We start from the raw sequence: 57671 nt of genomic DNA, 5'->3' as shown, positions 1-57671 counted from the left end.
CCGTACACTGACCGCCGGTTGACAGAAGCCTCAAGACTTAATGCGGTATACAAATCTTCGGCGAAAGCGGGATGAATGGTTTGATAATCTTTTAATGGCAAGGTGGCCAGGCTTTCACCTTTCTCTTCCGCCAGACGAACAGCCTTGCCTACGGCTTCATGTGCACTGCGGAAGGGAATTCCTCTGGCAACCAGGTAATCGGCGAGATCGGTGGCCAATATAGCCGGGTGGATGGCACTCCGGCAGCGTTCAGGATTGACCTTGAGGGTCGAAATTACACCTTCCATAACTGGCAGTAACACGTCCATAATGTCGGCTGCTTCGAAAACGGCGGTTTTGTCTTCCTGCAGGTCTTTATCATAAGCAGAAGGAAGACCTTTTAATGTGGTCAGCAGACCGGTCAACAGGCCGTTCAACACACCGGATTTCCCGCGGGTCAATTCCAGCATATCCGGGTTTTTTTTCTGCGGCATCAGGCTGGACCCGGTGGAATACGCATCATCCATGGTGACAAAACCATATTCCACTGTGGAATAAAGGATAAGGGCTTCTGACAGGCGGCTGAGGTGTACCCCGGTAAGGGCAGCCCAGAAGAGGAATTCGGCGGCAAAGTCACGGTCAGAAACGGCATCGAGAGAATTGGGGGATGGAGCTGCAAACCCCAGATCTCCGGCCAGAGCGGCGCGGTCAATGGGGAAGGTCGTCCCGGCCAGGGCACCACTCCCCAGTGGAAGGACGGCTGCGCGTTTGGTCAATTGCTGCAGGCGTTCGCGGTCGCGCTGCAGCGGCCACAGGTGACTCAGCCACCAATGGCTGAACAGGATAGGCTGTGCCTGTTGAAAATGTGTGTACCCTGGCAGAATAACGTCAATATCGGTCTCCGCCCGGTGGAGCAATGCTTTTTGCAGACTTTGAACGGCTTGATCCAGCCGCTCCGATGCTTCCAGCAGCCACAGACGAAAATCTGTGGCTACCTGATCGTTGCGGCTGCGGCCGGTGTGCAGCTTACCGCCCACCGGACCAACAAATTCAGTGAGCCGGCGTTCAACTGCAGTATGGATGTCTTCGTCATTTTCGGTGAATTGAAATGTGCCTGATTCTATTTCATCCAACACAGAATGCAATCCGTTCACCAGTGTATCTGCCTCGTTCGGGGTCAACACACCGGCAGCAGCCAGAGCCCGAGCCCAGGCCTGGCTGCCGCGGATATCTTCAACATAGAGACGCTTATCCACCGGCAAAGAATTATTCAAAATGGATGCCAGGGAATTAAGCCCGGCGCGAAAACGGCCTGACCAGAGCGTCATGATGTCTCCTTAATCGCGTATGATTTTTTCAGTAGGAACTGGCGGGATACCTTCTCCGAGACCTTTCATCATGGCCTGCACTTTGGACGGAAGCCCAAACAGGCGGATGAAACCGGCTGCATCGGTGTGATCGTACACCTGAGAATGGCCGAATGTGGCAAACTCTTCCCGGTACAGGCTGTAGGGACTCTGACGGCCGGCGACGATCATATTGCCCTTGTACAATTTTACTTTGATTGAGCCGGTCACAACTTTCTGAGTGGATTGGAAGAAGGCATCCATGGCTTCGCGTAACGGGGTAAACCACAGGCCAAAGTACACCAACTCGGAGTATTTGTGCGCGAGGACGTCTTTATAATGCATGGTTTCGCGGTCAAGAGTGATGGATTCCAGCTCGTTGTGGGCAAACATGAGAATTGTGCCGCCCGGTGTTTCGTAAACGCCGCGCGATTTCATGCCTACCAGACGATTTTCCACCAGGTCAATCCGGCCGATGCCATGTTTGCCGCCCAGGGCGTTAAGGGTTTCCACCAGTTTTACTGGTGGAGTGGGAACACCATTGAGGGCAACCGGTTCACCCTGTTCGAAAGTGATTTCCACTGTTTCTGGTTCATCCGGTGCGGCAAAAGGAGAACTTGAGAGCACAAACATGTCTTCATGCGGTTCACTGTTGGCATCTTCCAGATTACCGCCTTCATGTGAAATATGCCACAGGTTGCGGTCGCGGCTGAAGAAGGAAGGATTCTTGGTGGGTGCGGGAAGATTATGGGCGGCGAGATAAGCCAGGGCGTCTTCACGAGACTGGATGTTCCATTCGCGCCATGGAGCAATCACTTTGAGGCGGGGATCAAGCGCTGTGAATGCCAGTTCGAAACGGACCTGGTCATTGCCTTTACCGGTACAGCCGTGTGCAACAGCATCAGCACCTTCTGCCCAGGCGATTTCAACCTGTTTCTTGGCAATCAGCGGGCGGGCGATGGATGTGCCGAGTAAATACTTGCGTTCGTATACTGCGCCCGATTTAATCAGCGGCCAGAGGTAATCTTTGCAAAATTCCTCGCGCAAATCAAGTTTGATGATTTTGCTGGCGCCCTGCTGTTTGGCACGTTCTTCCAGGTTTTCCAATTCTTCTGCCTGACCGACATCAGCGCAGTAGCAAATCACTTCGCAATTGTAATTTTCTTTCAACCAGGGAACGATCACCGAGGTGTCCAATCCGCCTGAATATGCCAGTACTACTTTTTTTACTTCCTTTTTTGCATTCATGAGTTCCTCCTGAGAAAATAATAACAAAAACCCCGCCGATATGGCGGGGTTTGAATGTACCGTTAGAAGATGTGGTCTTCGTAAAACAGTCCAGCGAAACCTACCCAACCATCCGGAGATGTGGGAGAGACATGGTTCGTCGGACTCGCAATTCAGATTTCATTGGCTGTATTGTACCGTAATATTGCGCAGCGTCAAGGAAATTCTTTTTCATTACCGGCTGATCAGGCGGCCCAGAGATGGTGTTTTCACTGAGATGGCTTCATGCGGACATAATTCCTGGCAACAATAGCACCGGATGCAAAGACTGTAATCGTATACCGGCGGCGATTTGCGGCCATCTGCCCAGCTCAAAGCTTTAGGGTGGGCAGGGCAGACCTCTTCACATTTGCCACAGCGGGTGCATTTTTCTCGATCAATGGTCGGCCGAGGCGATACATACCTGCGCATCAGGGACGAAAATGCGGGGATTCTGTCATTGGCAGCTCCGGTTTTATCCCGGTTGACATTGAAATCGGGGGTATAGAACTGTTCCAAAGGATCCCCCAGATATTCGACACGGGTAATACCCAGGTTGTATTGTTCTCCCAAAGTGATGGTTTCAACCAGTGACTCGTCGAGATTAATCATTCGGCAAACGGTGGCATCCAGAGCAATTGGATCTGTAGACATCAGAATCACGTTCATCTGGCGCGGTGTTCCGTTACGCGGCCCGTTGCCTTCCATGGCTATAATGCCATCCATAATGAAAAGCCGCGGTTTGATCAACAAGTTAAGGTCTACGAGCATCCGAGAGAAGATAACTGGATTGGGTAATGAAGCATGAAATTCTGTTTTAAGAACACCTGGAACGCAACCAAACTGGTTCTTTACCGCTCCGGTTATGCGGGTGAGGGCATGGCTTTTTAATTTGCACAGGCTGATCAGCCCATCCGCTTCCATCACGGAACGGGCGAGAGTAAATTGTTTGATCAGATTCCCTTCCGGGAAGGGCACGGTTTGGGTTGATTGGAAATCTGCTACAGGGATCCCCACCTCATCGGCGGCAGCCAGCAGGCCGGCCTGTCGGGCCGCGGCTTGAGTGCTGCCTATTGCCGGTGAGTCGCCAAAGGAAAGTTGTGCCCCGGTTTGTTTGAATTGTTCAAGTACAGCCTTGAAAACCGTCGGGTACGGGCTGATACATTTATCCGGCGGTTCTCCCACCAACAGATTAGGTTTGATGATAATTTTCTCACCCGGTCGTGCAAATTGACCGGCACCACCCAGAAGATCAAGACCGTGCGAAACGGCTTTCCTCACATCATCCTGATCGTATGATTCACAGCGAATCAGCACTACTTTTGATAATGTATCCATCCCTTATCTCCATTTTGAGGCAGGTTAGGTATTCTATGTTTATTTCTCTGATTTATCTGTATTATTTTACTGTATCAAGGTTGAGGATCTATATAAGAAAAACCGGAACCTGGTTCCGGTTTTTCGTCATGATGAGGCGGTATTGAAATTACAGGGCCATCGGCGTTCGACCAAACAGCTGGTCGCGCAGTTGCACAACCTGACGTCGAAAATGATCGTCACGTTCTATCATGTCGGCAACTTTTTCACAGGCATACATCACGGTGGTGTGGTCTCGACCGCCAAGAGCCTGCCCGATTTGTGGCAGAGAAACATTGGCGACTTCGCGCAACAGGTACATAGCCACCTGACGGGGTAGTGCCACGCCGCGTGACCGGTCACGGCCAAGCATTTGCTCGGTGGTGACGCCAAAGGCGCGGGCAACCGTGTTGACCACCTGGCGTGGTTCCATGGAGCTGTGTTGGGGCAGCATATCGGCCAGGGCAGAAGTGACCAGTTGCGTGGTCAAAGGCATCCCGCTCAAGTCGGAGAAAGCCAATACACGCGTCAACGCACCCTCCAGTTCACGTATGTTAGATTGGATTTGGCGGGCGATGATTTCGATGATCTCGTTGGGCACCCGGCGTCCGGCTCGTTCCGCTTTTGATCGCAAAATCGCCATGCGGGTTTCCAGGTCAGGCGGTTGGATATCCACCGTCAAACCCCATTCAAAGCGGGAGCGCAGCCGTTCTTCGAGGGTAACCATGGCTTTCGGAGGGCGGTCAGAAGAAATTACAAGCTGTTTGTTGGCTCCATGAAGGGCGTTGAAGGTGTGGAAGAATTCTTCCTGCGTTGATTCTTTACCTGCAATGAATTGAATATCGTCAATGAGCAAAATATCTGCCTTGCGGTAGCGGTCGCGGAACTGGTTGGTGGTGTGTGTGCGAATGGCGTTGATCAGGTCGTTGGTAAAGTCTTCTGACGAAACATAAAGCACCGACAAATTGCGGGCATTTGTCGAATTGCCGATAGCTTGCAGCATGTGGGTTTTCCCCAGACCTACACCCCCGTACAGGAAGAGAGGATTATAGGCACGTGCCGGGTTCTCTGCCACGGCCAGGCTGGCAGCATGAGCCAGCCGGTTGCTGGCGCCTACAACAAAGGAATCAAAGGTGTAGCGCGGATTTAACGTGCGATTGGTACGCACTTCAATTTCACGCTGCTCTTCTTCAATTTCATTTTCAATGACAGCTTCATCCACGGCCGGTTCAATATTCTTCTGCCAGACGACAAAGTTCACCGACTGACTGGAATCCATCAAACCGGTAAGAATACGAGAGACTGTGCTGGTGAGGCGGGTATCGAGCCAGTCACGGGCATAGGCATTTTGCACACCTACAGTGAATGTATTCTTTTCATAGTTAATCAGTTCGGTGCTGCGTACCCAGGTGTCAAAGTTGGCTTTGGGCATTTCCATTTGAAGTTGTCCAAGCGCCGCCTGCCATGCAGATTGTGGGTTCATCATCAACTGGGCCTCCGATCAAAGATTCTTGCTGTGTATTGCGTATCCGAAATATAGCAGTGTTAATAAATCCCACTGCAATGCAATGGGAAATTACCACTTCTATTTACTTATTCGGATATAAGGAGTGAAGTTGCCTGGGGGCGTTCCCCTCTAATTCACTTCCAAATTCTAACAAAAAGGGATGGGTCAAACAAGGTGATTCGACTACGGAAGCCTAAAAAAACCTGAAACTTTAAGGTTATTAATCTTAAAGAAAATGACAGATGTCAATCTTTAAGATTTCTGGTTCGAATAGGTGTTCGTGCCAAGTATTGGTTTTCAACTCAAAATAAAATCCCGTATATAGGGGTTTGTGCCCTAAAATCGATTCTTTCCCCCTTAATTGGGGGGTATGGAAAAAGAATTATTACTAGAAGAAATCCGAATCGCCCCTGAGTCCGCGATTCATTTTTGAGAGTCCGTCAGGATCATGCGGGCAGCTTTGCGGCCGATCTCGACGGCGAAATTCGTCCCGCGATCCCACGGGTACACCTGACTCATGCTGGCAAAATAAAGACCGGCCATAGGTGTTCGGATATCTGGAATATTCCTGGAGTGATCCACCAAAGGCACCGGCTGGGCATAATTCGTTTTGAACAGCCAGGTTTTACGAACCCAGTCTGGCTTAAACTCAGGGTTGATACGCTGCAAGGCAGGTAAAAACCGCTCCAATAATTCTTCCTGGGTTAATTTGAAATATTCGTGATCGGTTTCCAGGTAATCGCCGCAGTAAAGAAGGTGATCGCCGCCGTAGTATTCTTTCGGCAGGAAATTGGTATGCTCCACCAGTGCCAGAAAAGGAAAACCGGCCGCCTTCGGCAGGTTGAACCAGTAATATCCCTTATCTGATAAACGGTGCTTAATGGCCAGAACCATTACCACAGCACCGAGGCTTTTGAGATTCAACAATCCCTGCAGGTAATCAGACGGCAAATCTGGCGCCATGTGTGCCATCAGAGCGGGTGACACCGTTACCAGGCAGCGATCAAAATTTTGCTCACTGCCTTTTGTTGCAACCGTTATTTTTCCATCATCATTTTGGTGAATCTGATCCACTCCGGTCTTGTAGTGGATGGTGACGCCGCGTTTCTGCAATTCAGCAGCAAAAGCATCTGCGAAAGCCTGGAAGCCGCCTTCAAAGGTGGCCAGTTTGGTGGTACGGCTGTGTAGACGTGCCCACATCCAGGCCATGTTGACCTGACGGGCATAGTGTTCACCGAATTTTCCATCCAGCATGGGCAGCCACATCTGGTTGTAGGCAGTTTCTCCCGCCCATTTACGCATCCATGTATCAACGGTGACATGTTCCATCGGTTTCCAGTTGCGGGTCAGCCGGATGTACAGTGTGGCCAGGCCAAACCGGATTTTATTGATTCCCCAGCCGAGACCAGGGTAGAGAATGGCCGCCGGAATAGAATCAAAAGGATAAAACTGCCCCTTGTGGTACATCACAGTCTTGGGCTGACGGATAACCAGATGATCTTTTAAACCCAGCTCTTCGATCAGTCCCAGCATCTGACTGTCTGATAAGAACCAGTGGTGATAAAACTTTTCAAGAGACCAGGTCCATTCAGGTTCCTTAAAGCCACCGGCCAGACCACCCGGATAATCTGTTGATTCAAAAATATCCACCTGATGTCCGGCATTAACCAGATCATAGGCAGCTGACATGCCAGCCAGACCACAACCCACAATGGCGATTTTCATTCAGAGAGCTCCGGTTCAGTAAGATCGGGTTTGACGCCCCATTTCAGTCCCTCACGGGCAAAATAATAGGCACCCAGGGCGGTAATGGGAAGCCAGAGAGCTACATGTAATACAAGGGTATATCCGGCAGCAATTTCACCAGGCACACCGTAGGCAGAGAGAAGTGCAATACCCGGTGCGTCAAAGGTACCCACGTATCCAGGCGCTGAAGGTAGTGTGGTGGATAGATTTACAATCCCGTTCATCAGCATGAGTGCAAAGAAGTTGACCTGAAAGGGAAAGGCGTGCATCACAAACCAGTATTTTCCGGTTTCAAACAGCCAGATGATCACGGATGTGAAAAAGACCATCAAAGCTTCGCGCGGACTTCGAAGAGATTCCAACCCATCCAGAAATTTACGGGTAATACCCAGTACTTTCTCACGGAATCTCTCAGGCAGGAAACGGATAAACACCCGTTCAATAATCTTCTCACTGGCAGCTGGAAAAGCAGCCGCCAGCAGAAATACAACCAGTGCGCCTATAAAAGCCACCGCACCCCAGATGGAGAGATTCTGGATGCTGCCGATAAATCCCGAATCGCTGTTCAGCCTGGCCAGTTCCGGCAAGTTGAGAAACACAAATCCCAGCATGACCACGCCGTCAAAAACCCGTTCAATGAAAATGGTGGCCAGAGACGCAGAAATAGGCACACCTTCATGGTTTTTCAAAACAATCGCCCGCAAAACTTCTCCGGCGCGGGCGGGGTAGATATTATTGCCCATATACCCGATGGTGACGATGGGGAACATTTTTCGGGTGGATATAGGCTTCAACGGCCTGAGCAGATAATGCCAGCGCCAGGCTCGCACCCAAACGCCCATGAAATACACCAGAATACCCGGAATCAGCCACCAGTAGTTGGCTGTTTGCATGGTTCCCCACACCTGTTCGAGGTGCAGGCCGCGCAGAGCCAGATATAGAAACACAATACTGATGACCAGTCCGAGCCAGAACTGCCAGCGTTTCATAGCATCTCCCAGTTTGTTTCACAGGAAGATGGAGTAAACCGGTTATATCTCATAAATATTAATGTGCCACAAGCGAAATGATCCATGAAAGAATCACAATTATGGCCAGAAGATTGAAGACAATCTGTTGTGTTCTACGCCTGCGCTGTTCATTGTTGGGGGCTGATTGTGTTTGGTTTTTGCCTGACATTTATATCCTCCAAAGAGGTTAAATTGTACCATTCTCAACAGGGCAATTTAAAGAAAACGGGAGCGTTCGCTCCCGTTGTTTGGTTGACAAACAGTTCACTTTGTTTTGGCAGGTGCCGGCGTCTCTGCCGGCTTGGAAGAAGCTGCTTCTACTGTTTTTGATTCTGATGCAGTAGATTTTTCTTCACTGTGGGAACTGCCCGACCGGGTCTGGCCGGATGGTGAGCGGTGATCGGTAGCATAAAATCCGGAACCTTTGAAGACTATTCCAACCGGAGTGTACACTTTGCGTAATTCCTTCTTCCCGCATTCCGGGCAGCGTGTCAGCGGGGAATCGCTGAATTTCTGCGTCTTCTCAAATTGAACTCCGCAACTTTCACACCGATAGGTATATACTGGCATAGCAAAACCTCCAATCAAACTGAGGACAATTCTTATTCAACTAGTGAATATAGCACTCGATTGTATAAAAATCAATAGAAAATCTCATAATTGATAAACTCTTATAATTTTTTTATCTTTAACTATTTGATCTTCATGGGAATACCGGCGGCCATGAAATACACTTCATCCGCCAGAGCAGCCAGTTTCTGGTTGGCGCGCCCCTGAACATCCCGGAAGACCCGCCCCATCAAGGTATCTGGCACTATACCAAGCCCAACCTCATTGCTGACCAGTATCCAGGGTTCCGGGCGAGTGTGAATACCTTTAACAAGATCATCTAACACGGCTTCTGCAGATCGGGTGAGTGCCTCTTCACCGGAATCTTCTGAAAGAGTGGCAAAAGACCAGCCCAGCAACAGGGTAACGCAATCGAGAAGGATGGCATCATAATATGTTGGCAGGTTTTGCAGGCTGGTATACAGGTGATCTGAAGCTTCCAGTGTCTGCCAGCCAGAAGGGCGGGCAGCACGGTGTGCGGCTACACGGCGCTCCATTTCATCATCCTGCACCCGGGCAGTGGCTATGTAAAGGACATGACTTCCCATTTTTTGTGCCCGCTGTTGAGCATACAGGCTCTTCCCGCTGCGGGCGCCACCCAGAATAAAGATGACTTTTTCCGCCATGCCCGGTTATCCCCTGATTCGTTGGATCGAATCTGTAATGGCCTGCAAAGAGGTGCGCAGGTCATCCTCAGAAAAAACTTCCAGTGTTACAACACCCGTGAAATTGTTTTCCAACAAACTGCGGAACACTGTATCCAGGTTTTCCTTTGGAATGTGCATTAATGATTTGTGATCGCGTTCCTGTATCCCGTGAATATGCATCACGCTGGTCTGATCTATGCGGCCGGGAAAGAATTTCAATGGATCCTGCCCGTCCAGCCAAAGGTGGCCGATATCGATGCAGCGGGAGCAGCCAGACTGGCAAATCACGCTGTCGTTAAAATCAACTGGATACCCTTCCAGATTTTCCACAGCCAGTTTTTTGATGTTTCCTTCAAGGAATCCGGCCGTCTGTTGTAATGAGGCAACTGCCTGTTCGCGCCACGCTTTCAGTATTTTTATATCTCCGCTGGATCGTTCTTCTTTGCCATCCATATGAACGATATACGCCTGAGGTGAAAGATCGCGTGTAGCTTCAATGACCCGCCGGGCTTTTTGCAGAGAAATGGAGGCTTCACCCGGATTGGCTGCCAGGCGAAGGTCCAACGGCAGGTGAACGGTATATGTCAGATCGAATTTCAAGGCCAGTTGATTTAACTCCGCCACCTGACTGGCATTCGGAATATTGCATTGATCGCTGTCCAGTTCAAACAAGACCAGTTGAATATCCTGTACCTTTCCGGCCAGGTAATGGGCATTGGGCAGAATATCATCTGGAATGATATAGGATGTGGTTCCGATGCGGAAAGGCAGGTCAGCGGGATAGAGCGGCATAGGTTAACAATACCATCAATTCAGCTATTTCAATGGTCAACCCGAAAACATCTCCGGTTACCCCGCCAATTCGCGTGCGGGCAAAGGCAAAGATGCCAACAACAGCCAATGCGGAAACCGCGGCTGCCAGAGCGGCCTGCCAGCCTCCCAACACCATCAATGCAACAGGAAGAAATGCGGCCATCAGAATTGACGGAGTGGACAGGCCAGCAACAAGATCGGCTGCCATTCCTTCTGACCTGGCCAGGGGTTGTTTTCCGCCAATCAGCACCAGCCAGCGGCTGAATGTGCTGGAAAAAATGACAACGAAAAATACATTGGCAGGATTCACTGAATACAGGGCGGAAAATTTGGTAATTAAAAAAAGTACCAGGCCGACCATTCCGAAACTCCCGATATGCGGGTCTGCCATGATTTCAAGCCGGCGTTCTGGTTTGTGGGCAGATAACAATCCATCACAGCAATCGGCCAGTCCGTCCAGATGCAGTCCGCCGGTAAGCACAACCCAGAGCACCAATGTCAATACCGTTGCGGGCAAAACAGGAAGAAAGGTATGGAGGACCCACCAGCCAACTGCAGAGATTAACCCTATAACCAGACCCACACACGGAAACCATATGGCCGCAACACCGGTATCGCCTGGTTCCGGCGGCTCATCTGACGAACCTACAGGCAAGATCGTCAACAAGGAAAAGGCCAGTTGCAGATACTTCTTCATGAACGGTCAGAAACTCCCGCAGATTCAAATGTCGACATTTCATTCAAAATACGGACGGCGGCTTCAATGATATGGAAAGCCAGAACTGCACCGGTTCCTTCTCCGAGTCGCATATTGAAATCCATCAATGGTTCAATGCCCAACTTATCCAGCATGGCTCGTTGACCTGCCTCTACAGAACGATGGGCGGCAATCAGGTACGGCTGGATACCCGGTGCCAGTTCAAAGGCGAGCAAGGCGGCGGCTGTGGAGATGAACCCATCCACCACAACCGGAATGCCGCGGGAGGCCGCACCTATAACCAACCCGGCAAGTCCGCCAATCTCAAAACCGCCAACTTTTGCCAGCACATCTATAGGATCGTTCTTGTCTGGTTGATTCAATTGAATGGCTTTTTCAATGATTGCCACTTTGGTCTCCCAACCTCGGTCATCCAACCCGGTGCCGCGGCCGGTCACCCGACTGACTGGTTCACCGGTGAAAACGGCTGCGATGGCAGAAGAGGGCGTGGTATTACCAATACCCATATCTCCTGTGGCAATCAGATCAAGTCCACGGTCGATTTCAGCCCAGGCGATTTCCATTCCAAATTTAAGGGATTTTTCTGCCTGTTGGCGGGTCATCGCCGGTCCGGAAGCCATATTCATAGTTCCATAGGCGATCTTTCGATCAATTACACCGCAGCCAGAAGGAAAATCGGCGGCCACACCCATATCCACCACGCTGACGCGTGCACCGGCCTGACGGGCAAGGACATTAATGGCTGCACCGCCGGTTAAAAAGTTATGTACCATTTGTGGGGTCACATCTGCCGGATAGGCGCTTACACCTTCATGGGTCACTCCGTGATCACCAGCCATCACCACTACCGCCTTACGGGAGACATCTGGTTTGATCTTGCCCTGAATGGACGCAATTTGAATTGAAAGGTCCTCCAGGCGGCCAAGGCTTCCGGTGGGCTTGGTCAATTGGTTTTGTCTCTGGCGGGCCTGTCTGGCGATGATTTCATTCGGAGCGGGTATGGCGGGGATATCCAACATCATTCTACATAGATCCTTTCCTAGAAAAGACAACCGGCCGGCGGACCGGTCGGTTGTTTATTACGTTCATTTGCCTGGCCGTACTCTCTGGTCCGGAGAGAACAGGCCGTATTTTTTCTAAGGCAGGTATCCTGACTTGCGGCTAGGTCAGCCGTTCACAGTTGCGGCACAGTGCTGGAATCACTCTAAAAGAGTTCACCAGCTTCCCTGAATCTTTTCTAAGGAAACCTCAGAATGTTGTAAGTGTATGCTTTCCGGATAGGTTTGTCAAACCAGTCCTATTCTCCGATGGATACTAATCTCCAAATCTCTGGAAGAACCAGGTTTTTATCACCTGGGTGAGCAGTATATACGCAACGATCATTCCGGCCAGATACAGCCAGTACGTCGAAGGCAGGGCAACGAATCCCAGTGCACCGGCCAGCGGTGAGAAGGTCAAACCGATACCTATACCCAGAATAATGATCGATGTGATGATCAATGGCCAACTTGCCCGGCTTTGAATGAAGGGAATACGATTGGTACGAATCACATGGATGATCAGGGTTTGTGACACCAGACTTTCGACAAACCAGCCGGTATGGAAGAGCGCCGGATTGTTCCAGGCATTGAATACATACAACATCAGGAAAAATGTCAGATAATCGAAGATGGAACTTATGGGGCCAATAAAAAAGATGAACCGGCGGATCTCGCCAATCGTCCACTTTCGCGGTCTGGCGAGCCATTCCTTATCGACCTCATCCGTGGGGATAGCCGTTTGTGAAAAATCATAAAGCAAGTTGTTTGTTAAAACCTGGATCGGCAGCATGGGGAGGAACGGCAGAAAGATGCTTCCACCCAGTACGCTGAACATGTTACCAAAATTGGAGCTGGCCGCCATTTTAATATATTTGATGATATTGCCAAAAACCCGGCGGCCTTCAAGTACACCTTCTTCCAAAACAAGCAGACTGGTTTCCAACAGGATGATATCGGATGACTCTTTGGCGATGTCGACGGCAGTATCCACAGAAATACCTACATCCGCGGCCTTTAATGCCGGGGCATCATTGATCCCGTCACCCATGAATCCTACAACATGACCGTCTTGCTGCAAAGCACGGATGATGCGCTGCTTGTGGTTTGGAGACAACTTGGCAAAGATTGTGGCATTTTCCGCTCTCGCGGCCAGAGTTTTGTCGTCTATCTCATCAATCTCAGAACCGAGCAGGATCGATTCAACTGGCAGGTTAACCTGATGGCAAATGCTGATGGTCACAGTATCGTTATCACCTGTCAGAATTTTCACTTTGATGTTATTGGCTTCCAGCAAAGACAAAGCTTTGGCCGCATCTTGTTTGGGTGGATCGAGAAAAGCCAGGAAGCCTAACAACGTAAGGTCGGTCTCATCCTTGACGGAGTAAATTTTGTCATGAACTTCCTTTTCTACCATTTTGTAGGCTATGGCAATGACTCTGAAGCCCTGGGCATTCAGGTCTTGAACCAACTTGCGGCGTTTGAGATCATATTCGGGCAATACTTCCAGGACTTCCCCATCCATTTCAACGTGGCTGCAAAGTCCCATAATTTCTTCCACGGCACCCTTACAGATCAGGATATGATCATCCTCGTGGTCTTCCACAACCACTGACATTCTTCGGCGTGAAAAGTCGAACGGGATTTCATCCAACAATTGGTAATCACCCTTCAACACAATTTGCTCTTGCAAGTCAACATGGTTAAGCACAGCCACATCCAACAGGTTTTTCAACCCGGTCTGGAAATAGCTGTTGATATAACCGTAATGAAGCACTTTTGCGCTGGGGTTACCCCTGACATCCAGATGTTTTTCAAGGACGATTTTTCCCTGTGTAATGGTGCCGGTTTTGTCTGTGCAGAGTGTATCCATGGCGCCGAAGTTTTGAATGGCATTCAGGCGTTTTACAATGACCTTCTTTTTTGACATGGCGAGAGCGCCCTTAGACAGGTTTACCGTTACAATCATTGGCAGCATTTCGGGGGTTAACCCTACGGCAACCGCCAGCGCAAACAGAAAGGCTTCCATCCAGTTTCCTTTGCTCAACCCGTTGAACAGGAACACTAGGGGAACCATCACAATCATGAACTGGATCATCAACCAGGTAAACTGATTAATTCCTTTATCAAAACTGGTTATTTCTCGTTCTCCGGTGATACTGGAGGCCAGCGAACCGAAATAAGTGTTTCTTCCGGTGAATAACACGATAGCGGTTCCGCTCCCACTTTCCACATCAGAACCCAGAAAACCGATATTGCTCAATTCCAGCGGATTACCTGCACCCGCCTCGCTCTTTACGGAAAACTTTTCCACCGGCACGCTTTCTCCGGTTAATGATGATTGGTTCACGAAAAGATCTTTGGTTGAAAGCATGCGCACATCAGCCGGGACCATATCACCGGCGGCCAGGGTGACGATATCACCCGGAACCAGTTCTTTCAGTGGAATTTCCTGTCGCTTGTTATCGCGTATGACGGTGGCTGTCGTGCTGACCATAGCCTGTAATTGTTCTGCCGCATTATCAGCGCGTGACTCTTGTACAAATTGAAGTACCACCCCCAGGATCACCATCGAGCTGATGACAAGTGTAGCCCGAATGTCACCGGTGAAATAAGAGATGGCAGCCAGCCCCATCAGCAACAACACAAGTGGATTCTTGATATTGCTCCATAACCGCATCAGCGGCTTCTTCTTTTTCTCTTTGGCGACTTCGTTTGGCCCAAATTCTTTTCCACGAATTTCCACCTGTTCTTCCGGTAAACCCGCAAGTGTTACATTGAATTTCTCCAGAACCGAATTGGTCTCGAGGGCGGAAATATCTTTGAGAATTCCGGCATATCGGGCTGCATTTAATGCACCCGGAGTGTTTGACAGTATGGTGTTCACGAGTTTGTTGTCAATCAGGTTCATTTGTACCTCGCTCAAATTGTTATATTGGATGGTTCATTCAGCCGATAGAACAGGCTGTCCAGTAAAACAAATTGAAGCTAAGGTAAAGGAACTCGATCCCTGGCTTTATACAGGGACAAACGGCGCTGAAAAGCAATCATACGCATTTCAGTAATGCTGTTTGACAGCAGACATGAAATTGTTTTTTGCAGAAAGAGGTAAAACCAGCACATGAAACACGTCCTTTTTCAACAAAAAATCCTGTACCGGGCAGGCACAGGATTCCGTTCAGTGCTGGAAAATTTCAGAACTGTACTTAACCGTCTGTCCGGTGAGGTATCTGGCGTATTGCCAGAAGAGCTAGATAAGGGTCAGATTTTTTCTTCATAGTTATTTCTCGAAATTGATAATACGTCTGAATTTTATAGATGTCAATGATTTTTTCATTAATGCGAAAAAGAGAATCGTTTCAGTAAAAATTTATGCTGATTTTACAGAAAAAGATCTATGGAAATTCCAGAACTTGCCGAATAGGAAAATAAGCTATACCCTTCTGGCGGGGAGGTTTGTGTGTATATTGGATCGGATCAACTTCAATCACTTGTAATGGCAAGGCGTTTATTGTTATTAAACCGCCAGATCGAACAACAGCGCTCCGATCCGACGGTTGAAACGAAATCATTCAAAGAAATCTTAGAAAAAGATGAAATTTCCATGAGCGGGGGAGTGGAATCGAATCTGAGTGAAGGCAAATCATCAGTGCCATCCAGCGATGTCAGATTGACGGATTTACTGGAACAACTCGGAAATATCTAAGAAGTATTCTGGAAACCAGCCAGGATGATGTAAGAAACAAATGAATACTATGGGTTTTTGCTTCTACCCAAAACGCCCGGTGATGTAATCCTGGGTGCGTTTGTCTTTAGGTACTGTGAATATGGTCTCAGCCGGGGCATATTCCACCAGTTCACCCTGCAGGAAAAATGCCGCCATATCGCTGATACGCGCAGACTGCTGTGTGTTGTGAGGGGCGATCACTATGGTAAATTTTTCTTTCAATTCCCGCAACAATTCTTCGATTTTTGCTGTGGCCAAGGGATCGAGCGCAGAGGTGGGTTCATCGAGCAAAATGATCTCAGGTTGCAATGCCAGTACACGTGCCAGGCACATACGCTGCTGCTGACCGCCGGAGAGGGCGCTGCCAGGGTCATTCAAGCGGTCTTTGACCTCATCCCATAACACACTCTGCCGCAATGCCTGTTCTACTGCTTCATCCAGCTTTTTTCTATTCTTCATCCCCGCCATTACCAGGCCGTAGGCAACGTTTTCATAAATACTCAGCGGCAGGGCGGCTGGCCGTGAAAAAACCATGCCAACCCTCCGACGCAGATCATTAACATCTATATCCGGAGATAGAATATCCTGACCGTTGATCAGCGCTTTACCCTTTAATACCGTCACATCTGCCAGGTCGTTCAACCGGTTCAATACACGCAGCAACGAAGATTTTCCACCCCCGGCCGGGCCGAATAGTACAGTGATGGTGTTTGCCTTAATATTCAACGAAACATCTTTAAGGCTTTCCGTTCCATCGGAATACGTCAGGGTGAGGTGTTCAATGACGATCTTATCCATTTTTCACCATTGTCTCCTGGCACGGGCACGCGAACGGATCAGGGTTGCGGCGATATTCATACCCAACACAAATAACAGTAAAACAAGCACAGTGCCATATTGTATTTGAATGGGCATGCCGGGAACCTGGGTTGATATGACAAAGAGATGATACGGCAATGCCATTGTGGCATCAAACATAGAATGAGGGAGCTGTGGCAAAAAGAAGGCTGCACCGGTAAACAGGATGGGCGCCGTTTCACCGGCAGCGCGTTCCAAGCCCAGAATAACACCCGTTAGAATGCCGGGCAGTGCCTGGGGCAGTACCACTCGTTTGATGGTTTGCCAGCGGGTGGCTCCGAGAGAAATACTGACCACCCGGAAAGAGGTAGGAACGGCACGCAGGGCTTCTTCAGTTGTGCTGATGATCACCGGCAGTGTCATGATGGAAAGGGTCAGAGAAGCTGCCAGTATGCTGGTGCCAAAGTTCAAAAAGACCACAAACAGGCCGAGACCAAACAGGCCGTACACCACCGATGGAATACCGGCCAGGTTAATAATGGCAATGCGGATCAGGCGTGTCCATTGGTTATTGGGAGCGTATTCAGCGATATAAATGGCAGCAGCAATTCCCAATGGCACAGAAAAGATGGCCGTTCCCACGGTCAGGTAAAATGTGCCAATAATAGCCGGCCAGAGCCCGCCAGATTTCATACCATTGCTGGGCATACCCGTTAAAAATTCCCAGGAAATGGCGGGCGTCCCCTGAATAAAAATATAAATAACAATAGCGATAATCGGAATTACAGTGATTAAACTGAGGAGAGAAAGCCCGGCAAAGCCGATTTTTTGAGCCTGTTGAGGAATGAGCCGCCGTTTTCGCATGGTTTCCCCTTATGAAAGCAGACGCTCGCTGCGCGTAGTTTTCCGCGAGGTGAGGGTGAAAGCCACCACATTCACCACCAGGGAAATGATAAAAAGAATAATCCCGATCAAGAAAAGAACACTGTAATGCACACTACCGGCGGCCACTTCACCCATTTCAGAGGCAATGGTCGCTGTCATTGTACGGATTGGTAAAATGATTGTCTGCAATCCCTGAGGCATAACCGGTGCATTCCCGGTGACCATCATCACAGCCATGGTTTCACCCATGGCGCGGCCCATTCCGAGCAGAACGGCTGTAATTACACCGGATTTGGCGGCAGGAAGGGTCACTCCCCAGATCGTCTGCCAGCGCGTGGCGCCCAGTGCCATAGAGGCTTCTCGATATGACTTAGGCACAGTGTTCAGAGCATCTTCAGCCACAGATACCATGGTGGGAATGGAAATCATCCCCAGCAAAATGGCACCCGAAAGCGCCGTAAGGCCAGTAGGCAGGTCAAAAAAACGTCGCATGAAGGGAACAAGCACCTGTATACCCAGAAAACCCAGAACGACCGATGGCAAGCCCGCCAGAAGTTCAACCAGGGGTTTTAAGATTTCCTTGGTCCAAGACGGAGCAACTTCAGAAATATAAACGGCTGTACCGATTCCCAATGGAACAGATACCAGACCGGCTCCCAGAGTGACAAACAGAGAACCAAAAATCAATGGCCAGATTCCAAAATAGCTCTCTGTGGGATACCAGCGGGTGGAGAAAAGACTATTCAAGTCAGCTTTCCAGAGTGCGGGAAGCCCTTCACTGAGCAAAAAGTAAAGGATCAGAATCACAAATAGAATGCTGGAGTAGCCGCAAATCTGAATGATCCGGGTGACCAGTGTTTCTTTCCAGGCAGGAACAGAATGCAATTCTTCCATCTTCGTTTATCTACTTACCCGGAACATAAACCGGTACAAAGCCGGAATCGGCCACAATTTGCTGTGCTTCCGGTTTAAGAATCCAATCAAGATAGGTCTTTAACGCTCCCGCCGGCTGTCCGTGTGTGTACATATATAAATCTCGTGATATCGGGTATCTATTCTGGTTTACTGTTTCAACAGATGGCAGAACATATTCGGACCCTTCTGTTTTTGCCATCGCCAAAAGCTTAACATCTTTTGTGATATATCCGAGTCCATCATAACCAATGGCATTCGGGTTGTCATGGACTTCGGCAATAATTCCTTCTGACGAGGGCAATAGCAGGGTTGATTCGGAAAACAGGTCTTTACTTTTTGAATTGCCCATCCGAATGACGGTTTCCAGGAAGTATACATGCGTACCTGAATTGGATTCGCGTGAGAGACGCACGATGGGGCGGTCTTCACCGCCAACTTCAGACCAGTTATTGATTTTCCCCTGATAGATATCAGAAACCTGTTTCAACGTCAGGTGATCTACAGGATTGGATGGATGCACGATAACACCGATGGCATCTCTGGCCACCACAAATTGAACCGGTTCAAAGCCCTGTTTCTTGGCTTCGGCAATTTCTTCTGGTTTAATCGCCCGCGAGGCATTGGCAATATCCACTGTATTTGTCATCAAAGCGGTGATTCCTGTGCCGGATCCGCCGCCGGTAACAGAAATGCGCACATCCGGGTTTTCCTTCTGGTAGGCTTCTGCCCAGAGGAGAGCCAGGTTAACCATGGTGTCAGAACCCTTATTCTGAATGTAGGCAGAGGATTCTTTTTCAGCTTTGTCAACGGTTTGAGAAACCGGGGCGCAGGCTCCCAGCACTAATGCCGTCGCCAGCAGGATGAACGCGGCGGGTTTCATGCCCGCAATTATATCTGATGCTCGTCATGTTCTACTGATCGAATTTCATCCCTAATCTTGTATAATGAAATGAAACCACATTTGGTCAGGCTCATGGACACGATTCTTATTTTAGATTTTGGGTCTCAATATACCCAGTTGATAGCCAGGCGCATTCGGGAATTGCATGTTTACAGCGAAATTCTTCCATGGGATGCTCCTACAACAAAGATGGAAGCGTTGCACCCGGTTGGAATTATTCTCTCCGGCGGGCCATCTTCTGTTTACGATGAAGAAGCTCCATCGATCCAACCGTACATCATGCAGGCAGGTGTGCCCCTGTTGGGAATCTGTTATGGAATGCAGGCTATCACCCGTATACTGGGCGGACAGGTTATCCCTGCGGGAGAACGTGAGTTCGGTCCATCGCAGATTCATGTGAAAAAGGAAAACCCTCTGATTCCGCCGGGAATATTGGATGTTTGGATGTCTCATGGCGACCGGATAGACAAGATTCCGGCCGGGTTTGAAATTCTGGCAGAAAATCCCAGCTGTCCGTTTGCCGCCATGGGAAATATCGCTCAGCGCATTTATGGCGTGCAATTCCATCCAGAAGTCAGGCATACCCCACAGGGATTAGAGATACTACGCCGATTTGTTTTGGAAATTTGCGAAGCCGAAGCCACCTGGACGCCCGAATCTATGATCGATCTAGCGGTAGAACGAATTCGCTCACAGGTGGGTGACTCACGATTGCTTTCGGCTGTTTCAGGTGGTGTGGATTCAAGCGTGGCTACAGCCCTGGCGGCTCGTGCTGTCGGTGACAGGTTGAGCGCTGTCTTTGTGGATCACGGTTTACTGCGGAAAAATGAACGACGTTATGTAGAAAAAGCCTTTACTCCATTAATGGGAGACCGCTTTGTGTGCATCGATGCATCTGAATGGTTCTTACAGGGACTTGAAGGAGTAAGTGATCCCGAAACGAAACGTAAAGTCATCGGTGAAACCTTCATCCGTGTGTTTGAAAACCACGCTCGCAGTCTGGGAAAAATCGATTTTCTTGTGCAGGGGACTATCTATCCGGATGTAGTTGAATCAAGTGCGCCGGAACGTAATAAAGCAGCTCGAATCAAAACCCATCATAACGTGGGAGGTTTGCCAGAAGATATGAATTTTAAACTGGTAGAACCGCTGCGTTATTTCTTTAAGGATGAAGTGCGTATGGTGGGTGAAGCTCTGGGACTGCCCAGTGAATTGGTCTGGCGGCAGCCATTTCCTGGCCCCGGTCTGGCTGTGCGCTGCCTGGGTGAGATAACGGCTGAAAGATTGGAACGGCTTCGCAACGCTGACGCCATCTTTACAGAAGAATTAACCGCGTCTGGTTGGTTAAAGAGGAGCGCCACAGGAGAAGATGATCGTGCCGCCCAGGCTTTTGCCGTGTTGCTGCCTGTAAGATCAGTAGGTGTAATGGGTGACCAGCGTACGTATCAGGAAGTTGTGGCTCTCAGAGCCGTCACAACTGAAGATTTTATGACAGCCGATTGGGCCCGCCTCCCGGCAGATTTGCTCGGGCGGGTAGCCAACCGGATTGTGAATGAGGTTTCGGGGGTCAATCGGGTGGTCTATGACGTAACCAGCAAACCACCCGGAACCATTGAATGGGAATAATACAATCGCATAAACATAGGAGCTTGCAAGATGAATTTTGGAGAAGTGCTTTCAAAAGCCTGGAAGATCATTTGGAAAAACAAGGTCCTCTGGATTTTTGGGATTCTGGCATCGTGCGGCCGGAGTAGCGGGGGAAGCGGCGGCAGGGGAAATTTCAACCTTCCCTCGAATGGGAACCTTAATCTCCCGAAAGGCGAGAATCCTTTTTCAAATTCACAGATACCCGATATTGACAAACTGGGCCAAAACTTTGAAAAGTTGTTTACCAATGGAAATGAACCCCAGTGGGGTTTCATTATCGGTTTGATTTGTCTTATCTTTTTCATTGCCATCATATTTGCTTTCCTCAGCACCATCGGACGGATAGGCCTGATCCGCGGCACAGTAATGGCAGATAACGGTCAGGAACCATTAACCTTCGGGCAGGTCTGGACTTCCAGTCTCCCGTACTTTTGGAAAGTATTTTTCCTGAACCTGTTGTTCGGCCTCGTTATCATGTTGGCCATGCTTATCGTTCTGATACCATTGATCATTTTCGCTTTTGGAACGATGGGTATCGGTCTCCTCTGCATTATTCCCCTTCTTTGCCTGTTTATTCCGCTAACCATGATTCTGAATGTCATTCTCGAACAGGCGAATGTTGCGATGGTGGTCGAGGATCTGGGTATCTGGGCATCCGTTGTGCGCGGTTGGAATGTGTGCCGAGAAAATATTGGACCGGTGGCGGTTGTGGCGCTGGTTATCATATTTGGCGGTGGCATAGCCGGTTTCATCATCGCACTGCCATTATTGCTGGTACTTGTTCCCCTCCTGGTGGTGGTTTTCTCCCAGGATCAATCCGTTATGACGACCGGATTGGCCACCAGCGGGGTATTGCTGTGCTGTTTGATGCCGGTTGTGATAGGATTACAGGGTATTTTACAGAGCTACATTGGTTCAATCTGGACGTTGACGTTCGTCCGATTAACGGCGCCCAAACCGGTTGAATCTGAATTTCCTCCATCTGTGACCGTATTGAACTGATCAACCAGCGAGACAGGCTTGTGAAAAATTGGCTGCACATTTCAGGGGCCATCTTTCTGCTTCTGGCATTTTTCTGCCAGCCGGCAGGGATGGTTCCTGTTGTTGCACAGGCAGAAGCTAGAATAAAGATTAACCATTTGGATGCTTCCGGTTTTCCTACCATTCGGTTGGAAGCTGATGTATTGAAACCAGACGGCAGCTTTATATCTGATCTCAAACCGGAAGATTTTAAGGTGATTGAAAACGGCCAGATGAGGCCTGTTGATGAGGTGCAGGAAACCCCCAATGCCGTTGATTTCATCGTAGCAGTCAATGGCGGGCCAATTCTGGGGAATCGCATTTCCAGCAAGACCAATCTACAATTAATCAAAGATGCCCTGATGGACTGGGTGCCGGAAGCCCAATCTATTGGAAAGGGGGATTCGGTTACTCTGGTAACCAATGCCGGCGTTAAAGCAGTGCGTCTCGATTCACCGGAAAAGTGGATATCTGCGTTCAATTCGATCAGCACAGAACTGGTGAATGCCACACCCAGTTTGACCAGCCTGACAAAAGCCGTAGAGCAGGCTACCGGGGCTCCTACGCGGCCGGGCATGAAACAGACAATTTTGTATATCACCCCGCTCATGTCTTCTGGCATGGCAAAAGCCATTGGAAATGTGGCCGATCAGGCAGCTGGTGCCGGGATCAAGATCAATATCTGGCTGGTGGCACCTGCATCAGCCAAGCAGCCTGAAGCGGAAAAGTCTATCCAATCTCTGGCTGATCGTACGGGAGGTGAAGTTTACCGTTTTTCTGGAAAAGAAGCCCTGCCGCCTATCGAAACGTACCTTCAGCCGCTGCGCCGTCAGTATGAGATTATGTACCGTTCCCGAAGTAACAAAAGCGGCATTCAGGTGATAGCCCTGGAGATTCAAACCGATAAACTCCAGGTGCGCTCCACTGATGAGAATGTAACGGTAGATATCAAAGCGCCCAATGTGATGTTTGTCAATCCACCGGAAGGTGCTGCATTACAGTGGAAAACGGATAAAAATGGCCGTGCCAGTCTGGAACCGCCAGAAATTCCTCTGCAGATTCATATTGAGTTTCCTGATAACCATCCGCGCAATTTGCTATTCAGCCGGCTGATGGTCAACGATCTGGTGGTGGATGAGCGTAACGGTGCGCCGTTTGATCAATTAAAATGGCCGGTGACACGTTTGAAAACCAGTGGTTCGTACAATTTGCAGGTGATTATCAAAGATGAACTGGGATTCACCAGCAAAACGGTTGTCTTACCATTGGATGTAGAAGTTCCAATCCCGCCTGCTGTCAACTTTCTTGAATCCATCTCGTCAGAACGTTTGGCTCTGGCGATTGGTGTCATATTGCTGGTGGCAGGAGGCGGTTTATTTCTGCAATTCCGTTTGAAAAAGGGCAGGGAGAAACCAGCATTAAAACCGGCTGCTGCGAAGATTGATACCCATCCGGTAGAGAGAACATCTGTTGTAACCAACCTGAGTGACAATAAAACAGTGCCCTCCATCTCTGCTTCGTTGCGAGATTCCACCGGGTGGCTTTTTCCTGTCGCGGGAGGGGATACCATAACCACACAACCGAGTATCCGCTTGAATGAGCCTGTGGTTACCCTGGGAAGCAGCCCGATCCGGGCCAGCGTGGTTATCCCATCTCCCAGTGTGGATGGACTTCATGTTCGCATTATCCATAAAATGGATGGTTACTGGCTGGAAGATGCCGGGTCTGTCTCGGGCACGTGGGTCAATGGAACACCGGTTTCCAACCTGGGAACAGAGCTTCACCCCGGTGATACCATTCGGCTGGGGAAGGTCAGCTTCCGCTTTGAGCTGCGGGGATAACGACCCGAAGAATTGGAAAAGTGATATAACCAAAGGCGCGCGAGATATGATAAAATCTCGGGCAGGGAGGGATGGCCGAGTGGCTTAAGGCGCCTGTCTTGAAAACAGGTGTGGGGAAACCCACCGTGGGTTCGAATCCCTCTCCCTCCGCCTTAACACCTTTCAGGCAGTTAATTAACATGGGAATATTGGGGAGGTGCCAGAGTGGCCGATTGGGCTCGCCTGCTAAGTGAGTGCTGGGGTTCCTCAGCCGTGGGTTCGAATCCCACCCTCCCCGCCAGAATCGTCAAACGCCGGTATTGATTAAAATATCGGCGCTATTCTTAAATGCAGCGAATTATCGCACCAGAACTTTATCGTTCTGCAAAATTAGGATAAATCCAATAGATACTGGAATAACGGTGGATAATACAGATAATGAATCAGGGTGGAGATATTAAAAGTATTTCGAGATTTGAGCATTACATTCCTTTTCTATCGTTAATAGTTTTCTCTGTGGGTCTTTTTCTCCTCGATGAATATCTGAGTGGCTGGATGCAAACACTCTGATTTGGTCACTTGACAAAGTACACCACGGCTAGAATTACCCCTACCACCACAACAATCCAGCGCAGCACCGAGCCATTTACAGAACCTGCAATCCGGCCGCCCAGAATACCACCGATCAGTGAACCGGTCATCATTACCAATGCCACTGGCCAGTTGATCTGACCCGTGAAGACGAAAAACACCGCTGCCGTGGTACCCGAAACCAGTCCGATCACCTGTTTGATGGCATTCAGGCGGGTCATGGTCTCCTCCAGAATGAGACCGGTTACTGCCAGAATGATTACACTGGCACCAGCGCCGAAATAACCGCCGTACACCGAAACCAGCCCAACCGGCAGGATCAACCAGGCATCCGTCAGGTGGATATGGCCGGATGTCGAACGGTGCAGCAGCCATCCGCGAATGGAATCCTGTGCCGCCAGAAGAAGTGCAGCCCCGAGGATCAGAAAAGGAACCAGCTCGCTGAACAACCGTTCACCGGTTCGAATGAGCAGCCACCCGCCCAGCAGACCGCCGGCTGCACAGGCAGGCAGCGATAAAGCGAGACGTCTTTCCTGCCCTTTAAGATCTTTCAATTGTGCCAACGCCGCACCGAAAAAACCGGGCATCACGGCAATTTGATTGGTTACATTGGCACCCACAGCCGGCAGCCCGACCGCCAGCAGCAGAGGAAAGGTCAGCAGGGTACCGCCGCCAGCCAGGGCATTGATCACCCCGGCGACAATGGTTGTGACAAAGATGAGCCCGTATTGTGGAATTGTAATTATGGTGGTTTCCCTTTCTCTGGATATGACGGCATTTTCAGAAAACAGGCTGATCGTTGGATTTTATCAAAGGGAGATGAAATTTCTCAATAAATGATAAAAATCCACACTTTGAATAAAGTTCCATATTGGGTATGATTAGGAATATATACAACCCGGCAGGTGATCTGACTGCCCGCTGCAGCCCATAAATCCGTTTTTTCATACTGGGAGGAGCAATGCTTGAAAAACGTGATTTTTACCGTCTGCCCTGGTCGATGAATGACAATCCTATTGCCTGGATTGAGATCACCGATATCTGTAATATTCACTGCGAAGGTTGCTATCGCCAGTATAAAACCGGCCACAAATCGCTGGAACAATTGAAAGAGGAAGTGCTTTTCTTCAAGAAATGGCGCAACCCTGATAATTTCTCCATAGCGGGCGGTGAGCCGTTGATTTATCCGCAAATTATTGACCTGGTGGCTTTTATGAAACAGCAGGGGATCAAGCCTGTCATACTGACCAACGGATTGGCTCTCACACCCGACCTATTGCATGAATTAAAGAAGGCTGGACTGGCAGGATTCACCATGCACATTGACAGTCACCAGAACCGGCCTCATTGGAACAATAAGACAGAAAAGGAACTCAATGACCTGCGCCAGATGTATGCGGATATGGTTAGCCGGGAAGGCGGCCTGTATCTGGTGTTTAATTCCACAGTTTATCCGTCCACCTACCATGAGATTCCTGATGTAGTCCGCTGGGGGCAGCAAAATTTTGAAAAAGTGCAGGGTTTGGTTTTTATCACCTACCGTACCATGACGTTGGACGACAGCGTTGGAATTGACATCCGAGATCAACAGGTTGACCTCAGTAAACTCAGCTACACACGCGATCGATTTGATGAGAAATTCATCACATCCAATGAAGTCTATCAAATTATCAAAGATAATTTTCCTGAATATGAAGCCTCTGGTTATCTGGGCGGCAGCATACGGCATGATAGTTACAAATGGCTTATTGGTGCCCTGGTGGGAGGGAAGGATAAGGCCTATGGTTCCGTGGGAAAAAAGACCATGGAAGTGGCGCAGATTGGTCACCACTGGTATACCGGCCGGTATCTGGCTTATCTTTCTACAGCCAGAATTGGACCGAAAATTTTCTTGCTGGCACCCTGGGATAAAACCCTGCGGCAAGCCTGGAAGAACCGGCTCCGCGATGTAATTAAACATCCCGGTAAAGTATTTGAGAGCGTGAACATGCAGAGTATTGGCATCATCCAGGCGCCTGACCTGCTGCCGGATGGGCGCGCTGATATGTGTGACAGCTGCCCTGATATCACCATCTATGATGGTAAATTTGTAAATTCTTGCCGGTTGGATGAATACCGGCAGTTTGGCGGCTTTATCTCTGTGCTGGAAAAGAAAGAGGAAAACGTCTCTTCATGAGCGACAGTGCTGGAATGGGAACATTCCTTGTCAATCTTTTCCGACTGTTGAAAGGGAGACCTCAAATTCCTGTATCCCTTAAAGAGAACAAATTGATACAGGTAATCCTCAACAGGCGGAGTATCCGGTCATTTAATGGAGAAGAGATTCCGGCAGATGTTTTTTCCGCCATTCTTGAAGCCGGACGGGTGGCGCCGTCAACGGTCAATTTACAGACCTGGTCGTTTGTGGTTTTTACATCGGCTGACTGGAAAAAGATTTTCGGACGAACCATTCCATTCAATGCCCGCAGGGCTGTGATCATCCTGGCGGATACATACCGACTTAAACAGGTAATGGATGTTTTCCCATACAGTCCTCTGGTGGAATATACAACTGCCGTCATGAATGCTTCTCTGGCTGCCATGAATATGACGATAGCGGCTGAGGCGTTAGGCGTATCGTCTGTCATGCTGTCTGAAACCGGGCGGACGGGCTTGTTGGATGTTGGATACCTGAAAGAGATGCTTGGCTTACCCGGCGGTGTGATCCCATTGACTACCATCGTGTTTGGTTATGCACGAGACATTTACCCGCCCATGCCGCCGCGATTGCCAATAGAACAAATCACATTCTGTGGAACATATCCATCACCTGAAAAAACGCAATTACAGGCCTGGATGAGTCAAATGGAAGCCGGTTATAAAGCCAGTCACCCGGGTTCATCCTTGAGTCGACAGGTGGAAGTGTATAAAGAGAAAATAGGAAAAGCAGAAGCCGATTTAAAAAAGATGGTTTTTTACCTTGATAACGAATAAAGCCGTATCTACGTTGCAGGTATTTGAGAAGGTGCATCAAATGTAGCAGTACCATCATCCGTTTTTCGTGATGTATTGGGAGCCTGTGAAAAACTCTACCAAATGAAATGAAATCTAAATTAGGAACCGTATGGAAGAACACCATCCAACAGCCTCGATATTTGATCTGGTTCTTTGTATCTCAGAAGCCGTTGATCTGGTTAGCCCTCTGGTAGCCGACCATCACCGGCGAACCGCTCAGATCGCCTATGGTTTAGCTGTGCAACTGGGTCTGCCCGAGGAGGTTATCAAGAATATCGTTATTGCTGCCGCATTGCATGATGTGGGCGGTCTGACCCGCCAGGACCGGCTGGGAGCTCTGGATTTTGAATATCAGGATCCATACGGACATCCCATTCGCGGCTATTTATTATTGAAATCCTTCCAGCCGTTGGCTGAAGCAGCGGAAATTGTGCGATTTCATCACGTCTCCTGGAAGAATGGTGAAGGTGCCAACTTGAATGGGATTCCCGTTTCTCCTTACAGTCATCTGTTACATCTGGCTGACAGGATCGCTGTGTTAATCGATCCCAATATGGAGGTATTGGATCAAGTGGATGGAATCGTGGAGCGTATCCAATCGCAGGTTGGCGACCGGTTCCATCCGTTATGGTTCGAAGGATTCATATCCCTGTCTAAACGCGAGGCCTTCTGGCTGGACACAGTTTATTACCTGTCATTGAATACCATGCGCCGGCGGTTGGACTGGCAGGTTTTATCCATTACAGATGAAGAATTCAAAGGGTTTTCTAACCTTTTTAGACGGATCATCGATTTCCGCAGCCCGTATACATCCACTCATTCTGTTGGTGTAGCTACCTGTGCCAAAGAGCTTGGACAGTTATACGGTCTGGGGATTCTGGATTGCCGGATGTTACATCTTGCCGGGCTACTGCATGATCTGGGTAAACTGGCCATCCCGGCTGAAATTTTAGAGAAACCTGACAAACTGACTTCAACTGAATTCGAAACAATCCGCCGCCATACCTATCACACCTTTCGCATCATGGAAACGCTTCAAATTTTGGATGTTGTGCGCCTATGGAGTGCTTATCATCATGAAAGCATGGATGGAAAGGGTTATCCATTTCACCTTACAGAGTCAGACCTACCGCTCGGCTCAAGAATCGTCTCTGTGGCAGACATTTTTACCGCTTTAACCGAAAATCGCCCATATCGCAAAGGATTATCTCCAGATAAGGCCCTGAGTTTTTTACAGGAGGCATCCAAAAATCATCGGGTGGATCAACAACTGGTAGATCTCCTGGGTAAGAATATGGACGTGATTAATGAGAAACGCATAGCTGCCCAACAACAGGCGGAAATGGAATATCAGGATTTCCTCAGAACCGCCGAATTATTAACGCCGGTGATAGCCGGTGAAAAAGAATCTTCCTAGAATAACTGGAATGTTATGGCTGCAAAGGAAAGCGGCGGCAGAGTGAGTTCCGCACGGCCATTCTTGACCTTTATAGAATCAAATGATCTGGCACAAACCTCATTCGGATTTTCAAACGAATTGGCACTGGTTGCCTGTCTGGCGGTCAATACTTCAGCTGATTCAACTGACTGGATCATGGCATTGAAATCTACAATGGCATCAGACATTTCGTTCAGGCTGCGATTGATCAAAAACAGGTGTAATGTACTTTCATTCCAGATGGCACTGCCATCGAGATAATTGATGTTCCCATATATATCATTTGGATAATTCGGCCCTGAAATTCTCATTTGCATGGCCAGTCCATCCCGACGGTTGGCAAACATCAACAGCGGGTAATACGTGGATTGCAAAAGAAGATCATCGCCGCGGGTCAAAATGGGGGCAATGGCATTAACCACCTGTGCCAGACTGGCCATTTTCACCGAATCTGCGTGACGGATAAAACTGTTCAGAAATCCGGCAACTACCAGGGCATCCGATAGGTCAAATTCTTCCTCCAATAAATGCGCAGCAAATTTTCCCCGTCCATTGGTAAACTCCGGACCGGTGGTACGGTACCAAACATTCCACTCATCAAAACTCAAGTAAGTGCGCTTATGACTTTTCCGTTTTGCCTGAATAAAACGGCAAACGGCATCGACTTCTTCAATCTGTCGGTCAATACCGGCAATGCTGGCCAGGTAATCTGGCAGGTTTCCCCGGTTGACAGCATACCGATGCAGACTGATGTAATCGGCATAGTCACCCACATAATCCAGCACTTCTTTATCCCATTCAAGATATGTGGGTAAATCGACCGTACAGCTTCCACAGACGGTGAATTTGATATCCGGATCCGCGTCTTTCATCATCTTGGCTGCCTGTTGTGCCCGCAGGGCATATTGACCGGCTGGAACGTGTCCCAATTGCCAGGGGCCGTCCATTTCGTTGCCGAGGCACCATAGATTTACCCTGGAAGGATCAACGGAACCATTTCGCACCCGCAAATTGGCAAATTTCGTTCCACCAGGGAGATTGCAGTATTCCACCCAGTTGCGGGCTTCTTCGGGGGTTCCAGTACCCAGATTGCAGGCCAGCATGGGTTCCCAATTCATCAATCGGCAAAGTTTCAAGAACTCATCTGTGCCGAACTGGTTGGGTTCAATACTCGCCCAGGCAAGATCGTTCAAGGTGGGGCGCTGGTCTTTGGGGCCGATTCCATCCATCCAGTGATATCCTGAAGAAAAATTCCCACCCGGATACCGCATGGTGGTCAATCGCAGAGCTTTCAGAGCCTGTAACACATCAGAACGAAAGCCATTCTCATCTGCGTGTCTGGAGTCGGGTTGGTAAATTCCCTGATAAACCGCCCTTCCCAGGTGCTCAAGAAAGCCACCAAAGATACGCGGATCAACCGGAGAAATAGAGAAATCGGGATGGAGTGTGATATGAGTAGATTCCATATTAATTTGTCCTGATTAAAAAGCCGGATGATCATGGCGGTCATCCGGCTTGGGTCTGCAACGATAAGAGAATGCGAAGAGCGTTTTACCCTTTGACAGCGCCGGCAGTCAAACCTGCCACAATCTGTTTCTCGGCGAAAAAGTAGAAAACAATGGTTGGTATGGAGGATAACATAACAAATGCTGATATCAGCGCCAGATCCTGACCATATTGACCCTGGAACTGCATGGTTCCCAACGGCAACGTCCAGAGTGTGTTGCTGTTTAACACAATCAGGGGTACAAGCAAATCGTTCCAACTGACAATCATCACCAGAGCTGCCACGGCCGCCAGTGATGGTTTGACCAGCGGCAGCATGATGCGCCAGAAGAAGTCGAAATTGTTGCAGCCGTCAATATAGGCGGCATCCTGTAATTCAGTCGGTACAGCCGTGAAAAATCCTTTCAGGATCAAAATATTACCAGAAAGTTGGAAGGCAATCTGAACCAGAATGACTCCGATCAGAGTATTAATTAGGGGAATACCCATCTGGGTAATCTGCCGGAGGACAAAATAAACGGGCAGAATGGCAACATTAATCGGGAACATCAACCCCAGGGTAAACAGATTGAAAATAAAGTTCTTACCACGGAATTCAAGCCGTGCCAAAACAAAAGCGACCATCGCACAGATGATGACAGTGCCTGTGGTAGTTGAGATCATAACAATAAGACTGTTTTTCATCATGCCCCAGAAAGCGGGCGTTGTCAAAATGTTAATGATATTGTCCCACTGGGGCGGATTGGGAATATCATAAGGTCGTGAATACATCTGACCTGTCGTCTTAACGCTCCCGAACATCAGGATCACGATTGGAACAAAGATCAGAATCGAGGCAATGATTAAAATGAGGTATTGAAAGAAACGGGGAACCGCTTTCCGCATCCATTTGGGGGTAATTAGCACTCTTTGCATGTCAACAAGCCTTTCTAAAGTCCGGTAAGGTAATCGGGTTTTTTGGTCAACTGCTGGTAGATCAGAGAGAAGATCACACACAGTATGAACATGATGATGGTCACGGCGGAACCATATCCCAGTTGGAAGCGTACAAAACCAAAGCGGTACATATATGTAGCCATGGTTTCGCTGGCGTTGACGGGTCCACCCCCGGTCATAATCCAGACCACAATAAATTGCTGGATGGAGCCCAGTACAGACATATAAACCGATGTCCTGATCGGACTGCTCAAAAGAGGAAGTGTTATATAGAAGAAATTCTGAAAAGCATTAGCTCCGTCCATGCGGGCGGCTTCCTCAATTTCTGTGGGAATATTCTGCAACCCGGTAAGGTAAAGAAGCATGTGGAAGCCGAAATATTTCCAGGTTAGGGTGATAAAAATTGCAAAGAGAACAACTCGCATATCTGCCAGCCAGGCAACAGCTGGTAAACCGAGTGCTACCAGAACACCATTTATAAGGCCGCGTTGTGGATTGGCATTAAAGAGCAGCATCCACATGATGGCGGCGTTGACTTCTGAAAGGACGTATGGAAGGAAGAAGATTGTGCGGAAAATGCCTCGTCCGGGTAAATCACGGCCAACCAGAACAGCAAGAAGCATTGCCAGTGGAAGTTGAATGGCCAGTGAACATACAATGATCACCAGGACATTTTGTACAGCCTGCATAAAGACTTTATCGGAGAGAATCTTGATGTAATTGTTGATCCCGATGTACTTTGTAGCCGGTCCAAGTCCGTTCCAATTGAATGTACTGTAATAAACCGATCGAATAATGGGATATATCAGGAAAAGAACAAACAAAATAAGTGCGGGTGCAAGAAACAGGGCGATACCAAGACCGTCTTTTGTTTTGCGAGATAAAAGCGGAGGGCGGGGATTTTTGGATACATTTGGACTGGTAGGAAATGATTGCATGGGGATCTCTTTCTGGTTATTTCTATTCGGAGGATTCAACCAACCGGATTTCCGAATATCGTTCCCGAGGCACTGTTCCACCTGAATACTGTAGCATATTCCAGCGCCTGAGAAACTACACATCTGGCGTATTTACAAAGAACAGGTGCGGGATAGATTTTTATATCCATCCGCGCACCTGTTTCAAAAATTACAGCTTATTTCTTGGTGATGTTTTCTGCAGCAGAAGCTTCAATCGCTTTGGCAACCTCTTCAGGAGAAGCGGTACCGGCGAAGAGTTTCTGGACATTGTCGTTGATGGCGCCACCAACGAGGGAGGGCAGGAACTGATCGTAGTACAGCTGGAAGTATTTCGCGCTGGCGAAAGTCTTCTGGACCATCTTCATGTTGGGGTCTTTCAGACCAGCTTCGGCGCCGGCAACTACAGGGATGCCTGTTCCGGAAGCAGCGATAATGGTCTGGTTGTCTTTATTGGTCAGGTATTTGACGAAATCGATGGCTTCGGGGGAAGCATTCTTGCCAATGGCGAAACCATTGCCGCCACCGACCACATCGGAACCATCACCAGCACCACCTTCAACAGCCGGGAAACCGAACATGCCAAGATTCTTGACACCCTTCTTGTCTTTGCTGTTGGCAGCCTGCACGCTAGGAGACCACTGTCCACCAAGTTCCATGGCAGCTTCGCCGTTACCGAAGGTGGCCTGCATTTCATCATGCGTGGCGCTCAAGAAACCTTCCTGGAAGGGTTTCATATCGATGAGTTTCTTCAGTTCTTCACCGGCTTTTACGAAAGCGGGATCAGCGAAGGAACCAGAGCGATCCAGGGCAGCTTTGAAGGCTTTTTCGCCGCCAATGCGGGTGGCCAGGTATGACCAGATGTGCATACCGGTCCAGGTGTGACCTTCACCTACGGAAATCGGGGTGATACCAGCGTCTTTCAATTTCTTGACATCGGCCAGGAATTCAGACCAGGTAGCGGGTTCTTTGTCGATTTTGGCTTTGGCGAACAGGTCTTTGTTGTACCACCAGGTAACAGCACCCATGTCCCACGGCACACCGTAGTTCTTGCCATCTTTGGCGAACACGGCCAGAGCGGCGGGAGCGAAGGTCTTGCGCCATTCACCATTGTTGGCATCGAGGTCAGCGGTGATGTCTTTCAACAGACCGGCATCGATCTGTTCAGACAGACCGGCACCACCCCAGCTCTGGAAGATATCAGGAACTTCACCAGACTGCATAACGGTGGTCAATTTGGTCTTGAAGGCTTCGTTTTCAAGAACGGTGATTTCGATTTCCACATTCGGATGGGCTTTCATGTAGTCATCGGCCATCTTTTTCCAGTCCGACAGGGCGGGATCTTTGGTGGAAATGTGCCACCAGGTGATCTTGACTTTATCGGCTTTGGCGGGGGCAGCATAAACGGCCGGGGCCGGAGCGGCTGCCAGAACGAACATGGCAATCATGAGAATGCTGACTAACTTAAACAATTTGTTACGCATAACATCCTTCTCCTTTTTTTGATAGTACATTGAGGTATGAGAAAAATTCTCTATTGCAACAACGGAAAAGTGTAAAATCACCTCCTTTTTATCAATCAACCGCGGGGAGGCTGACAGGAGTCACGCACTACCAGCCCTGTGGGTAATTCAATCCGCTTTGTTGGTGTGTCTGGATTTTTTAAAAGCTCAAGAAGCATCTGTGTGGCCACATTCCCCATATTACGCAGAGGTTGGCGCACAGTTGTTAATGCCGGGTGGATGATGCTGGCCTGCGGAATATCATCAAACCCGACAATGGAAATATCTTCTGGTATCCGCTGGCCTTTTTCTCGAACGGCATCCATGGCACCAAACGCCATCACATCATTGGATGCAAAAATCGCGGTAGGAGGGACAGGCTGATTCAGCAGGTCCATGGCGCAGTTGTATCCATCCAATTGATGGAAGGTGCTTTGTCGGACCAGGTCTTCGGTGAAAGGGATGTGGTGTGCCCAGAGTGCAGCTTTGTATCCCTCCAACCTGTCCACTGCCGCCCCCAGATCCATCCAACCTGTAATGAAGCCAATCCGTGTATGCCCGAGTTGGATCAGATATTCTGTGGCATTGTAAGCGCCCTGCCAGTTGGTTGCACCGACAGCAGGGCAGTTCTGTCCGATTCCTTGATGATCGATCAGAACAAAAGGAAAATGACGTGAATTCAAAATGCCGATGTAATCTTCAGGATTGCGGGGCAAGACCAAAAGTAAACCATCCACCATGCCCTGGGCCAGGCTGGCTACATAATCTGCCTCCAGAACAGGAGTACGGTGGGTGGTATAGAGCATCAGGTCATAGGATGCAATCTGTAATTCAGTGTTAATTCCCTGAATAATCTCACCAATATAGCCGGTACCCAGATCGGGAACCAGAATACCAATGATGTGGGTTTTCCCTCCAGCCAGACTGCGAGCCTGACGATTGACTACATACCCCAGATCCCGGATAGTTTTCATTACGCGTTCGCGGGTTTCCGCTTTCACATGCTGGTCTTGATTCAGGACGCGAGAGACGGTTCCATACGAGACACCTGCCTGTGAGGCGACCTCAAAAATGGTGACATTGTTGGAAACCAGACTCGACGATTTCATTACCCAGGTGTTCTTTCATTTATTCAGGCACGTAAGCGTTTACGATAATTTGTAAACGATAAGCGGATTAAAAACCAATCTATTGCATGGAAACGTTTACATTATCTCAATCAAAAACATTTCCCACTTGAAACCCTATTTGATTTTGAAATATAGCGAGTGCTGAAGTATCGCGGATTTGGAAGCGTTTACAAAAATATTATAACAACAGGAAGTACTTTGTCAACAGGTTTTCTTTCTGAATCCACCAATTATGTACAAATTGTTACAAAGGTAACTCTTTAATAATGCTATTTGTCCCTTAAAATACTCCACCACCATGCCCTAAATGGTGGTGGAGTACACAAGAAGGAGTCGGTCTACCCCCTTCCAACTCGAATCAGGAAAGGTTAAAACTTGCTGTCAGATTCGCCTGCAATCCCAGGTCAACAGCCCGTTGACTTGGCGAACTTCCACCTACGTGCACTACAAAATCTCCAGGTTCCAGAATAGGGTCGCCGTTATCATTTATGAACATCATCATTTCTGGGGTTACCGTAAATGGAACTGTACGTGTTTCACCAGGCTGTAAATGAATCCGTTTGAAACCTATTAATTTGTACTGAGGAACAATGGTGGAAGCCTTTACATCTGTCAGGTAAATCTGCGCCACTTCCTCTGCTTCAACATCGCCTGCATTGGTGATATTGAACTTAAGTTCAAGTGGTTGACCCATTTTAACATTGGTCTCATGCAAAATCAATTGATTGTATGTAAATTTGGTATAACTTAGCCCGAAACCAAACGGGAAGGCTGGCGTTTCTTTGGAGTACCGGTATGTCCGGTTATTCATACTGTAATCATTGAACGCCGGTAGTTGTGAAAGGGAAGCGGGAAAGGTGATCGGTAGTTTACCGGAAGGTGTTGCGTTCCCGAATAACACATCTGCCAGAGCTTTGCCACCCTCTTCACCCGGATACCAGACCTGAATTATGGCTTCTACCATATCTTCCAGTTCTCCCAGTACCACGGGGCTTCCACTGAAAATCACCAGTACGATCCGTGCTCCCCGGACCACCAGTTTTTTGATATAGTCCACCTGAGGAGCCGGGAGGGACAGACTTTCGCGATCGCCACTCTTTGCAGAGAGCAGCGCATCCCCTTCTTCACCTTCTAGCACAGGAGCCAACCCCATACAGGCAATGGTTACATCGGCTGCCGGAGCGGCTTCCAGCGACCAATCGAAAGGATTGGCACTTTGTTGTGCCAGCAATGAACCCATTTTATACTCCACCTTGGTACCTTCAGGTGCACGGAGCGACAGACCTTCCAGTGCAGTAACCATGTGGTCATTTATTCCAAAGTAACTGCCCAGAAGGCAATCCAGATTGGCCGCATTGGGACCGACTACATAGATATCGCGGGTTTCTTTTTTCAGCGGCAGAATATTATTGCGGTTTTTTAATAAAACCATAGATTTTACAGCCGCTTCATAGGCCAGTTGTCGGTGTTCTTCGCATCCGACTACGTCCATGGGAATAGCGGCGTACGGCACTTTTTCAACCGGGTCAAACATACCCAGTTTGAACCGGGTGGTGTACGTGCGTATCAGTGATTCGTCAATATCTTTTTCTGTGATCAGACCACGCTCAATGGCTTCGGGCAGATGTTCGTACGTGCAAACACAACTCAGGTCGCAGCCAGCTTTCAGGGCTACCCCGGCCGATTCCACGACGTCTTTTGTATAACCGTGAGTCTGGTGGAAATCTGCCAGTGCACCACAATCCGAAACAAAATGGCCTTTGAATCCCCATTTATCGCGCAGTATTTCCTGAATCAATAAGGGAGATGCACAGCAGGGAATGCCATACAAGCGGTTGTAGGCGCCCATCACAATTTCGACATTCGCTTCCGTAACCAGTTTCTTGAAGGCTGGCAGATAGGTATCGAAAAGTTCGCGCCGGGTCACATTGGCATCAAAGGTGTGTCGCTCATCTTCGGGGCCGCTGTGAACGGCGTAATGTTTGGCACAGGCGGCCGTTCGTAAATAATGCGGATCATCTCCCTGCATGCCATGAACAAAAGCCGCACCCATCTCTCCTGTCAGAAAAGGGTCTTCTCCCCAGGTTTCCTGTCCGCGTCCCCACCTCGGATCACGGAAAATGTTTACATTGGGCGACCAGAACGTTAAGCCTTGATAAATAATAGTGTTTCCACACCGGCGCAAAGTTTCATGATATTTCGCCCGACCTTCTGTGCTGATGGCTGTGGCAACTCGGTAAATAAGATCAGTATCCCAGGTGGCAGCCATTCCAATGGCTTGCGGGAAGACTGTTGCACGGCCATTACGACCAACACCGTGCAGCCCTTCATTCCAGTAATCATAGGCCGGAATTCCCAGCCGGTCTATGGCCTCGGCGCTGTTGCGCATCTGACTGACCTTCTCTTCCAGGGTCATTCGTGAGATCAGATCCCTGGCTCGTTCTTCCACTGGCCGGGTGGTATCGAGGTAAAGGGGTGTGTCTGTTTGTGCGTCTGTCATAAAGTAGGGTTCCTATTCTTTACTGAGTAAGGCAGGTTACAGCGCAGCCACACCATCAAATGAAGGTTTAAGTGCCGGATATAACGCTGTGTACTGTTGATAATAGCTTTCGTAGATTTTTACAGATGCTCTATCGGGTGTGGTTTTTTCCATTGTTTTAATGGTGGCGTTGCAGCTTTCTTCTACAGATTTCCAGGTTCCGGCACCTACACCCGCCAGTAGGGCGGCGCCAAACGCAGCCCCTTCTGTAGTGTTGACGGTGACCAGCTCGCTGTCCATTACATCAGACAACATCTGACGCCACAACGGACTGCGTGCACCGCCACCGGAAACACGCACCTGATTGATGGCTCCCAGACCGGCATTTTTTATCAATTCCATTGAGTCACGCAAACCAAAAGAGACACCTTCGATGACTGAACGGGTCATATGAGCTTTGGTATGCCGGATGGTGAGTCCCACGAAGGCACCGCGGGCCAAAGGATCAGGGTATGGAGTGCGTTCGCCGGTGAGGTACGGCAGGAACAACAAACCTTCGCTGCCGGCAGGAACATCTGCCGCCGGTGCCAGCAGATCATCGTAACCCATACCCGGTGCGAGCGTATCGCGATACCAGCGCAATGAACCGGCCGCCGAGAGCATGACGCCCATAAAGTGCCACGCGCCGGGGACGGAATGACAAAAGGCATGCAGCCGGCCTTGAGGTTCGATCAGAGGTGAAGGTGTGGTGGCAAAAACCACACCGGATGTGCCAAGTGTAAGGGCGACAATGCCGGGTGTTACGGCGCCCACCCCAACCGCCTGGGCGGCCTGGTCTCCACCGCCGCCAACAACCGGGGTTCCGGCTTTCAATCCGGTTAATTCAGCCGCGCTGGCACTCACTACACCGGTTATTTCGGGTCCTTCATAACTTTTCGGCAGCCAGCTTTCCGGAATATCCAGTGTTTTAAGCAGGTCAGGTGACCAATCACGGCGGTTCAAATCAAACAGAATCATGCCTGAACCATCGGCTTTATCCACAGCGAAGTCACCGGTGAGACGATAGCGTACATAATCTTTCGGGAGCAAGATGTGGGCTGTACGGGCATAAACTTCAGGTTCATGTTTCCGAACCCACAGGATCTTGGGTGCGGTGAAGCCGGTGAGGGCTTTATTTCCGCAGATCCGCAATAATTTATCAAATCCTACTTTTTGAGTGATTTCTTCACATTCCTCAGCGGTACGCTGGTCGTTCCATAGAATGGCGGGGCGCAAAACAGTGCCTTTGTCATCAAGCATCACAAGTCCGTGCATCTGGCCAGTCAGGCCGATGGCTTTGACGGCTTCTCCGGAAACTCCGGCTTGTTTCAAAGCATCACGAATGCTTTTTGCTGCCGCCGTCCACCATTCCTGCGGATCTTGTTCTGACCACAGTGGTTTCGGGGTGGATATGGAATGCTCGTTGACAGCTGTTGCGGCAACATTGCCCTGTTCGTCCACGAGGAGTGCTTTCGAGCCTGTTGTGGATACATCGATACCAAGGAATAATGTTTTCATGAGATTTTGTCTTTCTGTAGGATAGAGATGTTCTGATGGTACCAGACAGAGATAAATGAAACCGAACTTAATTTCCCTGAATGGCTTCAAGTGGTTTGCATGAATCTCGAGTCACCAACCGGGTTGGCAGCTCGATCTTGCCAGGTTTAATTGTATTTTCTTTCATCATGGCAATGAGCATGCGGGTGGCTTCACGTCCCATCTGTTCCAATGGCTGACGGACAGTTGTAAGCCCTGGCATGGTCTGGCTGGATTGAAAAATATCATCGAAACCGATGACGGAAATATCACCCGGAATTTTCAAACCCATATCGCGAACGGCATTCATTACGCCAAAGGCCATCATATCGTTAGAGGCAAAAATTGCTGTCGGCCGGTTTACCAGTGACATCAGGGTCTGTGCTCCAGAATATCCGGTTGCCTGTTCAAAGTCACCTTCGATGACCCATTCCGGCGTGAAAGGAATCTGATGTTTTTGCAATGCTGCTTTATATCCAAGCAAACGTTCCTGCGAACATCCCAGATCCATGGTCCCGGTGATAAAGGCGATCCGGCGGTGCCCCAGTTCGAGTAAATATTCGGTGGCATCAAATGCCCCCTGATAATTTGTGGCTCCCACAGCCGGACCCTGCTCATCAATGCCCTGATGATCCACCAGAACATAAGGGAAGTTCAGTGACCGTAATTTTTCCAAATAGATGGCCGGATTGCGTGGAAGAATTAAAATGACCCCATCAACACCGGATTGTATCAAGGAGGAAATGTACCCCGATTCCTTCATCTCTCGCCGATGGGTTGTATAAAGCATCAGATTGTATTGAATGGATTCAAGCTCGTAATCAATCCCCCGGATAATTTCGCCGATATAGGCTGTTCCCAGGTCAGGTATGAGCAGGCCAATCACATGAGATTTTCCGCTCACCAGGCTGCGGGCGTTGCGGTTGCCCACAAAACCTAACCGATCGATCACCTCTTTAACTCTCTCGCGGGTTTCCTCTTTCACGTTGGGAGAATCATTGATTACGCGCGATACAGTTCCATAGGAGACACCGGCTTCACGGGCTACATCAATGATGGTTATGGAGTTGAACTGGGAACGGCTGGAATCTTTTGACATGAGATTATCATTTTCATTGTAAACGTTCACAGATTATTCTATCTGTTTTGAATACGTTGTCAATGCTGCAATGACCGGTTTTGGTATTTTCTAATGAACAAATTTGCAGGGTAACATTCACTTTCTTTTTTTGATTGAAATTACCTTGGATAGCACAAATATCTGTTTTCTTTAACCAATATATGAAAAATTCCCGGAAGGACTTTTCCGGGAATTTTTGGAGATGATAATCAATCAGGCTTTTATTTGCGCCTGGTATGAACTGATGAGAACCGCCAGGAACATGATAAAACCGCGAACCACATATTGTGTATAAATATCAAAATTAAGCAGGGTCATGCCATTTGAAATGACACCCATAAAGATCACACCCAGCAGGGTTCCCCATACCTTGCCAATGCCGCCGTTCATGCTGGTTCCGCCTATGACAGTTGCCGCAATGGCGTCTAATTCCCAGCCGCGGCCGAAGCTGAATGATCCAGCCAGCAGCTGCCCGGATGTCATAAAACCTGAGATAACAGCCAGGATTTGAACAGCGATAAAGCAAATCATTTTGGTTCTTCCCACATTGATTCCGCTCAGACGGGCTGACTCTGGGTTGCCGCCTGTGGCATAAATGGCGCGGCCTGTGGTGGTGTACCCCATAAAATACCAGACAATAAAAAAGGAAACAATCAAGACTACAGCAGGAACGGGAATGCCGTCAATTTTTCCGCCTCCAAGAAGGTTTACGATCCATCCTGGAATCGGAATTCTACCGCCGCCCAGAAAATTAAACCAATCCGGGAACTGGTTGGCAATGGGGAAGCCTTCACTAACCATACCGGCTAAACCGTAAAGTGCATTCAATGTAACCAGGGTGACAATGAAAGGCGGCATTCCAGCTCTATGTTGAAAGAATCCATGAAACCAGCCAATAACAAGTGCCATCACCAGTGAGAGACCCATACCAATCAGGCATGCTGTGGTCAGGTCCATGCCGCCAGCAGTCAGGTCACGGCAACAGCGGGCGGTGATCACACCCGCAAGAGCAACTGTCGAACCGATGGACAGATCGATCAATCCGGCCACAATCACCATGGTCATGCCAAAAGCGATCACGCCTTTTAAGGAGTTGGCACGCAGGATATTCATCCAGTTTGACCAGGTCATGAAATTATTGACACCCAGCGCCAGTGCAAGGATCAGGGTAAACAGAATGACTTCAATGGCATGATCAAGCAGAAAGACACCAATTTTCTTTCTGTTGAATAATGTTTTTTGGGCAGATAAGATTCCCATGATCGTGCTATTCTCCTCTCATGCAGATTTCGTAAAGCTCATTGATATTGATTTGGTCTGGATTGACTTCTTCCACGATTCTTCCATGACGCATAATCAGGATACGGTGACATACTTCCAGTAATTCTTCTAACTCGGTAGAAACAAATACCGTAGAAATTCCTTTTCGAGCCTGTGCCCACATAATGGCAAACAGTTCCTGCTTGGCATTCACATCAATCCCACGGGTTGGTTCATCGTAGAGCATAATCTTGGGACTGGTATTCAACCAGTTGCCAACAACCACTTTCTGCTGGTTGCCGCCTGAAAGTGATTGGGCGGTTACATTGATTCCAGGGATTTTTATTTTCAATTCGCTGACTTGCTTGTTGGCAAACAACTTACGCATAGGTTTATCTTCAAACAAGAAGTGTGATGTCAGATTCATGCTGGCATAACATAGGTTATCCAACACAGAATGAATAAGGATCAGTCCTTCAAGTTTTCGGTTTTCCGGGGTTAAACCAATTCCTGCCTTTTTCATTTCACGCAAACCGGCATTTTTATAGGTTTTACCTTCCACAATGATTTCACCGGCGTCAACTGGATCGGCACCAAAAATCCCCCGTAATAATTCGGTGCGTCCGGAACCCAACATACCGGCAATGCCCAGCACTTCACCTCGTTTCAACTGGAAGTGGACGTCCTGATACCAGCCTTCGCGGCTCAGTCCGTTGACTTCCATGATAATTTCATCTTTTACTTCGATATCTCTCGGGCGGCTTTGAACCTTGACTTCTCCGAACATCATGTCAATGATGTCTTTGTGCTCCACTTCTTTCATCTGTACGGTTCCCATCAATTTGCCATCTCGTAGAACCGAAACCGTATCGGCAATCTGCGGTAATTCCTGCAATTTATGGGTCACATAAATAACCACTACCCCCTGGTCACGCAAGGCACGAACAGCGTCAAACAGGCTCTGCACCTCGTTCTGTGCCAGAGCCGAGGTGGGTTCGTCCAACATGATGACTTTGGGATTAAAACTCAATGCCTTGCTGATCTCAACGACCTGCATTTGCCACATACTCAGTCGTTTTACCGTTTCGTGTGGATCAATATCCACTTTCATCTTCTGTAAAAGATCACCGGCCATCTTGTAGGCTTTTTTCCAATCGATGATGGAATTCTTTTTGGGAAGCCGGCCCAGAAAAATATTCTCCGCCACAGAAAGGCCGGGTACCAGGCTCATCTCTTGATATACAGTAACGATTCCTTTTGCATTCGCTTCGGAAGTTGAATTAAAGGTCAGCTTTTCCTCATTGAGGAAAATATCCCCGGAGGAGGAGGATATTGCCCCGGCGAAAATCTTTACCAGGGTTGATTTGCCTGATCCATTCTTGCCAACCAGGGCGTTAACTTTTCCACTTTGAAAAGAAATCGATATGTCGTCAAGGGCGCGGGTTCCGGGGTAGTCTTTTGTCAAGTGCTCTGCTCTGATGTTAAAATCGCTCACCTTGTCAACCTCCATAATTGGATTACAGATTTGCGGAAACAAATGGAAATACCAAGTTCAGAAAGAAAAAGACCATCATCCGCAAATCATTATAGCGATATCTATTCCCTGTAACTTCTTTTGAAACAGGGAGACGAAATAATCTGTCTCCCTGTTTCATCTTTATTACATTTACCGGGGATTAAAATCCTGGTTTACTTGACTTCCAATTCCTTCAAACCGTTAGATTTGCGCCATTCATTGACGGCAGCCTTGTCGGCAGCAGAGAGGGTTATTCCGGGGGCGATGGTCAGTTTGCCGACGCTGTTACCGGGTTTGCCCATCAGGTAGTTGACGAGGTCAGTCATGGCAGCGACGCCCTGTCCATAGGGGTCCTGAGCAACGGCAGCCTGCATTTCACCGTTGATGATCATGCTGGTGATCTGGTCGGAGCCATCGTAACCGAAGACGGCGATTTTCTTGCCAGACTGTTTGACAGCCATGGCCGCGCCGATGGAGCCGCCTTCATTGCAGGCGAAGATGACCTGGATATCGGGGTTGGCGGTGATCATGTCAGCGGTGGCGGCCAGCGCGGTATCTTGCTTTTCAGCGGACTGGTGGGCGACGACTTTGTAATCAATACCGGCGGCTTTCAGGCCTTCTTCAAAACCGCCATAGCGGAGTTTGGATTCCTCGGGTTTCTGGTGGTCGTAGTCAACGATGCCGACCTGGATGGTGCCGGTGAGGCCGTTGTCTTTGATGTATTTGGCAGCGGCATCGCCCATAGCTTTACCGTTGGCGGTATTGTCGCTCATGTAACCGCCGGTGATGAAGGCTACGTTAGTGAAGCCGCCGGAGTTGGTGAGGGCTACAGCCACACCCTTGTCATTGGCCTCTTTGAGGGCGGCCATGGAGACAGTGGGGCTCAGGGGGGCGATAGCGATACCATTCACGCCCTGGGAGATGTAAGTGTTGATGAGTTCGGTTTCCTTGGCCTGGTCGTTGCTGGAGTTGCCGATGATGACCTGTTTGACGCCTAATTTCTTGCCGGCATCCTGGAAACCTTGGACCATGGATTTCATGAACTGGTCATCCTGGAAGACGACGCCTGCTACAACAATATCTTTGGCTTCCATGGGTTTCTTGATGGTTACAGGACCGCCCGCAGCGGCAGGAGCGGCGGAGGCGGCCGGAATTTCCAATTCCTTCAAACCGTTAGATTTGCGCCATTCATTGACGGCAGCCTTGTCAGCAGCAGAGAGGGTTATTCCGGGGGCGATGGTCAGTTTGCCGACGCTGTTACCGGGTTTGCCCATCAGGTAGTTGACGAGGTCAGTCATGGCAGCGACGCCCTGTCCATAGGGGTCCTGAGCAACGGCAGCCTGCATTTCACCGTTGATGATCATGCTGGTGATCTGGTCGGAGCCATCGTAACCGAAGACGGCGATTTTCTTGCCAGACTGTTTGACAGCCATGGCCGCGCCGATGGAGCCGCCTTCATTGCAGGCGAAGATGACCTGGATATCGGGGTTGGCGGTGATCATGTCAGCGGTGGCGGCCAGCGCGGTATCTTGCTTTTCAGCGGACTGGTGGGCGACGACTTTGTAATCAATACCGGCGGCTTTCAGGCCTTCTTCAAAACCGCCATAGCGGAGTTTGGATTCCTCGGGTTTCTGGTGGTCGTAGTCAACGATGCCGACCTGGATGGTGCCGGTGAGGCCGTTGTCTTTGATGTATTTGGCAGCGGCATCGCCCATAGCTTTACCGTTGGCGGTATTGTCGCTCATGTAACCGCCGGTGATGAAGGCTACGTTAGTGAAGCCGCCGGAGTTGGTGAGGGCTACAGCCACACCCTTGTCATTGGCCTCTTTGAGGGCGGCCATGGAGACAGTGGGGCTCAGGGGGGCGATAGCGATACCATTCACGCCCTGGGAGATGTAAGTGTTGATGAGTTCGGTTTCCTTGGCCTGGTCGTTGCTGGAGTTGCCGATGATGACCTGTTTGACGCCTAATTTCTTGCCGGCATCCTGGAAACCTTGGACCATGGATTTCATGAACTGGTCATCCTGGAAGACGACGCCTGCTACAACAATATCTTTGGCTTCCATGGGTTTCTTGATGGTTATAGGACCGCCCGCAGCGGCAGGAGCAGCAGGAGACGAAGCTTCGGCCTGTTTGGGCGCTTCAGTCGGTGCAGCAGTTGGAGCAGGGGTAGCAGCAGGGGCGCATGCACCCAGCAGCATGGCGGCGATCATTACGATGCCGAAAATGGATAACAACCGTTTCGTTCTCATTGGTATTTCTTCTCCTTCAGTATTCGAAGTTTTGAAATTCAAAAACAACAGGTTGAAATTTCCAAAAAATATTCTTCCTCTTGGTATTTCTGGTGAAACCTCCTTTCCGGACGTATACTCTGATTCCCCCAGAAAGAATTCTTGTATGAGATACACGGATGATAAAAGTCAAACATGGGGTAAAAAGATGTTCATATATTAGCATAAAATAAAAATGAATGTCAAGATAAATGTTATAAAATGTACATAACGTCTTAAATATTATTGACATCGCACATGACTATCACTATAATCGATTGAAGTAGAACATTGCATTTTTGTTGAATTTTTTCCGATAGATTTGTTCTACATGATATGATTATCCCCTTAAGGGGAGGACGAACATGACTGCCCACGATCGCCTTGAACAAATTACACAATTGGTAGATAAACGCGGCTTCCTTTCAGTACGCGATCTGAGTGATTACTTTCAGGTTTCAGAAATGACCATCCGCCGAGACTTGCAGATTTTGGATGAAGCGGGTCGGTTGCAACGTACATATGGCGGCGCGGCACCCATCAATCGGCCAACCAGGCAGATGAATGAGAATCTGCCGAACCAGCCTGTTGAAACAGTGGATGAGTTGCTGGCCAATCGGGTGGATGTCATCATCACCAGCTCGCTCGAACGACGCGTGGATGATCTGCTCCTTGATCGGGCCAGCAGAATGAACATTCCCATTATTGCCGAATCAGCCTCCCTGGAAAGACAGGCCAGTGTGGTTGCCGTTGATAACTACAAAGCTGGATTCGAACTGGGCAAATGGGCTGGTTTGGAATTCGGCCCCCGATTTAATGGACAGCTTCATGTGCTTGATCTGACATACAGTCTACCCAACACTCAGGTACGGAGCCGTGCGTTCATGGACGGATTGCATTCTGTCTGTCCGCAGGCCAATCTTGTGCTTTCCATTAATGCCCAGTCAAGTACACGAACGTCCTATCAATTGGCCCGTGATGCACTGACGGTACATTCTCATGTCAATATGATCTTTGGAATAAATGATGCCACTGCCTGGGGAGCCATTCAGGCCTGCCGTGATCTGGCCATTGATCCACAAAAAATGACAGTGTTGACGTTTGGTCTGGAAGGCGATACCATGCGCACCGCTTTGGCTGAAGGAACATATTGCAAGGGCGGCCTGGCCATGTTCCCCGAAATTTCCGCTCCAGTTTGCATTGAAGCAGCCATCGCCGCTTTTAATCAGAAGCCCTTACCAGCGCACTTGGTCACACCATTTACAATTTTGACAGCCGCCAATATTGAAGAGATCTACTCGCAGACGTCGACCGGTTGGAGTTTGCGTTGGGATGTGATCAACAGCCGGTTCGAAATTCCATTGAAAATCAAGCCATCCATAAACCGGCTGCCCGAATCACTTCCCAAGCGAATTGGATTCATCGTTCCATTCAGCAAACATGACTGGTATCGAAGTCTGATGCAATTCATGCTGGAGTATGCCCGATCGTATAACATAACACTTGAAATTATCGATGCTGAAAAAGAAGTGGTGGAAGAAATCGAAGCCAGACGTCGGGCTATTGCCCATCTGGCGGCTGAACAGGTCCAGGCCGGTGATGTTCTAATCATTGATGGCGGCCCGATCGCCGGTTACCTGGCTAAGGAGCTGCTCGGAAAGCCGGACCTCACAGTGATCACCAATTCAACTTCGGTTTTCAGCTCCCTGGAACCAGATCCACAAATCCAATTGATTTCCACTGGAGGTGCCCTCCGGCGGAGTAGCCAGGTGCTGGTTGGTCCGACGGCAGAAGGTGCCCTGCGAGAACTACGGGCGGATAAACTTTTTTTGAGTGTCAGCGGAATCAGCCAGGATTTTGGCCTGTCTCACACTAACATTTCAGAAGTGACTATTAAACAGGCTATGATTCATGCAGCCCGAGAGGTGATTCTGCTGGCCGATTACACCATTTTTGAACAGGAATCTGTCGCCCAGGTGGCAAGTCTTTCCATTGTCAACAAACTGATCACCGATGAATCGATGCCAGCGAAGTCACGGCTGGAGATGGCCAAACAGGGCATTAAGGTAATGCTGGCCATGCTCTGATGAAGGGAAATATCCCCAAGATTTTTACCCCGTTTATTACTTTCGGTTTAGAATTAAAGCACACAAAGCAATGCTTTTTGATCGATTCCCCATGGAAGACATCGTTTTCCAAAAGAAACCTGAGTATTGAGGATTTACATGAAAAAGTTCTATGGTGGTGTGGAAGCCGGAGGCACAAAATTCGTCTGCATTGTGGCAGCCGGACCCGGTGAGATTCTGGCACAGGAAAGGTTCCCGACCACCAGACCGGAAGAAACCATCGGAAAAACCATTGAATTTTTCCGTCCATTTGTTGAATCAAAGCAGGTTGATTCCATCGGAATTGCATCGTTTGGGCCAGTGGATTTGAATGAAAAATCAAAAACCTACGGCTATATCACCACCACCCCGAAACCGGGCTGGGCTCAGGCAGATTTACTGGGTTCCATTCAACGCGGTCTGGGGGTGACCTGCGCTTTCGATACCGATGTCAATGCCGCAGCACAGGGTGAGTATTACTGGATACCCGAGAATCGTGAACTTGATCCTTTGCTCTATATTACGGTGGGAACTGGCATCGGAGTCGGCGGCATCGTGAATGGCAAAACTCTGCACGGCCTGATCCATCCCGAAGCAGGCCATATGTTCATTCCGCACGATCTTAAAATTGATCCCTTCCCTGGCGTGTGCCCGTATCACGGCGATTGTATGGAAGGACTGGCTTCCGGTCCGTCTATGGCCAAACGTTGGGGTCAGGCTGCTGAAACACTGCCCGATGACCATCCCGGCTGGGACCTTGAAGCCTGGTATATTGGATTTATGGTTTCAAATCTACTTCTAAATTTTTCACCCAGACGGATCATTCTGGGCGGAGGTGTTCCCCAGCATATCGGGTTGATTGATAAAGTCCGGAAGAATGTACAGAAACAAATCAACGGCTATGTAAAATCACCGCAAGTTCTGGAAAATATTGACAGGTTGATTGTTCCTCCGGCTCTGGGAAATCAGGCGGGCGTGATGGGAGCGATTGCCCTGGCCATTACCCGCTAAGATTATATTATGCAGAAACTGGATTCCTCTCTCATCCCGTTCACCCTTGACCGGCAATACCGCGACTATGTGTGGGGCGGAAGCAAACTGCGCCCCGGGCATGTCCCCACTGCCGAAGTCTGGGCTGTATATGAAACCAATGCGGTTACCTCCGGTCCCCACACCGGCTTGACTCTGTCAGAATTAGTCAAAGAGTATGGTGTCAATCTGCTTGGCTCAAAGGTGACCGCACGAATAGGATCACGGTTCCCCATCCTGGTGAAGCTGCTGGATTGTAATCAATGGCTCTCTCTTCAAGTGCATCCAGATGACCGGCAGGCGGAAGTCATGGAAGGCAAAGGACAGTTTGGAAAAACCGAAGCCTGGTATTTTTTGGATGTAGAAAAAAAAGCTGAAATCCTCTGCGGCATCAAAGAAGGTGTTTCAAAGACAGAGATAGAAAATTCGGTGCAGAATGGAACGATTCTTAATAATACAGACCGTATTTCGGTGAAAAAAGGCGATTATGTGCTTATACCCGCCGGAACGATACATGCTCTGGGACCTGGTCTGCTGGTTTATGAAGTTCAGGAAAGTTCTGATATTACCTACCGTGTGTTTGACTGGAACCGCCCGGCCAGTGAAGGCCGCAAGTTGCATATTGACCAATCTATCCGTGTGATTAATCCAGACAGGCATGCGGCTGTTCAGGCTTCTCCCACGGGGGAAGCGGCGCATAAAATCCTCTCCTGTGATTATTTCCAATTGGAAAAGATCGTCACAGGAAATAACCCGGTTTACACAGAACTGGACGGAACCACTTTCCATATATTGACAGTGATCTGCGGTGAATCAGAGATCGCCGGAGAGGGTTGGTCATTCGACCTGGCACAATATGACAGCCTGGTTATCCCGGCCTGTACGCCTGATTACACGATAAAAAGTTCTTCTGGTTGTGAAATTCTTCGGGCTTCCGCCTGAAATTTACCGGTGATGAAGAAAAAAAATGATTGACATCCGTCTCCAACCGTGATAATATATCGCCTGCAACAAATGCGGGCGTGGTTCAGTTGGTAGAATGTCTCCTTGCCAAGGAGAAGGTCGTGGGTTCGAGTCCCATCGCCCGCTCAAGACCCCATGTGGGGTCTTTTTATTTCATCTGCGGTAGAACGGAAACCCCGATTTGTTCAATCAGGTCAAGGTCGGCGGGATTATTAATCTCAAGCATCACCCGATCTAGACCCAGAGCAGCATACTCGCCAAGCTGGTCGGCCACCTGGTTCGGGGTGCCGATCACACCCACCTGCCGCCATTCCGTCAGAGTCTTTTCACCCAGTTTCATCTGTACATCGCGATCGGTCTTTCCCATGATGATATTGAGCATCACCGACCGGCGGATGGAAGCCGGGTCGCGGTGGATGCTTTTCATCGCAGAATCCAGTTCCTGCATCAACAGCCGGATAGAATCCACGGGCACCCGGTAGGTGTTCCATTCATCCGCAAAACGGGCGGCCAGCATGGTAGTCCGCTTGCCGCCGCGGCCTCCCACCAGAATGTGCGGTCCTCCTTTGCGTGCCGGACGGGGAAGCAGCTGGGCTTCATTGGTTTTGAAATACTTCCCGTTATAGGTGACTTTATCTTCGCTGTGGAACAACGTATAAATCAGTTCCAATCCTTCTTCGAAACGGTCAAATCGGGTTTTCAGGTCGCCAAGATCAAACCCCCACACAGCGTGTTCCCGTTCATCCCAACCAGCCCCCAGACCGAGCTGCAGACGTCCGCCGCTCAGATCATCTACATTGGCCGCCATGCGCGCTGTGATGGCCGGGTGCCGGAATGACATGGGTGTCACCAAAGGGCCGAACTGGATGCGATGAGTATTACAGGCCAGCCAGGTGAGTGATACCCATAATTCAAGTGCATCATGGTCAGGCGGGCGGCGGTTACTGGCAAAATGGTCAGAACGGTACAGGGCGGCGAACCCGAGGTCTTCCGCCAGGCGGGCCAGTTGTTTCCACAGATCCCAATTAAGACCGTTCTGTCCTTCTATATCAAGGGCTATTTCCATAAACAGACCTCCCATACCGGTATTGCATTGATTGTATACCTTCTCCTATGTCATTATGAAAAATTGGAATCAGAGGGAAATCCTATCCCTTGACAAATGAATATATGGTTCATATACTATGAACTATATAGGAGAATATTATGAGCGATGAGTTCGTATTTGACTATTTGCCGGTGATTTTTGAACTCGAAAAGAAAGGACTGGTCACGCGCACTTTCCGTCGGCTTGATCCAGACCGCCAGCAGGCAGTGATCAATGCCATTCTGGATGAAGCCGGAGAATCCGGGCCGCAGGATCTGAATATCAAGAAAGTGGCCTCCCGCGCAGGGGTTTCCACCGGTTCACTGTACCAGTATTTCAACAACCGGGATGGACTGCTGAGTTTTGCTACTGAACTGGTCACCCGGTTTACCGTTCAGCTTTTCGAAGCCTATCGTCCGTACATGACTCAGGCTCCACTGGAACAGATCCTCCCCATGTACATTTCTGAAGGGATCAACTGGTCAAAAGACCAGATCGGTTTTGCTCGATTTTTCGGTGCGGCGGCTTATCACGGTGATCCCCGTTATGGTGAAACAGTTGTGCGTCCAATTGCTTCTGTGTTGCGTCAGATGGTGGAGGAAATGCTGGCAGCGGCGGTGAAGAATGGCGTGGTCAGAAAGGATATTGATATTGAGGCCGTCGGACGGATTCTGCATACCGTCACAATTGCCATCGGTGACGGGTTGATTTTTCCTCAATTGATGAATTATTACCAGCTTACCGAAGGCGGCATGCCAGTCGAGCGGATTTATACTGCACTTATTGATTTGATAATGCATGGAATTATGGAGGAGAAGAAATCTTGAAAGCAATAACCATTGCAGGGAAAACCCTGAAAGAAGCCCTTAGAGATCCACAGCTCTTGATCCTGTTTCTGGTTTTTCCCAGTCTGCTCGTGTATCTGTATTTTTTTGCGTATGGCGGGGGAGGAAAGAACCTGGGAAGTACCCTGATCATGCTGGTAGACAACCAGGATAAAGGTTTAATGGGATCGGAGTTGATCGCCTATCTGCAGGATCAAACCTTTGATGGGGCACCCCTGTTTACGGTAGTAGAGACACATGATCCGGCTGAAGCTCGTACTACCTTGAACGAATGGAAGGCGGGTTTGATGCTGATCATTCCGGCAGACTTCTCGTCGGTCTTGCAGTCAGCAGATGTAAACCATCTGCCGGAACTGACTGTGATAAAGGATTCGTATTCCGATACGGCATCCTTCCTCTCGGTGATGCTGGAGGAACCGTTGCGTAATTTCATCGAAAAGAAAACCGGCTGGCAACAGCCGCAACAGGTGGTTACCTACGAATACGTCACCGGCACCGGCAACCTCAATGATTTTCAATTTGGTGTACCCGGTGTAATTATCTTTGGCATTGTCTTCGGAGTGATGTATACCGCCATCCTTCTGGTGCGCGAGGTGATCGGAGGAGCCTTTCAACGGCTGCGGCTGGCGAATGTTTCGGGTTTGGATCTACTGGGCGGAATCACATTGGCGCAGATGGTCATCTGCCTGGCGCAAACGGCGGTAACACTGCTGGTAGCCTGGTGTTGCGGCCTGCAGACGGCCGGTTCATATCTACTTTTGGGTGTGTTCGCACTGGTTATCAATCTGGCATCCACTGGCTGTGGAATGATCACGGCTTGTTTTTCAAAAAGCGACGGTGAAGCGGCCAATCTTTCTATGTTGTTTATTCTGCCGCTGGTCTTCTTCTCCGGCGCCATGTATCCCATGCCGCCCATGCCGCTCTTTGACATTCTGGGAAAGACTATCTACTTTGCCGACCTGATGCCGACTACCTTTGCCACCGATGCCATCCGGCGGATCATGATTTACGGGGATGGTTTTGGGGCTGTCTGGATGAACCTTGTATGGATGGTCGTGGAATCTTTGATTTTATTCATTCTGGGTATCCGGTTGTTCCAACATTTCAGACTGAACCGGTCCCTGTAGCTAAATGGAGTAATTTCGAATGTCAAATATTGTTCTGGAAACTCGTGATTTGACCAAACATTTCGGTCAGTTCACAGCGGTAAACAAATTAACCCTTCAGGTGATGGAAGGTGAAGTTTTTGGGTTCCTGGGTCCCAATGGTGCCGGAAAAACTACCTCGATTAATATGATTTGCGGGCTGCTTCAACCTACCTCTGGTCAGGTTCTGGTGAAAGGGCATCCCATTATTAATGGCAATAAAGATATCCGTCGGATCGTGGGGATGTGTCCGCAAAATATTGTGCTGTGGGAGCGTCTGACCTGCATGGAACAACTGGTATTCATCGGTCAGATGTACGGTATGTCCGGTCAGGCGGCACGGAAAGCCGGAGAAAAACTCCTGAAAGACCTGGGGTTGGAAGAAAAAAGTAAAAGTCTTGCCCGAACCCTTTCGGGAGGTATGCAGCGAAGGCTCAACCTGGCTATGGCACTGGTGCATGACCCGGATATTGTCGTATTAGACGAGCCCGAAGCCGGTCTTGACCCGCAAAGCCGGGTCAAGGTGCGCGAATATATCCAGAGCCTGGCGCGTAGAAAGACAGTGATCGTCACCACCCACAATATGGATGAGGCCGAGCGTGTGGCTGACCGGGTGGCCATCATTGATCACGGAGAATTGCTGGTTCTGGATACCCCGGAGCGATTGAAACAGAGCCTGGGCGAAGGCGACCTGGTGGAAGTCCGATTGGAGAATGGTGTACAGGATCCTGAATCTGCCCGGGCGGCATTGGCATCCATAACACGTGATGTTCATCTTGACCCTGAAACACATTTATTGAAGATCAGGGCGTTGAATGCTGTTGGGAATCTGGCTGAAATTCTGGAATTACTGCAGAAAGCCGGGTTCAAACCGGGTGAAGTCAATATTCATGCCAATACACTGGAAGATGTCTTCATCCAGTTGACCGGACGGAGGCTGCGGGAATGAAAATCCTTCAAGTCTCCCGAAAATACCTGCTTGAAATCATCCGCGAACCGCAATTGCTTTTATTGACGATTCTGATGCCGGCGGCCATGATGCTGGTGATGGCCTTTGGATACGGGCAAAATCCACGACTTGTCACTTACACGGTATTAGTGATGGATCGGTCAAATGGACTGGCATCGGAGGATATCCAGGCTTTGAAAAGCAGCCAATATTCCGATGGCCGGCCGATGTTCAACATCACAATGACCATTGATCCCGAGAAAGCCGATGCCGAATTGCGAAACAAAGGGGCTGCCGTGTTTGTGATATTTTCACAGGATTCCACCGGAAAACTGGTACGAACCGTGAAAGGTGATGCAAGCAGCATGGCTTTCATTAATGCCAGCGGCTATCTGGAAGCTGTTTTAAACCCGGTTCAGGAACATCGTGAAGGACTTCATCCGATACTTCAGATGAAAACGGATAACCTGACCCTGCATATTCCCCAGACAGACTTTGATGCCTTTGCTCCCGGTGTCATGATCATGGCCATTCTGTTGTTGATCCCGCAGACAGCCATGTTGATTGGACGGGAAATCCGTACCGGCACCATCAAACTGCTGCAAATGTCACCGCTCACAACAGCCGAATGGTTTACCGGCATCAGCCTGGCTCAACTGACTGCGGCGGCGATTCAGATGGTTTTGATGCTGGCCATGGCAAAACTGCTTGGCTTTCATACACAGGGATCTTTCTGGCTGGCCATGCTCATTTGCCTGATCCTGAGTTTTGGCTCCATTGGCCTGGGCCTTCTCACAGCCTGCCTGATCCATAATGACAGCGAGGCGGTCAACACGGGCAGCGTCTTTTCGATGGTACAGGTATTCCTCTCCGGGGCATTCTTCCCCTTCAATTCATCCACCTTACTTACTATAAGCGGTCATCAGATGGGTATTTTTGACCTGATCCCTGCCACACATGGCATGATGATCCTGCGGCAGTCGCTGGTCAGCGGGGCGGGTTTTTCAGAGATTGCCTTTCGCACATTATGTATGACGGTATTGTCATTGCTCTTCTTTGTTCTTGGGATTATTATTTTCAACCGCCGTTTTGCCCGACGGTAGATGCGCTGCAGGTCAATCAGATTTACTTGCGTTTCTCACATTCACCTGATAAAATGCGTCTTGCATGTTGTTCTGGCGACGTGGCCAAGTGGCAAGGCAAGGGTCTGCAAAACCCTCATCAGGGGTTCAAATCCCCTCGTCGCCTCAAAGACCTTCACGAAAGTGGAGGTCTTTTTTCTATTTCATTATCCGAAAACCCAGGGATAAGTTTTCAAATTAACATCTGCAGGGTCATAGCATCCGGTGCGAGATGATGGATGGAAAAAAACCATATCTCCGGATGCTTTGACCTGAGCCGTGGTTAACCCAGGCCTCCGGTAGATGCAAGCGGAGCCGGGTAGTCTGCCTGCGAAACAGATCTGATGTATCCATAATAATCTGTGCTGCTTGCACCCAACCGGATGGATTGTTTTCTTACCCTTTCAATCCCCGGCTGATTTCTTTCCGTGCCCATAGGTAATGGCTCGAAGTGCTCGATTTGAAATAGGCGATCAACATATTCTTGTTCTGCCACTTCTGCAAACCCGGCGTGAACAGGTCTTTTTCTGGCAGGGACTTTAACAGATCGACTATCTGCCGGTGGGAGTCGTGAAACTTCTGCATCACCACAACATCCAACGGCTCATCTTTATGGTCTCTGAAAATCTTATCATTCAATGCCGGCAGCTCACTCCATTTGAAACCCTCTGCCGGAACAGGAAAAACCTTGCCTTCGTATCCGCTCTTCACCCACAGAATGACCATCTGTTCCCAGGCAATCAAATGACTGATTACATCTTTGGTGGTCCATTCGCCAACGACTTTTTTATGTGTCATCGTATCGGCAGGTATGGCAGCCAGAAAATCTTCCAGCTTTTTTCTCTCGGTATCAATTTCCTTGAGCAAATCTTCTTTTGATGTTGGTTTGGCCATTTTTCCCTCCACTCAAACCTTATCCTGGAATTGCTTTTCGGGCTTCCCTGTCAGCCAGTTCATTCATGGCTGAACCGGCGTGTCCACGAACCCACCGCCAACTGACATGAACCCGCAAAGTTTGCCGATGCAATGCCTTCCACAGGTCTTCATTGGCCAGTTTTCCGCCAGCCCGTTTCCATCCGCGGCTGACCCAATCCGGCAGCCAGGTGGTGATTCCCATCTTTACATAGCGAGAATCGGTAAAAATGACGGCATGAGCCCCAGTGGGAAGATTTTCCATGGCACGAAGCGCTGCGGTTAATTCCATTCGATTGTTGGTGGTTGACCGCTCTCCGCCGCTTATGACTTTCTTTTTTACGCCATTCTCTATGAATACAACAGACCAACCGCCTGGACCGGGATTGGGTTCGCAGGCTCCATCTGTGTAGATCATGTATTCTGTCATACAACTACGGAACAGATTTGATGGTCTGGTCGATCTGTTCCATAAGGGTTGGTACAGGTATGGGGGTGGGTTGGAGCATTTGCCAGAATCCATCCTCTAATACCGGACGCACTTTTTGCCAGGCGGGTAGTGCCGGCAGCATGACGCCTGAAGGAGTCAGCTCAGTGGCAGTTTTCCACCAGACGTGTTTTTCACTGAAGGTTTTCATCAAGTCGATGGTTGATGTGGATGGGGGAATTGATCCGGCTGCTTCAGCCAGAATGGCTTGATTGCGGGGTTGTGTCAACCAGCGCAGAAATAACCAGGCTGCCAGTTCATTGACCGGCCGGGTTTTGGCAACTCCAATGGACAAACCAGACATTAAAACCGGTGCCGGTTTTTCGCTTCCCGGATAGGGAAGGATGATCCATTCATCTTTGTTTTTGGCAAAAGACATGGTCTCTTCGAGTTCAAGCAGGTCAGGCAGGGTGGCTGAAATGACTAAAGCCTGTCGACCGGCAAAGTAGGTGAAGGGTGAAGCCACACGGCTGTTCCAGGCACAGCCTTTTTCCGTCAATTGGCGCAGGTACGAGAAAGCTTCCCCTGTTTCATCCTGATTGATAGTCACCTGATCATCTGCCCAGGCTTTGCTTCCCCCAAATGCATTGATCCACGATAGGAGCACCGGCGATGAAGAGTTGATGATCCACCCGCCGGTACCATCATTTTCTTTCACCGTATCAAAATTGTTGGCATGGGCGGCTTCACAAAGTTGCTTTAATAAATCATCCTGAGTTTCAGGAGCCTTGTCAAACCCAAGTTCTTTGGCCCACGTCTGGTTGTATACCAGGAATTGCAGATTAACCTGCACAGGAATACCGATCAGACGGTCTTTTCGAATCTGAGTATTCCAGACAGCGGGAAGGAAGGCTTTTTTTTCTTTTTCCGGCATTCCCCATTCCGGATTCTCCATAAAATCTGTCAGATCAATTGTGTACCCGGTATCATTCCAGACAGCCAGATATTCGGGGGTTGTTACCACCATATCCAGCCGGTCGCTGGTTTCCATACTATCAGTAAATATTCGTGCGGTTTCGCTTACACTGCCGCTGTGACTTTCTTCGATCTGAATTTTCCAGATATTCTCCCGATTGAATGAATCGATCAACCGGCTGAACTGAACACCGGCTCCATCCGTCCAGGGATGAATGATTTTGATATGTGTATCTTTAAGACTGGCCAGCTCTGCCGGAATTGTGGCTGATGGAGCTGGTGTAACCGTTTCTTTTACTGATTCTACGGTCTGTGTAGTACCTGAAGAAGTAACGGTTTCATTGGTTTGTGTTTGACTGGGCACCGGTTGAGAGACTGAACAGGCAGAAAAGATCAGCACGAATGCGCATAGCGGTGCAATTGATTTAATCACAGACAATTTCATGTATCGAAGAAGGAATGACATGGATTTCAGGCAGCCGGTCTGGGAACAATACGGTTGCCCTGTCCGCAATTCTCAGATTCTATTTGAATGGTTACATGTTCAACAGAAAACTGATCGAGCAATAATGTGCGAATCTGTTCCAAAATGCCTGATTGTTTATCGCAGCATTCCGGCGTTAAGGAAACATGTGTGCTGAGCGAGATGTGCCCGGAGCAAATATTCCAGATGTGCAGATCATGAACGTCGGCAACTCCATCTATTTTGCTGATGGCGGATGCAATTTCGGGAATGGAAATTTCTTCCGGCGTTCCCTCAAGGAGAATGTGGACGGCGCGGCGCAACACCCGATAGCTGCTCACCGCGATCATGATGCCAATCAAGATACTGATCAGCGGATCAATCCAAACGGCACCTGTCAGCCATATAGCAAAACCAGCGAGGATAACACCTATGGATGATAGGGCATCACCGATGACATGCAGGTAGGCGCTGTGCAGGTTCAAATCTTCTTTTCCATGGGCGCCGTGGTCATGATCGTGGTCGTCATGATGGTCGGTTTTGAGAACCAGGGCGACCAGTACATTGGCAACCAGACCGATCACCGCAATAATGAGCATGGGGATGCCCATGATCTTATTGGGTGTAAGG

General features: G+C 49.2%; 48 protein-coding genes, 4 tRNA genes and 1 riboswitch (2 of these 53 cut by a window edge). Of the genes, 18 read left to right on the top strand and 34 right to left on the bottom strand.

Annotation, left to right across the window (positions count from 1 at the left end):
* From argH to mgtA, 13 genes are all read right to left on the bottom strand, one after another.
* A protein-coding gene (argH, locus tag LTAR_RS11605) for an argininosuccinate lyase (RefSeq protein WP_062422404.1) crosses the window boundary here: on the bottom strand, positions 1-1307 show its 5' portion. 61 nt of this gene lie to the left of the window's left edge; 1307 of the gene's 1368 nt are visible here — the first part of the coding sequence; the start codon lies at positions 1305-1307; its stop codon lies beyond the left edge, outside the window.
* Between the two features lie 9 nt (positions 1308-1316).
* Positions 1317-2573, bottom strand: a complete 1257-nt coding sequence (locus LTAR_RS11600) for an argininosuccinate synthase (RefSeq protein WP_062422403.1) — start codon at positions 2571-2573, stop codon at positions 1317-1319.
* A 213-nt stretch (positions 2574-2786) separates the two neighbouring features.
* Complete coding sequence (locus LTAR_RS11595; protein WP_062422402.1) at positions 2787-3929, bottom strand: DUF362 domain-containing protein; 1143 nt, start codon at positions 3927-3929, stop codon at positions 2787-2789.
* 148 nt (positions 3930-4077) lie between these two features.
* Complete coding sequence (gene dnaA / locus LTAR_RS11590) at positions 4078-5433, bottom strand: chromosomal replication initiator protein DnaA (protein ID WP_062422401.1); 1356 nt, start codon at positions 5431-5433, stop codon at positions 4078-4080.
* Positions 5434-5877: 444 nt separating this feature from the next.
* Positions 5878-7179 (bottom strand): NAD(P)/FAD-dependent oxidoreductase, encoded by a 1302-nt coding sequence (locus LTAR_RS11585; protein ID WP_062422400.1) that lies wholly within the window; start codon positions 7177-7179, stop codon positions 5878-5880.
* Positions 7176-8189, bottom strand: a complete 1014-nt coding sequence (locus LTAR_RS11580; RefSeq protein ID WP_062422399.1) for a lysylphosphatidylglycerol synthase transmembrane domain-containing protein — start codon at positions 8187-8189, stop codon at positions 7176-7178. Before LTAR_RS11580 ends, LTAR_RS11585 begins: the two co-directional genes overlap by 4 nt.
* Positions 8190-8247: 58 nt before the next feature.
* Positions 8248-8379 carry a hypothetical protein gene (locus LTAR_RS17565; protein WP_269079269.1) on the bottom strand — a complete coding sequence of 44 codons (132 nt, stop codon included), beginning with the start codon at positions 8377-8379 and terminating at the stop codon, positions 8248-8250.
* A 95-nt stretch (positions 8380-8474) separates the two neighbouring features.
* Positions 8475-8780, bottom strand: coding sequence for an FmdB family zinc ribbon protein (locus LTAR_RS11575; protein WP_062422398.1), 306 nt, complete (start codon positions 8778-8780; stop codon positions 8475-8477).
* Positions 8781-8902: 122 nt separating this feature from the next.
* Complete coding sequence (gene cobU / locus LTAR_RS11570; protein ID WP_062422397.1) at positions 8903-9445, bottom strand: bifunctional adenosylcobinamide kinase/adenosylcobinamide-phosphate guanylyltransferase; 543 nt, start codon at positions 9443-9445, stop codon at positions 8903-8905.
* A 6-nt stretch (positions 9446-9451) separates the two neighbouring features.
* Complete coding sequence (cbiR, locus tag LTAR_RS11565; protein ID WP_062422396.1) at positions 9452-10258, bottom strand: cobamide remodeling phosphodiesterase CbiR; 807 nt, start codon at positions 10256-10258, stop codon at positions 9452-9454.
* Positions 10239-10976, bottom strand: coding sequence for an adenosylcobinamide-GDP ribazoletransferase (gene cobS / locus LTAR_RS11560; RefSeq protein ID WP_062422395.1), 738 nt, complete (start codon positions 10974-10976; stop codon positions 10239-10241). The genes cbiR and cobS overlap by 20 nt, the downstream gene beginning before the upstream one ends.
* A complete protein-coding gene (cobT, locus tag LTAR_RS11555) occupies positions 10973-12019 on the bottom strand; it encodes a nicotinate-nucleotide--dimethylbenzimidazole phosphoribosyltransferase (RefSeq protein WP_062422394.1) in 1047 nt (348 codons plus the stop codon). The genes cobS and cobT overlap by 4 nt, the downstream gene beginning before the upstream one ends.
* A gap of 101 nt (positions 12020-12120) precedes the next feature.
* A riboswitch (cobalamin riboswitch) is annotated at positions 12121-12263 on the bottom strand.
* A 48-nt stretch (positions 12264-12311) separates the two neighbouring features.
* Positions 12312-14945, bottom strand: a complete 2634-nt coding sequence (gene mgtA, locus LTAR_RS11550) for a magnesium-translocating P-type ATPase (RefSeq protein WP_081419954.1) — start codon at positions 14943-14945, stop codon at positions 12312-12314.
* 549 nt (positions 14946-15494) lie between these two features.
* On the opposite strand from mgtA, the gene LTAR_RS11545 reads away from it, so the two are divergent.
* Entirely contained in the window at positions 15495-15740 is a 246-nt protein-coding gene (locus LTAR_RS11545) for a hypothetical protein (protein WP_062422393.1), read from the top strand.
* A gap of 63 nt (positions 15741-15803) precedes the next feature.
* Here LTAR_RS11545 and LTAR_RS11540 read toward each other — a convergent pair whose 3' ends face one another.
* Genes LTAR_RS11540 through LTAR_RS11525 form a run of 4 tightly spaced genes read right to left on the bottom strand, consistent with a single transcriptional unit; the run spans position 15804 to position 19239 of the window.
* Positions 15804-16559 carry a phosphate ABC transporter ATP-binding protein gene (locus tag LTAR_RS11540; protein WP_062422392.1) on the bottom strand — a complete coding sequence of 252 codons (756 nt, stop codon included), beginning with the start codon at positions 16557-16559 and terminating at the stop codon, positions 15804-15806.
* A 3-nt stretch (positions 16560-16562) separates the two neighbouring features.
* A complete protein-coding gene (gene pstA, locus LTAR_RS11535; RefSeq protein WP_062422391.1) occupies positions 16563-17423 on the bottom strand; it encodes a phosphate ABC transporter permease PstA in 861 nt (286 codons plus the stop codon).
* A 9-nt stretch (positions 17424-17432) separates the two neighbouring features.
* Positions 17433-18338 carry a phosphate ABC transporter permease subunit PstC gene (gene pstC, locus LTAR_RS11530; RefSeq protein WP_062422390.1) on the bottom strand — a complete coding sequence of 302 codons (906 nt, stop codon included), beginning with the start codon at positions 18336-18338 and terminating at the stop codon, positions 17433-17435.
* Positions 18339-18348: 10 nt separating this feature from the next.
* Positions 18349-19239, bottom strand: coding sequence for a PstS family phosphate ABC transporter substrate-binding protein (locus LTAR_RS11525; RefSeq protein ID WP_062422389.1), 891 nt, complete (start codon positions 19237-19239; stop codon positions 18349-18351).
* A 69-nt stretch (positions 19240-19308) separates the two neighbouring features.
* Between LTAR_RS11525 and guaA the strand changes: the two genes are divergently transcribed.
* The 5 genes from guaA (at position 19309) to LTAR_RS11500 (ending at position 24048) form a co-directional block, all read left to right on the top strand.
* Positions 19309-20886, top strand: a complete 1578-nt coding sequence (gene guaA, locus LTAR_RS11520; RefSeq protein ID WP_062422388.1) for a glutamine-hydrolyzing GMP synthase — start codon at positions 19309-19311, stop codon at positions 20884-20886.
* A gap of 30 nt (positions 20887-20916) precedes the next feature.
* Positions 20917-21909: a DUF7544 domain-containing protein gene (locus tag LTAR_RS11515; RefSeq protein ID WP_062422387.1), complete on the top strand. Its 993-nt coding sequence runs from the start codon at positions 20917-20919 to the stop codon at positions 21907-21909.
* 20 nt (positions 21910-21929) lie between these two features.
* Positions 21930-23768: an FHA domain-containing protein gene (locus LTAR_RS11510; protein WP_062422386.1), complete on the top strand. Its 1839-nt coding sequence runs from the start codon at positions 21930-21932 to the stop codon at positions 23766-23768.
* A gap of 65 nt (positions 23769-23833) precedes the next feature.
* A tRNA-Ser gene (locus LTAR_RS11505) sits at positions 23834-23918 on the top strand.
* Between the two features lie 40 nt (positions 23919-23958).
* Positions 23959-24048: transfer RNA gene (locus LTAR_RS11500), tRNA-Ser, on the top strand.
* Between the two features lie 274 nt (positions 24049-24322).
* Here LTAR_RS11500 and LTAR_RS11495 read toward each other — a convergent pair.
* Complete coding sequence (locus LTAR_RS11495) at positions 24323-25084, bottom strand: sulfite exporter TauE/SafE family protein (protein ID WP_062422385.1); 762 nt, start codon at positions 25082-25084, stop codon at positions 24323-24325.
* A 215-nt stretch (positions 25085-25299) separates the two neighbouring features.
* On the opposite strand from LTAR_RS11495, the gene LTAR_RS11490 reads away from it, so the two are divergent.
* The 3 genes from LTAR_RS11490 to LTAR_RS11480 all read left to right on the top strand — a co-directional run bounded on the left by LTAR_RS11490 (position 25300) and on the right by LTAR_RS11480 (position 28749).
* Complete coding sequence (locus LTAR_RS11490) at positions 25300-26514, top strand: radical SAM protein (RefSeq protein WP_062422384.1); 1215 nt, start codon at positions 25300-25302, stop codon at positions 26512-26514.
* The gene (locus tag LTAR_RS11485; RefSeq protein WP_062422383.1) at positions 26511-27311 is read left to right on the top strand and encodes a nitroreductase family protein; all 801 of its coding nucleotides are present in this window, start codon (positions 26511-26513) and stop codon (positions 27309-27311) included. Before LTAR_RS11490 ends, LTAR_RS11485 begins: the two co-directional genes overlap by 4 nt.
* A gap of 130 nt (positions 27312-27441) precedes the next feature.
* Positions 27442-28749 (top strand): HD domain-containing phosphohydrolase, encoded by a 1308-nt coding sequence (locus LTAR_RS11480; RefSeq protein ID WP_062422382.1) that lies wholly within the window; start codon positions 27442-27444, stop codon positions 28747-28749.
* Here LTAR_RS11480 and LTAR_RS11475 read toward each other — a convergent pair.
* From LTAR_RS11475 to LTAR_RS11425, 11 genes are all read right to left on the bottom strand, one after another.
* A complete protein-coding gene (locus tag LTAR_RS11475; protein ID WP_062422381.1) occupies positions 28746-30236 on the bottom strand; it encodes an alpha-N-arabinofuranosidase in 1491 nt (496 codons plus the stop codon). The genes LTAR_RS11480 and LTAR_RS11475 overlap by 4 nt on opposite strands.
* Positions 30237-30321: 85 nt before the next feature.
* Positions 30322-31191, bottom strand: a complete 870-nt coding sequence (locus LTAR_RS11470; RefSeq protein ID WP_062422380.1) for a carbohydrate ABC transporter permease — start codon at positions 31189-31191, stop codon at positions 30322-30324.
* A 14-nt stretch (positions 31192-31205) separates the two neighbouring features.
* Complete coding sequence (locus LTAR_RS11465) at positions 31206-32150, bottom strand: carbohydrate ABC transporter permease (protein ID WP_062422379.1); 945 nt, start codon at positions 32148-32150, stop codon at positions 31206-31208.
* 197 nt (positions 32151-32347) lie between these two features.
* Complete coding sequence (locus tag LTAR_RS11460; RefSeq protein ID WP_062422378.1) at positions 32348-33652, bottom strand: extracellular solute-binding protein; 1305 nt, start codon at positions 33650-33652, stop codon at positions 32348-32350.
* A 95-nt stretch (positions 33653-33747) separates the two neighbouring features.
* Positions 33748-34779: a LacI family DNA-binding transcriptional regulator gene (locus tag LTAR_RS11455; RefSeq protein ID WP_062422377.1), complete on the bottom strand. Its 1032-nt coding sequence runs from the start codon at positions 34777-34779 to the stop codon at positions 33748-33750.
* 379 nt (positions 34780-35158) lie between these two features.
* A complete protein-coding gene (locus LTAR_RS11450) occupies positions 35159-37300 on the bottom strand; it encodes a glycoside hydrolase family 3 C-terminal domain-containing protein (protein ID WP_062422376.1) in 2142 nt (713 codons plus the stop codon).
* A gap of 36 nt (positions 37301-37336) precedes the next feature.
* Entirely contained in the window at positions 37337-38836 is a 1500-nt protein-coding gene (gene xylB, locus LTAR_RS11445; protein ID WP_062422375.1) for a xylulokinase, read from the bottom strand.
* 67 nt (positions 38837-38903) lie between these two features.
* A complete protein-coding gene (locus LTAR_RS11440) occupies positions 38904-39953 on the bottom strand; it encodes a LacI family DNA-binding transcriptional regulator (protein ID WP_062422374.1) in 1050 nt (349 codons plus the stop codon).
* A gap of 234 nt (positions 39954-40187) precedes the next feature.
* Positions 40188-41234: an ABC transporter permease gene (locus tag LTAR_RS11435; RefSeq protein WP_062422373.1), complete on the bottom strand. Its 1047-nt coding sequence runs from the start codon at positions 41232-41234 to the stop codon at positions 40188-40190.
* A 7-nt stretch (positions 41235-41241) separates the two neighbouring features.
* Positions 41242-42729, bottom strand: coding sequence for a sugar ABC transporter ATP-binding protein (locus LTAR_RS11430; protein ID WP_201775982.1), 1488 nt, complete (start codon positions 42727-42729; stop codon positions 41242-41244).
* A 194-nt stretch (positions 42730-42923) separates the two neighbouring features.
* Positions 42924-45002 (bottom strand): sugar ABC transporter substrate-binding protein, encoded by a 2079-nt coding sequence (locus LTAR_RS11425; RefSeq protein ID WP_081419953.1) that lies wholly within the window; start codon positions 45000-45002, stop codon positions 42924-42926.
* Between the two features lie 383 nt (positions 45003-45385).
* On the opposite strand from LTAR_RS11425, the gene LTAR_RS11415 reads away from it, so the two are divergent.
* The 4 genes from LTAR_RS11415 (at position 45386) to LTAR_RS11400 (ending at position 49243) form a co-directional block, all read left to right on the top strand.
* Entirely contained in the window at positions 45386-47107 is a 1722-nt protein-coding gene (locus tag LTAR_RS11415) for a substrate-binding domain-containing protein (RefSeq protein ID WP_062422370.1), read from the top strand.
* A 138-nt stretch (positions 47108-47245) separates the two neighbouring features.
* On the top strand, positions 47246-48136 hold the full coding sequence (locus LTAR_RS11410) for an ROK family protein (RefSeq protein WP_062422369.1): 891 nt from the start codon (positions 47246-47248) through the stop codon (positions 48134-48136).
* 9 nt (positions 48137-48145) lie between these two features.
* Positions 48146-49096, top strand: a complete 951-nt coding sequence (locus tag LTAR_RS11405; RefSeq protein ID WP_062422368.1) for a type I phosphomannose isomerase catalytic subunit — start codon at positions 48146-48148, stop codon at positions 49094-49096.
* A gap of 74 nt (positions 49097-49170) precedes the next feature.
* Positions 49171-49243 (top strand) — tRNA-Gly (locus LTAR_RS11400).
* A 22-nt stretch (positions 49244-49265) separates the two neighbouring features.
* Here LTAR_RS11400 and LTAR_RS11395 read toward each other — a convergent pair.
* A complete protein-coding gene (locus LTAR_RS11395) occupies positions 49266-50183 on the bottom strand; it encodes a TIGR03560 family F420-dependent LLM class oxidoreductase (protein ID WP_201775981.1) in 918 nt (305 codons plus the stop codon).
* Between the two features lie 140 nt (positions 50184-50323).
* Between LTAR_RS11395 and LTAR_RS11390 the strand changes: the two genes are divergently transcribed.
* From LTAR_RS11390 to LTAR_RS11370, 5 genes are all read left to right on the top strand, one after another.
* Positions 50324-51031, top strand: a complete 708-nt coding sequence (locus LTAR_RS11390; RefSeq protein ID WP_062422367.1) for a TetR/AcrR family transcriptional regulator — start codon at positions 50324-50326, stop codon at positions 51029-51031.
* Positions 51028-52176 carry an ABC transporter permease gene (locus LTAR_RS11385; protein ID WP_062422366.1) on the top strand — a complete coding sequence of 383 codons (1149 nt, stop codon included), beginning with the start codon at positions 51028-51030 and terminating at the stop codon, positions 52174-52176. The genes LTAR_RS11390 and LTAR_RS11385 overlap by 4 nt, the downstream gene beginning before the upstream one ends.
* Positions 52177-52195: 19 nt before the next feature.
* Complete coding sequence (locus LTAR_RS11380) at positions 52196-53143, top strand: ABC transporter ATP-binding protein (RefSeq protein WP_062422365.1); 948 nt, start codon at positions 52196-52198, stop codon at positions 53141-53143.
* Positions 53140-54246, top strand: coding sequence for an ABC transporter permease (locus LTAR_RS11375; RefSeq protein WP_062422364.1), 1107 nt, complete (start codon positions 53140-53142; stop codon positions 54244-54246). The genes LTAR_RS11380 and LTAR_RS11375 overlap by 4 nt, the downstream gene beginning before the upstream one ends.
* 74 nt (positions 54247-54320) lie before the next feature.
* Positions 54321-54391, top strand: a tRNA-Cys gene (locus tag LTAR_RS11370).
* Between the two features lie 269 nt (positions 54392-54660).
* Here LTAR_RS11370 and LTAR_RS11365 read toward each other — a convergent pair.
* The 4 genes in view from LTAR_RS11365 to LTAR_RS11350 are tightly spaced (at most 38 nt apart) and all read right to left on the bottom strand, a layout consistent with a single transcriptional unit that may run on beyond the window.
* Entirely contained in the window at positions 54661-55158 is a 498-nt protein-coding gene (locus LTAR_RS11365) for a ClbS/DfsB family four-helix bundle protein (protein ID WP_062422363.1), read from the bottom strand.
* 19 nt (positions 55159-55177) lie between these two features.
* Positions 55178-55606: a ribonuclease HI gene (rnhA, locus tag LTAR_RS11360; RefSeq protein ID WP_062422362.1), complete on the bottom strand. Its 429-nt coding sequence runs from the start codon at positions 55604-55606 to the stop codon at positions 55178-55180.
* Between the two features lie 4 nt (positions 55607-55610).
* A complete protein-coding gene (locus tag LTAR_RS11355) occupies positions 55611-57011 on the bottom strand; it encodes an extracellular solute-binding protein (protein ID WP_158423437.1) in 1401 nt (466 codons plus the stop codon).
* A 38-nt stretch (positions 57012-57049) separates the two neighbouring features.
* A protein-coding gene (locus LTAR_RS11350) for a cation diffusion facilitator family transporter (RefSeq protein ID WP_062422360.1) crosses the window boundary here: on the bottom strand, positions 57050-57671 show its 3' portion. 314 nt of this gene lie beyond the right edge of the window; the window shows 622 of its 936 coding nt (coding positions 315-936); its start codon lies beyond the right edge, outside the window — the gene reads right to left on this strand; the stop codon is at positions 57050-57052.

The sequence above is a fragment of the Leptolinea tardivitalis genome (genome assembly GCF_001050275.1).
In the GTDB taxonomy this organism is placed as follows: domain Bacteria; phylum Chloroflexota; class Anaerolineae; order Anaerolineales; family Anaerolineaceae; genus Leptolinea; species Leptolinea tardivitalis.
This window is presented reverse-complemented; position numbering and strand designations above follow the sequence as displayed.

Coding starts and splice junctions, on each gene's coding strand:
- LTAR_RS11435 (WP_062422373.1), bottom strand. CDS start 41,234: ATGGGAATCTTATCTGCCCAAAAAACATTATTCAACAGAAAGAAAATT.
- LTAR_RS11460 (WP_062422378.1), bottom strand. CDS start 33,652: ATGCGTAACAAATTGTTTAAGTTAGTCAGCATTCTCATGATTGCCATG.
- LTAR_RS11410 (WP_062422369.1), top strand. CDS start 47,246: ATGAAAAAGTTCTATGGTGGTGTGGAAGCCGGAGGCACAAAATTCGTC.
- LTAR_RS11455 (WP_062422377.1), bottom strand. CDS start 34,779: ATGAAATCGTCGAGTCTGGTTTCCAACAATGTCACCATTTTTGAGGTC.
- LTAR_RS11595 (WP_062422402.1), bottom strand. CDS start 3,929: ATGGATACATTATCAAAAGTAGTGCTGATTCGCTGTGAATCATACGAT.
- rnhA (WP_062422362.1), bottom strand. CDS start 55,606: ATGACAGAATACATGATCTACACAGATGGAGCCTGCGAACCCAATCCC.
- LTAR_RS11575 (WP_062422398.1), bottom strand. CDS start 8,780: ATGCCAGTATATACCTATCGGTGTGAAAGTTGCGGAGTTCAATTTGAG.
- cbiR (WP_062422396.1), bottom strand. CDS start 10,258: ATGCCGCTCTATCCCGCTGACCTGCCTTTCCGCATCGGAACCACATCC.
- LTAR_RS11365 (WP_062422363.1), bottom strand. CDS start 55,158: ATGGCCAAACCAACATCAAAAGAAGATTTGCTCAAGGAAATTGATACC.
- LTAR_RS11465 (WP_062422379.1), bottom strand. CDS start 32,150: ATGCAATCATTTCCTACCAGTCCAAATGTATCCAAAAATCCCCGCCCT.
- dnaA (WP_062422401.1), bottom strand. CDS start 5,433: ATGATGAACCCACAATCTGCATGGCAGGCGGCGCTTGGACAACTTCAA.
- LTAR_RS17565 (WP_269079269.1), bottom strand. CDS start 8,379: ATGTCAGGCAAAAACCAAACACAATCAGCCCCCAACAATGAACAGCGC.
- pstA (WP_062422391.1), bottom strand. CDS start 17,423: ATGCGAAAACGGCGGCTCATTCCTCAACAGGCTCAAAAAATCGGCTTT.
- LTAR_RS11585 (WP_062422400.1), bottom strand. CDS start 7,179: ATGAAAATCGCCATTGTGGGTTGTGGTCTGGCTGGCATGTCAGCTGCC.
- LTAR_RS11440 (WP_062422374.1), bottom strand. CDS start 39,953: ATGTCAAAAGATTCCAGCCGTTCCCAGTTCAACTCCATAACCATCATT.
- LTAR_RS11490 (WP_062422384.1), top strand. CDS start 25,300: ATGCTTGAAAAACGTGATTTTTACCGTCTGCCCTGGTCGATGAATGAC.
- cobT (WP_062422394.1), bottom strand. CDS start 12,019: ATGATGTTGGATATCCCCGCCATACCCGCTCCGAATGAAATCATCGCC.
- pstC (WP_062422390.1), bottom strand. CDS start 18,338: ATGGAAGAATTGCATTCTGTTCCTGCCTGGAAAGAAACACTGGTCACC.
- LTAR_RS11540 (WP_062422392.1), bottom strand. CDS start 16,559: ATGGATAAGATCGTCATTGAACACCTCACCCTGACGTATTCCGATGGA.
- guaA (WP_062422388.1), top strand. CDS start 19,309: ATGAAACCACATTTGGTCAGGCTCATGGACACGATTCTTATTTTAGAT.
- LTAR_RS11580 (WP_062422399.1), bottom strand. CDS start 8,189: ATGAAACGCTGGCAGTTCTGGCTCGGACTGGTCATCAGTATTGTGTTT.
- LTAR_RS11525 (WP_062422389.1), bottom strand. CDS start 19,239: ATGAAACCCGCCGCGTTCATCCTGCTGGCGACGGCATTAGTGCTGGGA.
- LTAR_RS11600 (WP_062422403.1), bottom strand. CDS start 2,573: ATGAATGCAAAAAAGGAAGTAAAAAAAGTAGTACTGGCATATTCAGGC.
- LTAR_RS11380 (WP_062422365.1), top strand. CDS start 52,196: ATGTCAAATATTGTTCTGGAAACTCGTGATTTGACCAAACATTTCGGT.
- LTAR_RS11395 (WP_201775981.1), bottom strand. CDS start 50,183: ATGGAAATAGCCCTTGATATAGAAGGACAGAACGGTCTTAATTGGGAT.
- xylB (WP_062422375.1), bottom strand. CDS start 38,836: ATGAAAACATTATTCCTTGGTATCGATGTATCCACAACAGGCTCGAAA.
- LTAR_RS11415 (WP_062422370.1), top strand. CDS start 45,386: ATGACTGCCCACGATCGCCTTGAACAAATTACACAATTGGTAGATAAA.
- LTAR_RS11450 (WP_062422376.1), bottom strand. CDS start 37,300: ATGACAGACGCACAAACAGACACACCCCTTTACCTCGATACCACCCGG.
- LTAR_RS11485 (WP_062422383.1), top strand. CDS start 26,511: ATGAGCGACAGTGCTGGAATGGGAACATTCCTTGTCAATCTTTTCCGA.
- cobU (WP_062422397.1), bottom strand. CDS start 9,445: ATGGCGGAAAAAGTCATCTTTATTCTGGGTGGCGCCCGCAGCGGGAAG.
- LTAR_RS11375 (WP_062422364.1), top strand. CDS start 53,140: ATGAAAATCCTTCAAGTCTCCCGAAAATACCTGCTTGAAATCATCCGC.
- LTAR_RS11425 (WP_081419953.1), bottom strand. CDS start 45,002: ATGAGAACGAAACGGTTGTTATCCATTTTCGGCATCGTAATGATCGCC.
- mgtA (WP_081419954.1), bottom strand. CDS start 14,945: ATGAACCTGATTGACAACAAACTCGTGAACACCATACTGTCAAACACT.
- LTAR_RS11515 (WP_062422387.1), top strand. CDS start 20,917: ATGAATTTTGGAGAAGTGCTTTCAAAAGCCTGGAAGATCATTTGGAAA.
- LTAR_RS11405 (WP_062422368.1), top strand. CDS start 48,146: ATGCAGAAACTGGATTCCTCTCTCATCCCGTTCACCCTTGACCGGCAA.
- LTAR_RS11480 (WP_062422382.1), top strand. CDS start 27,442: ATGGAAGAACACCATCCAACAGCCTCGATATTTGATCTGGTTCTTTGT.
- LTAR_RS11390 (WP_062422367.1), top strand. CDS start 50,324: ATGAGCGATGAGTTCGTATTTGACTATTTGCCGGTGATTTTTGAACTC.
- cobS (WP_062422395.1), bottom strand. CDS start 10,976: ATGAAGAAGTATCTGCAACTGGCCTTTTCCTTGTTGACGATCTTGCCT.
- LTAR_RS11475 (WP_062422381.1), bottom strand. CDS start 30,236: ATGGAATCTACTCATATCACACTCCATCCCGATTTCTCTATTTCTCCG.
- LTAR_RS11470 (WP_062422380.1), bottom strand. CDS start 31,191: ATGCAAAGAGTGCTAATTACCCCCAAATGGATGCGGAAAGCGGTTCCC.